Genomic DNA, 56,981 nt, shown 5'->3' with positions numbered 1-56,981 from the left:
CTGGGGAGGGTGGTCGTCGCACTCCTCCTCGCCCGCGCCGCCGGATTCGCCCGAGCCGCCGTAGCCGCCCTCGTCGTGCGCCTGCTCGGCGTGCTTGGGCGCTGCGTGCTTCGGTGCCCGCCGGGGCCCCTCGTCGCGCGGCTCCTCGGCCCGCTGCCGCGGCATCGCGTGCCGCGCCTCGCGCTCGTCGAGGTACCGCTCCAGGGCCTCGGCGTTCTCGGGGCTGAGGTAGCGCCCGTAGCCGTGGTCGTCGTGCGCGGCGGAGCCGGTCGTGGTGGCGCAGGTGTTGCCCATCGCGGGGTTCAGGCCCGCCCCGGCGTCCACGGTGTTGCCGCAGGCGTTCGGTGTGAAGGTGATCGGTACCGAGACGCTGTTGCCGGCCAGCACACCCGGTGAATGCGAGGCTTCGGCCATGGCCCCGGGATGCGCGTAGGCCGCGCCCGCCGCGATCGACAGCAGGCTGGAGGCGGCCGCCGCGGTGAGCACGCCCTTGCCCAGTACCTGTCGGCTCAGTACCTGTCGCATGGGTCCTTCCCTGTCTACCGGCGCTGCTGGCCGGTGCTGAATCGAAGGTGGCCTCGGAGTGCACCGCCGTGCACTCCGAGGCCACCCCGAGGAGGTCTGCCCTTGCGGGCACAGGTGCTTCGTCAGGCGTTGACGCAGGTGTTGCCGAACGCGGGGTTCAGCAGCGCGATGACGTTGACGGTGTTGCCGCAGACGTTGACCGGGACGTGAACCGGGACCTGGAGCACGTTGCCGGAGAGGACGCCCGGGGAGCCCACGGCCTTGCCGTCGGCCACCGCGTCGGCCATGGCGGGGGAGGCGGCACCGGCGGCCATCAGAGCGCCGGCGGCCAGCACCACTGCCTTCTTGTACGTCATTTGTTTTCGATCCTTCCCGCAGAGGCGTATCCGCTGCAGAATTAACAACGAGTGGGTCCGGAAAAAGAAACCACAGGTTTTCCGGGGTGTGTCGGCAATTCACTCCGATGCTCCCGCGCCCGGAATTCGAGGTCGATTGGCGCGAGAATTCGGAGGGGGCCCACAAGCGGCGAGGCCGCCGCGACCCGAAGGTGCGGCGGCCTCGCTGGCGCGGGGCGCTGGGGGTGCGATCAGCTGCCGGCCGAGGCGTTGCCCGACAGGATCGGGATGTTGCTGAGGATGTGCGAGAGGGCTTCGTCGCCCTTGGCCTGGGTGGAGTTCTCGGTGCACTGCTGGTTCTGCGGGCTGGACAGGACCGGGATGTCCTGGACGCCGACGTTGACCAGGGCGAGGACGGACTGCACGTTGGCCTTCGCGGGCAGGGCGATGCAGGGCTTGTTGAAGGAGCCCTGGATCAGCGCCATCTGCGGGCTCATGTGGCCGTAGGTCGACTGGTTGCCGTAGATCTGCGAGGCACCGTTGCCGTTGACGGTGTTGATGCCGTTGTCGTTCCCGATCGCCATCGCCTGCGGGGCCATGGCGGCACCCAGGCCCACGAAGGAGGCGGCAACCGCTGCGCCGGCTGCAAACTTCTTGATCATTGTCGTCCCTTTTTTGGCAGGATTGCCCGGTACTGGAGCACCCGGATCAACGGCCGGCCCCCGGTCCGGGTTGCGTTACTTCACTCGGATGCCGCCGTTTCGGGCAGCGCTGTTGACGTTCAGGCGTTCACGCAGGTGTTGCCGAACGTGGGGTTCAGCAGCGCGATGACGTTGACGGTGTTGCCGCAGACGTTGACCGGGACGTCGACCGGGACCTGCCCGAGGTTGCCGCTCAGCACGCCCGGGGAGCCGCCCGCGAAGCCGTTCGCGGTGGCGCCGTCCCCACCGTGCGCGGAGGCGAGGCCCGCGCCGCCCATCAGCATCGCCGCGCTCGCGACCGCCATGGTCGTGCCGCGCACCAGCCTCTTCTGCATCTCCGTTTTCCCTTTCGGTTCGAACAATGGTGCACCTCCATAACGACGTGACAGGCGCGAGGGTGCGTGCTATCGCCCAAAAGGCCGTACGAGCGAGTCCGGCGTGATTTCCAGCCTGATTTCTGCCAAAGTTCACTCCTGTTTTGTCCCCTTGATCGAAAATGGAGACAGGGTCATGGGTTCACCCCGCAGAATCCTCGGCGCGCTCGGTCTGCTGTCCTGCCTCGCACTTTCGGCGAACGTGCCCGCGGCCGGTGCCGCGGCCCCGCCGGGGACGCGGGAATTGCCCCGGGTGCCGTTCACCCAGCGTTATCAGGCCGTGCAGCACGGCGGGCTGGTCCGGGCCTCGAACTCGTCCATCGGCTGTCGCAAGGAGGAGTCCGAGCAGGCCGAGCCGTGCGCCGAGGTGAAGCGGGGCGCCGCCGGGGTGAACAGCGACTTCGAGATGTTCTACGACGAGGTCGACAAGGACCCGGACACGTACAACTCGACCCGCGCCGAGCTCAAGGTCCCGCAGGGCGCGAAGGTCTCGTACGCCCGGCTGTACTGGGGCGGGAACCTGCGGGTCGGCGAGCAGAAGCCGCCGGAGGACAACGGCCGGGTGCTGGTCGCCGAGCCGGGCGGCGCGTACAAGGCGGTGGTGGCCGACACGGTGATCGGGCACCGCAGCGACGCGGGCAGCGACGCCTATCAGGCCTCCGCCGACGTGACCCCGCTGGTCCGCAAGGGCGGCGCGGGGATGTGGACGGTGGCCCAGCTCAACATCGCCATGGGGCACTCCGAGGTGGGCGCCTGGGGCGGCTGGACGCTGGTGGTCGCCTACGAGCACCAGCAGGAGCCGGTGCGCCGGATCTCGCTGTGGGACGGCTTCGAGGGGCTGGCCGCGGGGCCCGGCGAGGCCTCGGGGCAGACGGTGGAGCTCGCCGGCCTGGACGCGGCGCCCGGGTCCGCGGGGCGGGCCGGGGTGGTGGCGTACGACGGGGACCGCGGGACGCTCGGGGACTCACTCACGGTGACGGCCGACAGCGGCCGACGGGTCAGCCTCAGTGATGGAGAAAATCCTTTTAATGATGTTATGAATTCCACGATCACGGAATTCGGGCATCACTCGTTCGTGCGACAGCCCGAACATATGAATAATCTCGGATATGACGCGGACGTGTTCGACCTGAGTCCCGCTCTGTCCGGTGGCGCCCGGAACCTGACCTTCAGGTTCGCGGGCGAAAGCCAGGGTCATTTCCTCGGTGTGCTCTTCGTTCAGACAGACGCGCGCCGCTGAACGTAGGAGATCACTCCACGTGTCACCACAGCCTTCGAACGCACAACCCCCGATCCCCCCGCAGGTGACCGTCCTCCATCTCGTCCAGCCCGTCGAGGGCGGTGTGGCCCGGGTCGTCGTCGACCTCGTCCGCGCCCAGTCCGCGGCCGGGCTGCGGACCGTCGTCGGCTGCCCGCGCGGCGGACAGCTCGCCGAGGCCGCCCGCGACGCCGGGGCCGAGGTGCTCAACTGGCGTGCCGGCCGGGCTCCCGGGCCCGGCCTGCCCGCCGAAGTGCTCGGCGCCCGCCGGGTGATCGGCCGCGTCCGGCCGGACATCCTGCACGCCCACAGCGCCAAGGCCGGGCTGGCCGGCCGGCTCGCCGTGCGCGGCGCCGTGCCGACCGTCTTCCAGCCGCACGCCTGGTCCTTCGACGCCGTCGGCGGGGCCACCGCCGCGCTCGCCCTGCGCTGGGAGCGGTTCGGTGCCCGCTGGGCCGACCGGGTGCTCTGCGTCAGCGAGGCCGAACGCCGAACGGGCGAGTCCGAAGGGATCACCGCCCGCTGGTCGGTGATCCGCAACGGCGTCGACCTCGACCACTTCCGCCCCGGCGGCCCGGACCCCGACCTGGACCGGGCCCGGGCGCGCGCCGGACTGCCGCTGCCCACCGCCTTCCGGGACGGCGGCGGGCCGCTCGTCGTCTGCGTGGGCCGGATCTGCCAGCAGAAGGGCCAGGACATCCTGCTGCGGGCCTGGCCGGAGGTGCTCGGGAACCTGCCCGGAGCCCGGCTCGCGCTCGTCGGCGACGGCCCCGACACCGAACGGCTGCGCCGCGGCGCGTCCTCCGCGGTGCACTTCGCGGGGGCCGCCTCCGACATCCGACCGTGGCTTCGGGCCGCCGATCTCGTTGTACTGCCGTCGCGGTGGGAAGGCATGGCGCTCGCCCCGCTCGAAGCCATGGCCTGTGGCCGCCCGGTCCTGGTCTCCGACGTCAGCGGTGCCCGGGAGAGCCTGCCGCCCGGTCAGGGACGGCTCTGCCTGGTGCCGCCGGAGGACCCGGCGGCGCTGGCCAAGGCCCTGGGACGGCTGCTTGCCGAGCCGCGGCTGCTCGCCGAACTCGGCGAGCAGGCCCAGCAGCACGCCCGGACCGACTTCGACGTGCGGCGGACCACGGACGCGGTCACCGGTCTGTACCACGAACTGCTGGGCAGGCCCCGGCCCTTGAACCAGGAGCGCATCAGCCGATGACGATGGACAGCGCACCCGCCCGGCACACCGGGCAGGGCGGCACGGGGCCTTCCGGAGGCAGTACCGGCACCGGCACCACCGCCGTCCGCCGTTCCGTGACCGCCATCCACCCGCCGCGCGGGCCCAAGGCGGAGCAGGCCCGGCCGGCCGTACGGCCGCAGCGGGCCCGCCGCCGCGACGGGGTGTTCCCGCTGCTGACCGCCGACGCGCTGGCCGTCGTGGCGACGGCGGCCGCCCTGCCCGGACTGCGACTGCCCGTGGAGGCGGCCGTACCCGTGGCCCTGGTCCTCGCCGGGCTGCACGCGCAGGCCGGGCTGTACAGGCCGCGGCTCGCGCCCTCCGCGCTCCGCGAACTGCCCGCGCTGGCCGGGCGGGCCGCCGTCCTGTGGTGCGCGGCCGCCGCGGTCGTGGCCGCCGCCACACCCGGGCAGGCGCTGGGCTGGGGCGCACTGCTCGCCGCGGTGTGCATGCAGGCCGTACTGGCGTGCGCCGGACGCGGGTTCGTCAACCAGCTCCGCCGCCGGGTCCGCGTCCGCAGGCCCGCCTCCACCCTGGTCGTGGGGCCCGTCACCGGGGCGAGCGCGGTCGCCGCCGCCCTGCACGGGCGCCCCGAGTACGGGCTGCGCCCCGTCGGGCTCGCCGACACCGCGGCGGCTGCCGACGGCGACACCGGCGCCATGCCCGTGCTCGCCACCCACGAGGACATCCGCCGCGCGGTCATCCAGAACTCGGTCCGGCACGCGGTGTTCACCCGCCCGCCGGAGGCCGACGAGCGCACCGCCTCCCTGGTCCGGCTCTTCCACGACCACGGCTGCCGGCTCTGGCTCGCCGACCCGGCCGGCACCGCCAAGGTCACCGGCATGCGGGTGGCGCAGCCCGCCGACCAGCTGTGGGGGTACGCCGTACAGCCGCTGCTGCCCCGTCCGGCGCGGCCGCTGGAGCGGTACGCGAAGCGGGGCATCGACTCCCTCCTGGCCTCGCTCGCACTGGTCGCGGCCGCGCCCGTGATGGCGCTCTGCGCCCTGGCCGTACGGCTCTCCGACGGGCCCGGGGTGATCTTCCGGCAGGAGCGGGTCGGCCTGTACGGGCGGTCCTTCACCCTGCTGAAGTTCCGCACCCTGAGCGCCGACGCGCACGAGTCCGCCACCCGCTGGACGGTGGCCGGCGACCGCCGGATGAGCCCCATCGGCTCCTTCCTGCGCAAGTCCTCGCTGGACGAGCTGCCGCAGCTGTGGAACGTGGTCCGGGGTGACATGAGCCTGGTCGGTCCGCGCCCCGAACGGCCCTTCTTCGTCGCCAAGTTCAGCAGCGTCCACCCCGGCTACGAGGCCCGCCACCGGATGCCCGTCGGCATCACCGGCCTCGCGCAGATCAACGGCCTGCGCGGGGACACCTCCATCGAGGACCGGGCCCGCTTCGACAACCACTACATCGACACCTGGTCGCTGTGGCAGGACCTGTGGATCCTGGCCCGCACCGCGGCCTCGTTCTTCCGATTCCGGCTGGGGGGCAGCTGAACATGAGCCTTGCCGTATCGACGACCCGGCTGCGGCCCGAGCTGCCGGTGCTGCTGCGCCGGCACTGGCCGCTACTGCCGCTCGCCGCGACCGTACTGTTCCTCCTCGCCCCGCTCCCCGCGGGGGACGCGACCGCCTCCGGCAAGGTCGGCCCGGCCGACGCCGCCTCGCTGCTGCTCGTGTTCGTCTGCGCCGTGCAGGCCCTGCGCGGCCGGGTGCGGTCCCTGACCCCGCTCGCGGCGTTCCTCCTCGGGCTGCCGGCCGTCGGGCTCGCCGTCGCGACCGTGACCGCCGGGGACCCGTTCGCCGCCCTGCCCGGGTTCGTGCGCTACCTCCAGGTGTTCGTGCTGGTCCCGGCGGCGATCGTGCTGCTGGTGCGGGACGCGTGGGAGTTCCGGCTGGCCGCGGGGTGCTTCGTGGTCCTGGCGCTGGTGCAGGGCGCGGTCGGAGTCGTGCAGTACGCGACCCACACCGGGGCCTCGTACCAGGGCGAGGACATCCGGGCCGTCGGGACCTTCGGCCCGGGCGACGTGATGGGCATGGCCACGGTGGTCGCGTACGGGCTGGTCGTCGCGACCGCGGCGGCGCTGGCCCCCGGGCTGCCGCGGCGGGTCCGGCGGCCGGCGGGCGGCGCGGCCCTGGTGCTGGTACTGCCGCTGGTGCTGTCGTTCAGCCGCGGCGCCTGGATCGCCACCCTCGGCGCCGCGGTGCTGGTGATGGGGCTGGCCGGGATCCGGCGGGCCCTCAAGGTGCTCCTGGCGCTCGGCGCGGCGGGCGTGGTGCTGGTCGGCGGGCTCGGGGTCGGCTCCGAGATGGTGGCGGAGCGGCTGACCTCCATCACCCAGGTCTCCAGCGCGCCCGACCAGTCGGTGACCGACCGCTACACGATGTGGGCGGCCGCCGGTTCGATGTGGCGCGAGCGGCCGGCCGCCGGGGTGGGCCTCAAAGGCTTCCCCGCCCACCGCGACGGCCACTCCTCGCTGGGGCTCTCCTCCGGCAGCGACACCGCGGGCGCGGGCCAGGCGTACCTGCGCCAGCCGCTGCTCTCCCCGCACAACATGTACCTGCTGGTGCTCAGCGAGCAGGGCCTGATCGGGCTCACCGCGCTGGCGGGCGGCTGGGCGGCGGTACTGGTCGCGGGGCTGCGGCGGTTCGCCTCCGGCGGGGCCGACCGGGGGATCCGGGACTGCGGCCTGGTCGCGGTCGGGCTGCTCGTCTGGCAGCTGACCGACTTCCTGTACGCGGACATCGGCGGCCCCTCCACCGTCCTGACCGGGGTGATCATCGGCCTGGCCGCCTGGTGGGCCCTGCCCTCCCGGGGGGACGCGGACGCACTGCGCCGCCCGGCCCTTGAGGGTGCGGCCGGCCGGTGACGGACACCACGCCTTGGCGGCCCGCCTCCGGCCCTCCGGCCGGGGCGGGCCCCGCCCACGTCCCGGGCACACCCCCCCGCCCGGGCGGCGAGCCCGGGGCGCGGGCCGTCCGGGTGGTGTCCCGGCGGGGCGCCGCGACGGCGGCCGGCCCGCGGCGGCCCGTCGTCGGTGCGCGGGCCGGCGGCGGCTCCGGACCCGGTTCGCCCGGCGGGAGCGGACCGGCGCCGCTCGGACGGTTCCTGGCCAAGGCCGCCGCGGTGACCGCCGGTCTGACCGCCGCCGGCGCGGTGTTCGGCCTCGTACGGGACCAGACCATCGCGCACCTCTTCGGCGCCGGGCACGACAGCGACGCGTTCCTGATCTCCTGGACCGTGCCCGAGATGGCCTCGACGCTGCTGATCGAGGACGCCATGGCACTGCTGATGGTGCCCGCGTTCAGCCACGCCCTGGCCCGCCGGGCCGCCAGCCGGGCCGGGCTCACCCGCCGCGAGGCCCGCGCGGCCGATCCCGTACGGCTGCTCGTGGGGGCGACGCTGCCGCGCCTGGCGGTGCTCCTGGCCGCCGTCGCGTCGGTGCTGATCGTCGCCGCGCCGCTCGTCGTCGCCGTGCTGGCGCCCGGGCTGCCGGACCCCGAACTGGCGGTCGAGTGCACCCGGATGACGGCCCTGACGGTGCTGTCGTTCGGGATCGCCGGGTACTTCAGCGCCGCGCTGCGGGCGCACCGCTCCTTCGTGCCGCCCGCGGCCATCTACGTGTCGTACAACGTGGGGATCATCGGCACGATGGTGGCCCTGCACGCCGTGTGGGGGGTGCGGGCCGCGGCCGCCGGGGTCGCCGTCGGCGGTCTGCTGATGGTCCTGGTCCAACTGCCCGCGTTCATCCGCAACGTGGGCTTCGGGCCGCCCCGGGCCAAGGGCGCCCCGCGCAGCCTGCGCGACCGCGACCGGCCCACGCTGATCGCCTTCGGGGTCATCGCCCCGGTGATCTTCTTCGCCGTCTTCCGGCAGTCCCAGGTGCTGGTGGAGCGGTTCCTCGCCGCCTCGCTGCCGCCGGGCGCCATCTCGCACCTGAACTACGCCCAGAAGGTGGCGCAGATGCCGATGGTGCTCTCCCTGATGATCTGTACCGTCACCTTCCCCGTCGTCGCCCAGGCCATGGCCGGCGGAGAGCGGGAGAAGGCCCGGCGGCGCGTCGAGCAGGACCTCGCGCTCGCCTCCCTCGCCGTCCTGACCGGCACCGCCCTCGTCATCGGCTACGCGCCCCAGATCATCCAAGTCCTCTTCGAGCGCGGCGCCTTCACCCACCAGGACACCGTCGCCACCGCCTCCGTCATGCGGGTCTACGGGCTCGGGCTCCTCGGCCACTGCCTCGTCGGGGCCCTGTCCCGGCCCTTCTTCTCGACCGCCCGGCCCACCTGGTTCCCGGCGCTCGCGATGGGTGCCGGACTCCTCGTCAACATCGTGGCCGGAGCCTTCGCCGTCGGCTGGTGGGGCACCTACGGCATCGCCGCCGCCAACGCCGCCGGCATCTCCACCACCGCCGCGCTGCTGCTCACCGGCCTCGGCTCGCGGATCATCGCCATCCAGGTCCGCCGGGTGGCCGTCAGCATCGGCCGGCTCTCGGTCGCGGCCTTCGCCGCCTGCGCCACCGGCTGGATCGCCGGGCCGATGATCCCCGACCCGCTGGTCAGCGCGGCGCTCGGCTGCCTGCTCGTCCCGGCCATGTTCGGGGCCACCGGAATGGCCATACGGGCCCTGGAGGTCACCGCCATGCCCGCCCAGATCGCCAAGCTCTCCGCTTCGCTCACCTCCCAGCTCACCCAGAGGTTCCGCAATGTCCGCTGACACCGATACGGCGCAGCCCGCCGCCGTGGTTCCCGCCCGCCGGGCCGCATCGCCGTGGGTCCTGATGTACCACTCGGTCGCCGAGTTCACCGATAACGCCGAGGACCCGTACGGCATCACCGTCACCCCGCAGGTGCTGGAGGCGCAGCTGCTGTGGCTGCGCTCCCGGGGCCTGCGCGGGGTGTCCGTGGGCGAGCTGCTCCGGGCCCGCGCGGCCGGGCGCGGTGCCGGGCTCGTCGGCCTGACCTTCGACGACGGCTACACCGACTTCCTGGCCAACGCGCTGCCCCTGCTGCGCCGCCACGACTGCACGGCGACGCTGTTCGTGCTGCCCGGCCGGCTCGGCGTGGACAACGTGTGGGACCCGCTGGGCCCCCGCAAGTCCCTGCTCACCGCCGAGGGCATCCGCGAAGTCGCCGCCTCCGGGCAGGAGATCGGCTCGCACGGGCTGCTCCACCAGGACCTCACCAGCACCCCCGACGACGTGCTCCAGCAGGAGCTCCGGGGCAGCCGGGACCTGCTGCGCGAGCTGACCGGGAAACTGCCCGAGGGGTTCTGCTACCCGTACGGGCACCTCGACGCCCGGGTCGTCGCCCAGACCCGGGCCGCCGGGTACGCGTACGCCTGCGCCATCGACCCCGGGCGGCTCGCCGGCCCGCACGCCCTGCCGCGCACGCACATCAGCCAGGCGGACGGCGGGTCCCGGCTGCGCGTCAAGCAGCTCCGCCACCGGGTGCGGGAGCTGCGACGGGCGGTGGCGCGGTGACGCCGGTGACACCGCTGAAGGCGCTGCACATCATCACGGGCCTGGGCGTCGGCGGCGCGGAGCAGCAGCTGCGCCTGCTGCTGCGGCACATGCCGATGCAGTGCGACGTGCTGACGCTGACCAACCCCGGGCCGGTCGCCGAGGGGCTGCGGGCCGACGGGGTGCGGGTCGTCCACCTCGGGATGCGCGGGAACCGGGACCTCGGGGCGCTGCCGAGGCTGGTGAGGTTCATCCGGCGCGGCCGTTACGACCTCGTGCACACGCACCTGTACCGGGCCTGCGTGTACGGGCGCCTCGCCGCCCGCCTCGCGGGCGTCGGGGCGACGGTCGCCACCGAGCACTCCCTCGGCGAGGGCGAGATCGAGGGCCGCCCGCTGTCGGGCGGGGTACGGGCGCTGTACCTGGCCAGCGAGCGCCTCGGCGCCGCGACGGTCGCGGTGTCGGAGACGGTCGCGGCGCGGCTGGAGGGCTGGGGGGTGCCGGCCGCGAGGGTGCACGTCGTACCGAACGGGATCGAGGCCGTCCGGTTCCGCTTCGACGAGGGCGTCCGCCGGGCCACCCGGGCCCGGACCGGGCTGCCGGAGCGGGCGTTCGTGGTCGGCGGCGTCGGCCGGCTGGTGCCGGGCAAGCGGTTCGACGTACTCGTACGGGCGGTGGCAGCGCTCCCCGGGGCGCACCTGCTGCTGGCCGGGGACGGGCCGGAGCGGGCCGCGCTGCGCACCCTGGCCGCCGAGCTGGGCGCGCAGAGCCGCATCCACCTGCTGGGGGAGCGGGACCCGCTCGGCGACAGCGCGGACGGGCGCACACCGGGCATCCCCGCGCTGCTCGCGGCGATGGACGTGTTCGTCTCCCCGTCGCGGGAGGAGGCCTTCGGCCTGGCCGTGGTCGAGGCGCTGGCGGCCGGGCTGCCCGTGCTGCACGTGACCTGCCCGGCCATCGACGACCTCCCCGCCAGCCAGGCCCCCGGCGCGCGGCGCATCGGCACCGGCACCGAGGAGCTGGTCGCCGCCCTGCGCGGGCACATGGAGGCGGGCGCGCGCCGGCTCCCGCCGCCCCCGGTCGTCCGGCGCTACGACATCGCGCGCAGCGCCGAGCAGCTGCTGTCCGTCTACGCCGTCGCGCTGGCCGCCCCGGACCCCGCGCCCCCAACTCCCCCCGCCGCCGCCGGCAGGGGCCCCCGGGCCGGGCTCGACACGCCCCGCACGGGATCCCAGGAACCCCCTTCACTCAGGAAGTGAGCACGCTCATGGCCGATACCGCAGACCAGAAGAAGACCGCCCACCGCCGCCGGACGCGGCTGCTGCCGCCGCCCGCCTGGTGGCCGCTGCCCGCCTGCGCGCTGCTCGGCCTGGCCGCGGGCGGGGCGTACGGGGTGCTCAAGGCGCCCGAGTACGCGGCCACCAGCTATGTGGTCGCCGTCCCGGACGACACCACCGAGCCAGCCACCGCCCTCGGCTTCGCCCAGGCGTACGCCCGCATCGCGACCAGCAGCTCCACCCTCGCGTACGCCCAGCCGCGCGCGGGCATCGGGGCCCGTCAGCTGCGCACGCAGGTGCGGGCCGAGACCTCCCCCGAGTCCCCGATGATCGCCATCACGGGCACCTCCAAGAGCCCGGCCGAGGCCGCCGACATCGCCAACGCCGTCGCGGACGCCCTGTCGCTCAGCAGCAACCAGGCCGCCAAGAACACCGGTGTCCAGCTGCTCCTGTTCAACCAGGCCGTGGCGCCCAGCGACCCCGCGTCGCCGTCCGCGCCCGTCAGCGGGGCCGTCGGGCTGTGCGCCGGCGGGCTCCTCGGCGGCCTGTGGCTCCTCGCCCGGCCGGCCCGGCGCCGTGAGGAGCCGGCGGCGGAGGCCGGGCAGCCCGCCGTGGAGGAGTACGCGTCGCTGCCCGCGCAGAGCGAGCACACCGAATCCAAGGAGAAGGAGCCCGTTCGATGACTGCGGGCTCCGCAGGGGCCCTGTCGGTGACGCTGTGCCGCGACCCCCGGCAGTTCGCCGCGCTGGAGGAGCCGTGGAACCGGCTCGTCCGCGGCTGCCCCACCGCCACCCCCTTCCAGAGCCACGCCTGGCTGCACTCCTGGTGGCTCTCGTACGGGAAGGACGGCCGGCTCCGGATCGTCCTCGTGCGGCGCGGTGACGAGCTGGTCGGCGCGGCCGCGCTGATGCTCGTACACCGGCCGCTGCCGCTGCTCGTGCCGCTCGGCGGCGGGATCACCGACTACTTCGACGTGCTCGTGGCCGGGGAGCACGCCGACCAGGTCGTCCCGGCGCTGGCCCGCGGGCTGCACCGGGCCGCCCGGGGCGCCGTGGTGGACCTGCGCGAGGTACGGCCCGGGGCCGCCGCCGAGGCGGTGTACGAGGCGTGGCCCGGGGCGCGCAGCAAGCTGACCGACTCCACCTGCATGGAGCTGCCCGCGATGCCGTTCGACGAGCTCGTCAAGCGGATGCCGGCCTCCGGCGCGCAGCGGGTGCGGGCCAAGCTCCGCAAGACCGACGCGGCCGGGATCGAGGAGCACGAGGTCACCGAGCAGGAAGTGCCGCGTGCCGTACGGACGCTGCTGCGGCTGCACGAGAAGCAGTGGCGCGGCCGCGGGGTGACCCCCGAGCACCTCAAGCCGCGCTTCGCCGAGCACCTGACCCGGGCCACGCGGCGGATGGTGCGGGCCGGGGAGGGGAGGCTGGCCGAGTTCCGGCTCGACGGGAAGGTGGTGGCCGCGAACCTCACGCTGCTGTCGGGCGCGCTCAGCGGGGGCTACCTGTACGGGGCCGACCCGGACCTGCGCGACCGGAAGGTGGACGTGGCGACGCTGCTGCTGCGCTACGAGACGGGGCGCGCGCTCGCGGAGGGCCGCCCGGTGGTGAGCTTCCTGCGCGGCAACGAGCCGTACAAGAACCACTGGCGGCCCGAGACCGTCGTCAACCAGCGCTTCCTGCTGGCCACGGCCGCGCTCGCGCCCCTGCTGCGGCTGCACGAGTCGCAGGTGTCGGGGCGGGAGCGGGCGGTGGACGTCCTGAGGGAGGCGCTGCCGGCGGCCCGGGACTGGCGGGCCCGGCTCAACGAACTCCGGGTCCGATGAGCGGACCGCCGCGCCGGGACCGGGGCGGGGGCCGGGGTCTAGAAGGGCCAGAAGCCGGACTCCCTGCCCCAGTCGATCTTGACGCAGACCGACTGCTTGCCGACCAGCTTGGAGAGCCATTCGCCGAAGTTGAGCGGCACGCACCACTGCGTGCTGTTCAGCGGCGGCTGGGGCTTCGGCGGCTGGGGCGCGGGCGGTTCGGGCGCGAGCGGGCTCGGGGGCACCACGGGCGACGGCAGCGGGGACGGTACCTGCGGGGACGGCGCCTCGGGCGAGGGGACCGCGGGCGAGGGCACGGGTGCGGGGGCGGACACGTCGGGCACGGGCTCGGGCTTGGGCACCTCGGGCGTCGGTACCTCGGGCGTGGGCACGGCGGGCGTGGGCACGGCCGGACCGGGCACCTCGGGCACGGGGTCGGGCTTTGGCACCTCGGGCACGGGGTCGGGCTTCGGCACGTCGGGCGTGGGCTCGGGCGCGGGCACGGCGGGGCTGGGCACCGGGACCGGGACCTCGGGCGACGGGACCACCGGCGAAGGCAGCGGGACCTCGGGGGTGGGGACCACCGGCGAGGGGAACGGCACGTCCGGAGTGGGAACCACCGGGCTCGGCTCCACGGGAGTGGGGACGGCCGGGGTCGGGATCTCGGGTGTCGGGACCTGGGGGGTCGGGACTTCGGGTGTCGGGACCTGGGGGGTCGGGACTTCGGGCATCGGGACCTGGGGCGTCGGGACTTCGGGCATCGGGACCTGGGGCGTCGGGACCTGGGGCGTCGGGATCTCGGGCATCGGGACCTGGGGCGTCGGGACGACCGGCGTGGGGATGGCGGGCGTGGGGATGGCCGGGGTCGGGATGGCCGGCGTCGGGATCACCGGGCCCGGCTTCTCGGGCGCCAGCGCGTCGCGGAAGGCCTTCGAGGACTCCGGGTTCTGCTTGCACTGCCACACGCCGTGCGGGCAGTAGTCGGTGATGGTGTGGTAGATGGGCCGGTGCTGCTCGATCCACTTCAGCATGCGCCGCACGTACTCCGCGTTGTCCCCGTGCCGGAACAGCCCCCACTCCGGGTACGAGATCTGCTTGCCGTGTGCTTTCGCGAAGTCGACGTGCGCCTGGAGCCCGTACGGCTGGGAGATCTGTTCGTCGAACGTGCGGCCGGGGGCCTGGTCGTACGAGTCCATGCCGATGATGTCGACCACGTCGTCGCCGGGGTAGCACTTGGTCCAGCCGATCGCGTCCGTACCCCGGTTCGGGGCGAAATCGAACTTGAACCGCTGACCGGGTACGGAGCGCATGGTGTTGACGATGCGCTTCCAGTACGCCTTCCAGTTCTCCGGGTCCGGCCCGCAGCGGTGGGTGTAGGTGGTGCCGTTCATCTCCCAGCCGAGCACGATCACCGTGTCGGGGACGCCCAGTTCCACCAGCCGCTCGGCGAGCCTCTTGAAGTGGCGGTCGTAGTCGCCGTCCGCGCCCGCGCGGATCAGCTGGGCCACCTGGTAGTCCGGGACCCGGGCCTCGTTGCGCTCCTGCATGGGCACGTTGAGGACGAACATCCGGTCGTCCTCGGCCCGGCGCCACTGCGCCCAGTGCTCCAGGAAGCTGACGTTGCCCTCGATGCCGGCCCACCGGTCGCCGGGCAGATAGGTGTGCCCGACCCGGATCTCCTTGCCGCCCAGCCAGCGCGACAGGTACGGGATCCGCGCCACTCCCGGCGGCCCGTAGTCGAGATAGGCGCCCATGGCGATGTCGGAGCCCCCGGGCTGGTCCCCCTCGGGTGCCGCGAGCGCGGCACCGGTGGCGAGCAGCCCGGCCGTGACCGTACCGATGCAGGTGCTCGCCAGTCGGCGGCGTGGTCTGGGCATGGCGTCTCCCGAGCTCTCCTGAATCGGTGTGCTTGTCAAAGACGTTAGGCATCACATCCGACGAATGGCCTGTCCGGTGACTGCCGCATAGGCCATTCGCAGGTGCGCATCCTCCCCGCTTGGTCCGACTAGGTGAAAGACACCGTTTCCATGCACGCGTTCGCCAACCATGTGCCCGCTGTTCTGCTCAGACTCGATCGGAATCCGTTCCACCACGGAACCCTCGGCGCCGTCAGATCCCTTGGGCGCAAGGGCGTGGAGGTCCATGCAGTCGTCGAGGCCGGGGGAGGTCCCATGGGGCGTTCGCGCTACCTGCGCGCCGTGCACCCCGGGCCCGACTGCGGCGCGGACGGGCTGGATCCCGAGGCGCCCGAGGCGCTCCTCGAATGCCTGGTCGGTGTCTCGGAGCGGATCGGCCGGCCCGCGGTGCTCTTCGCCATGGACGATCTGAGCGCCATCGCGGTGTCAAGGATCGCGCCGATGCTCAAGGGCAGGCTCCTGATCCCCCATCAGCCGGACGGGCTGCCCGCGCGGGTCGCCGACAAGGCCGAGCTGTCGAGGCTGTGCGCCCGCTGGGACATCCCGCACCCGGAGACCGTGATCCCGGCGAGCGGAGCCGAGGCGGCGGAGGCCGCGTGGCGGCTGGGGCTGCCGGTGATCGCGAAGTGGAGCCGGCCGTGGCTGCTGCCGGCCGGCACTGACCTGCGCAGCACCACCCTCGTGCAGACCGCCGCCGAGGCGCGGCGGTTGTACGAGCGCTCCGCCGAGGCCGGGAGCCGGCTGCTGCTCCAGCGGTTCCTTCCCGCCGGGCCGGACACGGACTGGTTCTTCCACGGTGCCTTCGCCCGCGGCGGGCGGCCGCTGCTGGCCGGGTCGGGGCGCAAGGAGCTGTCCTGGCCGGTGCGGACCGGGCTGACGGCGGTGGGGCGCTGGCTGCCGGATCCGGCGGTGGAGGAGGCGGGGCTGCGGATCGCCGAACGGCTGGGATACCAGGGCATCTTGGACCTGGACTTCCGCCGGGACGAGCGCGGCTGCTTCCGGCTGGTGGACTTCAACCCGCGGCCGGGCGCGCAGTTCCGGCTGTTCGCCGACGCGGCCGGGCTGGACGTGGTCCAGGCGATGTACCTGGATCTGACGGGCCAACGGGTGCCGGAGCCCTCCGGGGGTCCGGGCCGGGTGTTCGTGGCGGAGAACTACGCCCTGCTGGCGGCGGTGCGGGGCGGGTCGCTCCCGCGGCGCCGCGAGCCCGCGCAGGCGGCCGTGCCGCGCGGGGAGCGGGGGCGGATGGAGGCGGCCTGGTTCGCCGCCGACGACCTGCTGCCGTTCCTGGCGATGCTCGCCGCCTTCCTCGGCCGGGGCGTCGGGAAGGGCGTACGGGCGCTGCGCGGCGTACCGGCGCACGGGCGGCGGACCGCGCGCGCGGTGGTCCGCGCTCCGCGCCAGCGCGGCCGGGAGCTGCCGTCGGCGGCCGCTGCGCCGGGCGCGCCGGCCTCCCGGACCGTGCCGCCGGGGGCATCGGCGGAGCCGGACGAGCTGGTGACCCGGTGACCCGGTGACCCGGTGACCCGGTGACCCGGGAGGCTCGGGCCCTGCGGTGCCCGATGAGTTGTGACCTCTTGAACGTGAGACTGGAAGGACGGCCGTGACGCGGATGGTGGATCTCGTGGTGGTCGGCGCGGGCCCGTACGGGCTGTCGATCGCCGCGCACGCGGCGGGCGCGGGACTCGACGTACGGGTGCTCGGACGGCCGATGGCCTCCTGGCGGGACCACATGCCCGACGGCATGTACCTGAAGTCGGAGCCGTGGTCCTCCAACCTGTCCGCGCCGGGCGGGGACCACACCCTGGCCGACTATTGCGCCACCCGCGGGATCCCGGCGGAACACGGCACTCCGCTGCCGATCGGCACGTTCAGTGAGTACGGGCTCTGGTTCGCCCGGCACGCCGCGCCCGAAGTGGAGGAGGTCACCGTCACCGAGGTCGCCCCCGAGGGCGAGGGCTTCCGGGTCCGTACCGCCGAGGGGCCCGCGCTGCTCGCCCGCACCGTCGCCCTGGCGGTCGGAGTCATGCCCTTCGTCAACCATCCCGAGGTGCTGCGGGACCTGCCGCCCACGCACTACTCGCACAGCAGCGGCCACCGCGACCTGGCCCGGTTCGCCGGCCGGGAGGTCGCCGTGCTCGGAGCCGGGCAGGCGGCCCTGGAGACCGCCGCCCTGCTCGCCGAGAGCGGCGCCCGGCCCTGCCTGGTCGCCCGGCGCTCCCGGCTGAACTGGAACACCGTGCCCCAGCCGCTGCGGCGGCCCGCGCTGCGCGCCCTGCGCGACCCGCACAGCGGCCTCGGCACCGGCTGGCGCAGCTGGGCCTGGTCGGAGCTGCCCTGGGCCGTGCGGCGGCTGCCCGCGCCCACCCGGGAGCGGATCGCGGCGACCGCGCTGGGCCCCGCGGGGGCCTGGTGGCTGCGGGAGCGCTTCGAGCGGCGGGTCCCCGCCCTGCTCGGGCACCGGCTGCACCGGGCCGTCGCGGTGGGGGAGCGGACCCGGCTGGGGCTGACCACGGCGGCCGGGGAGTCCGTGGTGCTGGACGCCGCGCATGTGATCGCGGCGACCGGCTTCACCCCGGACCTGGCCCGGCTGGAGCTGCTCGACGCGGGGCTGCGGGCCGCGCTGGCCAGGGTGGGCGGGAGCGGGACGCCGGAGCTGAGCCCCGGTTTCGAGTCCTCCTGGCCGGGGCTGTTCTTCGCCGGGCTGCTGACGGCTCCCTCATTCGGCCCTTCCATGCGATTCGTGCACGGCGCGGGCTTCACGGCGGGGAGACTGGTCAGAGGAGTCCGAAAGCGCCTCGGCGCCCGGGGCCCGCTGCCGGGCCCCACCGGTGGGGCGCGGCCGGACCGGACCACTGCCGGCAACCCGAGCACGTATCTGCGGTGAGAGGGGTCCGCGATGAGCGCGGAGCGAGGACAGGGCCGTGGCTGGGTACGCATTCCCGCCAGCCGCGGGGAACAGCCCGGGAGGACCGGCGCGTCCGGGGGCCCCAGGGCCGGGGCGGCGGGGACCGCCACGGCCGGGCCGTCCCCGTACGAGACGCCCGGCTACGCCCCGTATCCCCCGTACCCCCCGTACGCGGGCTCCACGTACGGGGACCAGACGATGATCTACATGTCCCTGGTCAAGCGCTGGCGGGAGGCCGGACGCACCCTTCCGGGGCATCCTGACGAGGAGTGGGAGCGGCTCATCTCCCAGCCGTGCTGGCCCGGCCGTTAGGTGGTGTGACTCTTGGCAGCGGCGGAGCGACGCGACAGACCCGGGCAGGACCGCCCGGAGCCCGTGACCGGGCCCGGCGAGCGGCTCGCGCTGAACGGCATGGGCAGTTTCGAGTGGGACCTCGACGCGGGGACGCTGGCGCTGGACGAGGCCGGGATGGCCGTCTTCGACCTGGGTCCGGGCGAGTTCGACGGGACCCCGGAGGGCCTCGGGCTGCGGATCCCGGCCGAGGACGGCCTGCGGCTCGCGGATTCCGTGACCGCCGTCCTGGAGGGCGGTGAGGAGACGTACGGCTCGTACTTCACGGTGCAGCGGCGCGACGGCCGCGCCCAGTGGACCCACACCCAGGGCAGGGTGCTGCGGGAGGCGGACGGGCGGCCGTACCGGATCCTCGGGATCGTGCGGGATGCCACCGCCGAGCTGGAGCACGCCACGATCCTGCGGAGGCTGGAGACGGCGCGGGCCCAGCAGACGACCATCGTGCAGCGGACGACGGAGGCGCTGTCGCGGGCGGTGACCGTCGACGACGTCACGGCGACCCTGACCGGCGCGGGCGCGCTGGAGCGGCTCGGCGCGGACGGGCTGGCGCTGGGGCTGGTCGAGAACGGCGCCATCAAGATCATCGCGCTGAGCGGGGAGTCCCTGGAGATCCTCAGCGAGCGCAAGTTCACCCGGCTGGACGGGACGCTCCCGCTGTCGCACGCCGTGATCACCCGGCAGGCGCGCTTCGTCACCTCGCTCACGGAGCTGGCGGACGAATTCCCGTTGCTCGCCGACTACTTGAGCCGGATCCAGTTCGACGCGGCGGCCTACCTGCCGCTGATCGCCCAGGCCAAGGCCATCGGCGGGCTGGTGCTCTTCTACCGGCGGCGCCGCGAGTTCAGCCCGGAGGAGAAGAACCTCTGCCTGGGCCTGGCCGGCATCGTCGCCCAGTCGCTCCAACGGGCGCTCCTCTTCGACCAGGAGCGGGAGTTCGCGACCGGCCTGCAGGCGTCCATGCTGCCGCGCCGGATCCCGGAGATCACCGGCGGGGAGATCGCCGTCCGCTACCACTCCGCATGGAGCGGACGCGAGGTCGGCGGGGACTGGTACGACGTGATCTCCCTGCCCCGTGACCGGGTCGGCATCGTGGTCGGCGACGTACAGGGCCACGACACGCACGCCGCGGCCATCATGGGCCAGCTCCGGATCGCCCTGCGGGCGTACGCGGGCGAGGGCCACCCGCCCTCCACGGTGCTGGCGCGGGCCTCGCGCTTCCTCGCCGAACTGGACACCGAACGCTTCGCGACCTGCATGTACGCGCAGGTGGACCTGGAGACCGGAGGCGTACGGGCCGTCCGCGCGGGCCATCTCGGCCCGCTGATCCGACACACGGACGGGCGTACCGGCTGGCCCAACGTGCGCGGGGGCCTGCCGCTGGGGCTGGCCTCGGTCTTCGAGCAGGAGGAGTTCCCCGAGACCCGGCTCGACCTGGTCCCCGGGGAGACCCTCGTCCTGTGCACGGACGGCCTCGTGGAGGAGCCCGGCACGGCCATCACCCAGGGCATGGAGGCCCTGGCCCACGCGGTGCGCAGCGGCCCGCAGGAGGCGGGCGCGCTCGCCGACCACCTCTCGGACCGGCTCTGGGAGCGCTGGGGCTCCGGCGACGACGTGGCGCTGCTGGTGCTGCGCCGGGCTCCCGACCCGGGCACCCACCGGGCCCCGCGCATCCACCAGTACATCCACCAGGCGGACCCCGAGGGGCTCTCCGAGGCGCGCTACGCCCTGCGGCAGGCGCTGCGGGACTGGGGCATGCCGGAGCTCGCGGACGATGTGGAACTGGCGGCGGGGGAACTGCTGGTCAACGCCCTGCTGCACACCGATGGCGGGGCGGTGCTGACGATGGAGGTGCTGCCCGAGCCGGTCCGGCGGATCCGGCTGTGGGTCAAGGACCGCTCCAGCGTGTGGCCGCGGCGGCGGACCCCGGGGGAGTCGGCGACGACCGGGCGCGGGCTGCTGCTGGTGGACGCGCTGGCGACGCACTGGGGCGTGGAGTCCCGGGGCGACGGCAAGGCGGTGTGGTGCGAGTTCGACGCGGCGGGCAGCGCGGCCCGCCGCGTCGGGTGACCGCGCGCTCACGCCGAGTTGTGGTCCGTCGGGGGCGGGGCGATGATGCGGACCATGAAAGAGGTTCTGCTGTGAACCGCCTGGCCAAAGGCGCCGCGATGGGCATCCTGGCCCTGCTCCTGCTGGCGGCCGGGGTGCCGACGGTCGTGGACTGGACGACGGGGCGTCCGCACGCGGATCCCGGGTGCCAGACCGTGGCGTTCATGTCGATGACTGCCGTCGCGCCCGCTTGCCGGTAGCGGCGGCTACCGGTCGGCGGGCGCGCCGCGGGCAGGGCGGGGCTCAGTGGCCCTCGCGGACCTCGACGTCCTTGGTGTCCCGGGCGACCGTAGCGATCGACCTCGGCATCAGGCCCGCGAGGCGGATTTCCTGGATCTCCGCGGTGACCCGGGCGTGGCCCGGGTGCAGGCTCACGAACCGGCCCGGCGCGTGCGCCACCCACCGGCGCTCGGTGCCGTCGCAGAGCGGCTGCTCCGCGCCGATGCTCAGGCGGGTGCCGTCCTGCACCACCGTCGCCTTGATCTGCATCGCCCCCGCGGGTGACGCCTGCTCACACTGGTAGGTGCCGGAAAGGATGACGTCGCCGTGCTTTCCGAGGTGGACGTCATCGTGAACGGAAATGGCCTGGTGGAAAACCGTGGCCGCGGCCGGGCTGGTGAATACCGCTCCGGCGGCCAGTGCGGAGAAGGCTGCCAGTGCCATTCGGCGGGCGGGCGTGCGCATTTCTTCCTCCAGTGGGGATCAGGGTCGGCGGGAACCGCCGGAACGCATTGTGCTGGCAGTCGAGGGGGTAACTCGCCCCGCGGGCTCGTGTCGGTGTGTGCAATTGCCCGCTCGGGCGCGTGAGACTGGCCGAAATACATCCCCGGAGGGATCCCGCATGCGCCAGTCCGCTTCCGTCCTCGCCGCCGCTCTCCTCCCGCTCCTCCTGTTCGGTGCCACCGCCTGTCAGAGCGCTCCCGAGGGAGCCGCGCTCGCGCCGGCCGCGGGGCCCGCCGTCCCGGTGGACGACGGGGCTCCGGGGGCCGAGGACGCCCCCGCGCGGACCACGGCGAACGCCGCCCGTGTGGGCGAGTCCGTACGGGTGCACGGCGCCCAGGTGGGCCGCCACCTCCAGGCGGTGCTCAACGCGTACGTGGATCCCGCGGTCAGCGTCGAGAAGAACTTCGCGCCGCCCGCCGGCAAGCGCTGGGTGGCCGCCTCGATGTCGTTCGTCAACGTCGGCGGAGCCTCGTACGGGGCCCTCGGACGCATGTGGGCGCTCGACGGCGCGGGGCAGCGCCATCCGGTGGTGCCGACCGGTGAACTGACGACCGGCAAACCCCTCGTCTTCGATTCCCTCGCGGTCGGTGAGCGGGCCGAAGGATGGGTCGTGTTCGAAATTCCGGAAAACACGCGCATTGTGCGGCTCCAGTACCAGGACGCGAACACGCAGGCGAATCCCGGAGGTGGATTCTGGGCGGTGTAGCCCGGCCGGGTGAAACGCCGTGAAGGCTCCGGGGGAGAGACCACTAGGGTGCGCGCATGACTTCAACCAAAGCCGAAATCGACCGGTCCAAGCTCGGCACCCTTTCCGTGCTCGCCTGGATCGGCGACCCCGATGAGGCCCACGACATCCCGTACCTCCTCGCCTACTCCCTCGGTGACGGCCCCGACGGCCCGGAGGCCGGCGAGGAGGCGGCCCGCGGGCTGCTGGAGGAGCTCGGCCTGCCCATCGGCGACGTGGTCATGGACGGCGTGCGCAACCCGGCGGGCTTCCCGGTGCAGATCCTCCTGGAGGGCAACCAGATCGCGCTGACCCTGCCGGGTCTGAACGCGAAGTGCATCGCCCCGCCGGAGTGGGTCGCCGCGGCCGACGACAGCGGGCAGGCGTACTTCCTCTTCGCGACGCGCGCCTGGCCCGAGGCGGTCCCCGGCAAGCCGGTCTCCGCGGAGACCCTGCAGGCGTTCGCGGGTGACGAGGAGGTGCTCACCGGGAGCGCCCACGCCGTCCTCGCGGTGCGGCGCCTGCAGAAGTAGCGCGGACGGGGGAGCTCATCCCGCCCAGCCCACCCCGCTCCGGCCGCCGGGCTCCCAGCCTGCCCGGTGGCCGGTTCCCTCCGTAGCCGGATACGGGGCTACGGGGAAACGGGGATGCGGGGCTATGGGGCTACGGGCGCTCGAAGGCGAACTTGAGCGAGCGGACGCGGTTGTCGAAGTTGGACCCCGCCAGATCCGGCAGTCCGGCCGCACGCAGGCCGACCGGCCGGGTCAGCAGCTCGCGGAACAGCGCCTTCATCTCCACCCGGGCCAGGTGCGCGCCCAGGCAGAAGTGCGGGCCGCCGCCGCCGAAGCCCAGGTGGGGGTTGGGGGAGCGGGTGATGTCGAAGGCGTCGGGGTCGGGGAAGACGGCCTCGTCCCGGTTGGCGGAGGCGTAGTACAGCACCACCTTGTCGCCGGGGTGCAGCAGGTGCCCGCCCAGGGTGTGTTCGGCGGCCACCGTCCGGCGGAACTGGATGATCGGCGTCGAGTGCCGGATCATCTCGTCGACGGCCCCCTCGGCGTACTTCTCGAAGTCCGAGAGCAGCAGGTCCCGTTGCTCGGGGAAGTCGGTCAGCAGGGTCAGGCCGTGCGTGATGGCGTTGCGGGTGGTCTCCACACCCGCCACCATCAGCAGGCTGAAGAAGGCGCCGAGTTGGCGGGCGCCGAGTGCCTGGCCGTCGACGTTCGCGCGGACCAGTGCCGAGATCAGGTCGTCGGTGGGGTTCTTGCGCCGCTCCCGGCCGATGCCCGCGACCATCCGCTGCATCCGGGCCAGGGCACGCAGCCCGCGCCCGGGCATGCGCAGCCGGGAGGCCAGGGCCCGCTCCACGCCGATGTTCTCGGAGGCGTGGTTGACGCGGTCGGCGATCTCGGCGCGGTAGCGCTCCGGGATGCCCATCATGTTGCAGATGACCTCCAGCGGCAGCCTGGAGGCCACCGCCGAGACGAACTCGTCGGGCTCCTCGGCCAGTACGTCGTCGACGATCCGGGCCGCCACCGCGTGGATGTCCTCCTCGGCGGCCGCCAGCAGGCGGGGCGTGAAGGCCCGCTGCACGATCTTGCGCAGCTGTGCGTGGTCCGCGCCGTCGAGGTTGACCATCGAGTCACCGAACAGCGCCCGCACCCAGCGGGCCGGCTCGGGGGTGGTCACCCCGGGCGCGCTGGCGAACACCTTCGGCAGCCGGCTCGCCTCCTGTACGTCGGCGTGCCGTACGAGGGCCCAGTGGCCGCCCTTCCCCTCGGGGACGAACACGGGGGAGTCCAGAGCGCGCAGGCGGGCGAAGGCGGCCAGACGGTGGGCGGGGGGCTGCTGCCAGAAGCCCGGGTCGGCCAGTTCCCTGCCGGGGTCGCCGCCCGTGCCGTGCCGTTGTGCCGGGAGTGTCATGGCCTGCCTCCAGTTGCGACGCGTCGTCCTGCGCTGGAGAACGGCGGCGGTGGCGCGGGGGTGACGGGTCGGAGCCTCAAACCCGGGCGGTGCCGGGTCCGCGGGTGGCCAGGGTCATGCCGACCGCGACCGTCGCCGCCGCGACGAGGCCCGCGTACAGGACGGCGTACGGGCCCGCCCAGGTGCAGGCGAGCACCGCGAGGGCGGAGACCGGCAGGGTCAGCTGCTGGGCGGGGCCCCGCTTGAAGTGCCGGGAGTGCAGCAGCCAGACCATCAGCAGGAAGATCGCGGCCGGGACGGTGACGGCGGCGTTCGCGGCGAGCTGCGAGATGTGGGCCTTGCCGACGGCGTGCTCGACCGCGACCTCGATGCCGGCGCCGATCGCCGCGCCCGAGCCGAAGATCAGCAGGTGCCCGTAACCCCACGGGATCGCCTCCCGGTTGGAGGTGAGGTGCTCGTGCATCGGCACCGCGAAGTAGATCCACCAGGCGGCGAAGACGATCAGCAGGCCGCCCGCGGCGATGGGCAGCAGCTCGCCCAGGGCCTCGTGCTCGTCGATCGCCGACTTCACGGCCACCGTGCTCGCCGCGATCGTCTCGCCCAGCACGATGATCGTGAACAGGCCGTACCGCTCGACGATGTGGTGCGCGTGCCACGGCGTCTGGTGTCCGCGCTCGGCCAGCACCGGGACCAGCAGCTCCGCGAGGACGAGGACCAGGAACAGCCAGCGCTTGGAGTCGTCCGGGGCGAACAGCAGCGCCACCCAGCCGGCCTGGCAGACGACCAGGCCGGCCGCGTACTTCAGGGCCGCCGCGCGGGCCTCGCCGCTCTCGCCGGCGGCGGCCCGCAGCCACTGGGCGGTGAGCGCGACGCGCATGATCAGGTAGCCGATGACGGCCACCGTCCAGTCGTTCTCGTCGAAGGCCCGGCTCACACCGGCCGCGTAGACGAGCACGCCCGCGATCTGGACGAGGGTCGCGATCCGGTACGGGACGTCGTCGCAGTCGTAGGCGGAGGCGAACCACGTGAAGTTCATCCACGCCCACCACACGCCGAAGAAGACGAAGAAATAGCCGATCACGCCGGTACCGGGATGGCCCTCGGCCAGTGCGTGCACGAGCCGGGCCCCGGCCTGGGCGATGGCGACGACGAAGCAGAGGTCGAAGAACAGCTCCAGCGGCGTGGCCGCCCGGTGGTCCTCGTCGCGGCTGCGGGCGGTCATGGGGAAGTAGGCCATGGCCGACAGCAGACCAGAGGGGTGCCGGTTCAGCAGGCGAGGCGCGCGGCCCTCAGCGCCCGCATGCCCCGGGCGGACTTGTAGCGCGCCAGCACCAGCCGGGCCAGGTGCGGATGGTCGGCCAGCGGCGCGGACACCGTCCAGGCGTCGAGGCCCGCGAGGGTCCGGGTGAACCTGCCCGGGGCCAACAGGTGCGCGGCGACGGCGATCCGGCGGTGGCCGGCGCCCCGCAGGGCGGCCAGGGCCTCGGGGACGGTGGGCCCGGCCGAGGTCAGGTACGCGGGGACCACCGGGACGGGCTCGGGGCCGGGGCCGCGGTCGTACTCCAGCAGGGCGGCCAGCCGGGCCGCGCAGTCCGCCGTACCGGCGTTGCCGCCCGGGCGGGAGGAGCCGGCGCCGGCCACGACGACCGCGTCGGCCCGGGCGTGCGGCCCGTGGCGTCGCTCGGCGTCGCGCAGCCGGCTGTGCAGGGCGAGGGCGATGTCGGGCTCTCCGCTGAGGCCTTCGGTCAGCACGCAGCCGGTCCCGTCGAGCACCGCCGGGATGTCCACGCGGCGGTGGTAGCCGTCGCCGAGCAGCAGCGGGACGACCACCGCGTGCGGGTGGTCGCGTACGACGTCGGCGAGGGAGGGGCGCTGCACGTCCAGGTGGCCGACGGTCGCGCGGATCCCGCTGCGCGCCTCGATGGCGGTGACGAGCCGGCCGATGGTGGCGGCGGCGGCCGGGGCCGCGCTGCCGTGTACGGCGAGTACGAGCATGTCTTCCACGCTAGGCGGGCGCGACCCCCGGCGGAGCCCGGCCAAAGGCCTTCGGCGCAGGTCACAGGTCCTGTGCGAAAGGGGTCCGGCTCCCCGCCACGAGGGGCCCTTTTCGGGCGGGCCGGGCCGTGGGGCGGACCTACCGTCGAAAGGTCGGAATGTATGCACGCACACGGAGTGTGATCCATGGGGCAGACGCTGGTTGTCATCGGCCACGGCATGGTGGGGCACCGCCTGCTGGAGGCGCTTGCCGAGCGTGACGCGCTCGCCGACCCGGCCCGCCCCGGGAGCGGCGGCTGGCAGGTCACCGTCCTCGCCGAGGAGGAGCGCCCCGCCTACGACCGTGTGCACCTGTCCGCCGCCTTCACCGGGTCCACGGGCGAGGAGCTGTCCCTCGTCGGGCCCGGGTTCCTGGAGCGGCACGGCATCGACCTGCGGCTCGGCGACCCCGCCGAGCAGATCGACACCGCCGCCCGTACGGTCACCAGCCGGTCCGGGGCCGTCCTCGGCTACGACGCCCTGGTACTGGCGACCGGCTCCTACCCCTTCGTACCGCCGATCGACGGCGCGGGTGCCGTGGGCTGCTTCACGTACCGCACGCTGGACGACGTCGAGGCGCTGACCGCGTACGCGGGCGGCGGGGCGCGGACCGGCGTGGTCATCGGCGGCGGGCTGCTCGGCCTGGAGGCGGCGGGCGCGCTGCGCACGCTGGGACTGACCACGCACGTCGTGGAGTTCGCGCCCCGGCTGATGCCGTTGCAGGTGGACGACGGCGGCGCGGCCGCGCTGCGGGCCACCATCGAGTCCATGGGCGTCGCCGTGCACACGGGTGTGGGCGCCGCCGGGGTCGAGACCGACGGGGACGGCAAGGCCGTCAACCTGCGGCTGACCAACGGGCAGGAGCTCAGCTCCGACGTCGTCGTGTTCTCGGCGGGCGTGCGCCCGCGCGACCGGCTGGCGCGCGAGTGCGGGCTGGCCGTCGGCGACCGGGGCGGTGTGGTCGTGGACGCCCACTGCCGCACCAGCGACCCGTACGTCTACGCGGTCGGCGAGTGCGCGCAGACCGTGGACGGCAAGGTGTACGGGCTGGTCGCCCCCGGCTACCAGATGGCCGAGACGGTCGCCGAGGCGCTGGCCGGGGCGGGGGAGCTGACCTTCACCGGGGCCGACACCTCCACCAAGCTGAAGCTGATGGGCGCCGATGTGGCCTCCTTCGGCGACCCGTTCGCGCCCGAGGGGCGGGACGGGGCCGTCTCGGTGGTCTTCTCCGACGCCCGGGAGGGCGTGTACAAGAAGCTGCTGCTCGGCCCGGACGGGGCGCTGCTCGGCGGCATCCTGGTCGGCGACGCGGAGGCGTACGGATCGCTGAAGCCGCACGCCGGCCGGCAGCTGCCGGCTCCGGCCGAGGCCTTCATCCTGCCGTCGACCGAGGGCGTGGCCCTGCCGGGCGCGGACGCGCTGCCCGACGACGCGGTGTTGTGCAGCTGCCACAACGTCACCAAGGGGCAGGTCCGTACGGCGGTGGCGGCCGACTCCCTCACCGACATCGGCGGCATCAAGAAGTGCACCAAGGCGGGCACCGGCTGCGGTGGCTGCCTGGGCACGCTGCAGGCGGTGTTGGACGCGGAACTGGCCGCGGCGGGCATCGAGAAGCCGCGCGGGCTGTGCGAGCACTTCACCCTCACGCGGGCGGAGATCTACGAGAAGGTCCGCACCGAGCGGATCCGCAGCTTCAGCGAGCTGCTGGAGACGTACGGAGAGGGCGGCGAGGGCTGCGCCGTGTGCAAGCCGGCCGTCGCGAACGTGCTCGGGACCCTCGCGCCGGACCTGGGCCTCGGGCACATCCTGGCGGGCGAGCAGGCGGCCCTGCAGGACTCCAACGACCTCTTCCTCGCCAACCTCCAGAAGGACGGCACCTATTCGGTCGTCCCGCGCGTCGCGGGCGGCGAGATCACGGCCGAGCAGGTCATCGCGCTGGGCGAGGTGGCCCGGGACTACGGCCTCTACACGAAGATCACCGGTGCGCAGCGGATCGGGCTCTTCGGCGTCCGCAAGGAGCAGCTGCCGGACATCTGGCGGCGCCTGGGCGGCGCCGGCTTCGAGTCCGGGCAGGCGTACGGGAAGTCGCTGCGGGCGGTGAAGTCGTGCGTGGGCGCCCGCTTCTGCCGGTTCGGGCAGGGCGACTCGATCCAGCTCGCGATCGACCTGGAGCTGCGCTACCGGGGGCTGCGCACCCCGCACAAGTTCAAGGGCGGGGTCTCCGGCTGTCTGCGCGAGTGTGCGGAGGCGCGGGGCAAGGACATCGGTGTCATCGCCACCGCCAACGGCTGGAACCTGTACGTCAGCGGCAACGGCGGGGCGACCCCGCGCCACGCGGACCTGCTGGCCTCGGACCTGGCGACGGCCGAACTCTTCGCGCTGACCGACCGGTTCCTCATGTACTACATCCGTACCGGCGAGCGGCTGGAGCGCACGGCGGCCTGGATGGAGCGGCTCGGCGGGAGCACGGCCGGGGTGCAGCACCTCCGTGAGGTCCTGATCGAGGACTCGCTCGGGATCTGCGCCGAGCTGGAGGCGCAGATGGAGCGGCACGTGGCGGCGTACCAGGACGAGTGGCAGGCCGTTCTGGAGGACCCGGCGGCGCTGGAACGCTTCGGCGCCGTGGACTTCGGCGCGGCGGACTTCGGCGCGGCGGACTCCGGGGCGGCCGGCGAGGCCCTGGAGCCGGGCCGGGGACGCACCGCCGTACTGCCGGACGGGACGCAGGCGGCCGTCTTCAAGGACCGCGCCGGCGAGGTGTACGCGGTCGGCAACCGGGACCCCTTCTCGGGCGCGGACGTGATCGCCAACGGCATCATGGGCTCGCGCGACGGGGTTCCGGTGGTGGCGTCCCCGATGCACAAGCAGGTCTTCGACCTGCGCACCGGCGTCTGCCTGGACGACCCCGAGGTGTCGCTCCCGGTGGTGGACCTGTCGGCGGATCTGCCGGTGGACATGCGGCCGTAAGGCTGTCGGAGCCGCTTACCAACGCACTGTGGGCGCCGGGACCTTGTCCTGTCGCCCACAGTGCGTTCTCCTCTGCCGCGGGCGCCGCGCGAGGCGGAGCCTGGATAAGTCAGGACCCTTCTCGCAGTTCAGGACGTGCAATGAGTACCGCCACGCAGGAAGCGCAGAGGACGCTGGCCGATCCGGCGCAGTACCGCCCCGGCCGCACCATCACGGAGTGGACGCCGGAGGATCCGTCCTTCTGGCAGTCCACGGGTAAGAAGGTCGCCACGCGCAACCTGTGGATCGCGGTGCCGGCCCTGCTCGTGGCCTTCGTGGTCTGGCAGGTCTGGAGCATCACGGCGACCAACCTGAAGGACGTCGGCTTCGGCTTCTCCCAGTCCCAGCTCTTCTGGCTGACGGCCGTCCCGGGCATCACGGGCGGTACCGCCCGCATCCTGTACACCTTCATCGGCCCGATGATCGGCCAGCGCCGCTTCACCGCCATCTCCACGGTCGTGCTGGTCGTACCGCTGCTGTGGCTCGGCTTCGCGGTGCAGAACCCGGACACCCCCTACGGCACGATGATCGCCATCGCGGCGCTGTGCGGCATCGGCGGCGCGAACTTCTCCTCCTCCCTGGCCAACATCGGCTTCTTCTACCCCAAGCAGGAGAAGGGCAACGCGACCGGCATCAACGGCGGCCTGGGCAATCTGGGCGTCTCCGTGGTCCAGCTGCTCACCCCGATCCTGATCACCTCGTCGGTCCTGGCGATCGGGGCGGGCCAGAAGAAGGCGAACGGCTCCGAGATCTACCTGCAGAACGCGGCCTTCGTCTGGGTGCCGGTCCTGATCGTCCTCGCCGTCATCGCCTGGTTCGGCCAGAACGACCTCAAGGTCGCCTCCACCCCCTTCAGCCAGCAGAAGATCATCTTCAAGCGCAAGCACAACTGGCTGATGACCTGGCTCTACGTCGGCACCTTCGGCTCCTTCATCGGTTTCGCGGCCGCGCTGCCGCTGCTGATCAAGACCACCTTCCCGGCGTACTCGGTGGCCACCTACGCCTGGATGGGCCCGGCCCTCGGCGCGCTGGCCCGCTGGGCGGGCGGCTGGATCGCCGACAAGCTCGGCGGCGCCCGGGTGACCATCCTGTCCTTCGTGGGCATGGCGGCCTCGATCATCGGTGTCATCACCTTCCTCCCGGCCGGCTCCGACCAGGGCTCCTTCTACGGGTTCTTCTTCTGCTTCCTGTCGGCCTTCTTCTTCTCGGGCATCGGCAACGGCTCCACCTTCCGCCAGATCCCGGTCATCTTCCGGGGCCAGCACCTCAAGGGCCTGACGGAGGGCACGCCGGAGTACGCGAAGGCCCTCAAGCAGGCGGAGATCGAGTCCGGCGCGGTCACCGGCTTCACCGCCGCCATCGCCGCCTACGGCTTCTTCTTCATCCCGGCGATGTTCGCCAACTTCGCCGTGACCAGCGCGATGTGGGGCTTCGTCGCCTTCTACGCCTCCTGTGTCGTCGTGGCCTGGTGGTTCTACGCCCGCAAGGGCGCGGAAGCCCCGAGCTAAACCCGTCGCCGCACGCGCGCTCCACCCCGGCAGAACGAAAGGTCACACCAGTGCTCGGCATGTTCCTGCAACTCGCCGTCATGGTCGCGGCCGTCGGGCTGGGGTCCCGCAAGGGCGGGGTGGCCATGGGGCTGTGGGGCGCGGTCGGCGTCTTCGTGCTCGCGACGTTCTTCGGGGTCACCCCCGCCGACACCTCCGGCATCGTCGACGTCATGCTGATCATCCTCGCGGTGATCATGGCTGCCGCCGCGATGGAGGCGGCCGGCGGCATCGACTACCTCGTCGGGATCGCCGAGAAGGCCATCAGGCGCAAGCCCGGCCGGGTCGTGTACGTCGCCCCCCTGGTGTCATGGGCGTTCACGCTCGGCGCCGGCACGGCCCACGTCTTCTACCCCCTGCTCCCCGTCATCCACGACGTCGCCCGCGAGGGCGGCGTCCGGCCCGAGCGGCCCATCGCGGTCTCCTCGATCGCCGCCACCTTCGGTATCACCGCCTCGCCCGTCTCCGCCGCCATGGCAGCCATGATCGTGATGTTCGACGGCGACGGATGGAACCTGCCCCGGATCATGGCCGTGGCGGTCATGGCCACCCTCCTCGGTGTGATCGTGGCCGCCACCGTGCAGTCCCGGGTGGGCAAGGAGCTGGGGGAGGACGCCGAGTACCTGCGCAGGCTGGCCGCCGGCGAGATCGAGGCCCCCGCCCCCGCCGAAGCCGCCCCGCCGCTGCGGCCGCGGGCGCGCTGGTCGGCGTACCTCTTCCTCGGCGGGACCGTCGCCGTCGTCCTCAGCGGGCTCTTCCCCGCCCTGCGCCCCCGGGCGGCCAAGGGCCCGCTGTCCATGCCCGCCACCATCGAGATCCTGATGATGGCCGTGGCCGCGCTGATCCTGCTGCTGTGCAAGGTCGACGCCAAGCGCATACCGGGCACGGACGTGGCCAAGTCCGGTCTCGTCGCGGTCATCGGAGTCTTCGGACTGTCCTGGCTGGGCCTGTCCTTCATCGGCGCCAACGAGGCCCGGATCACCGGCGCGCTCGGCGGGGTCGCGCAGGACCACCCCTGGTTCTTCGCCATCATGCTGCTGCTCCTCTCCGCTCTGCTCTTCAGTCAGGCCACCACCACGAAGGCCCTGATGCCGCTCGGGCTGGCACTCGGCATACCGGCCCCCCTCCTCATCGCGATGTGGCCCGCCGTGAACGGCTATTTCCTCCTCCCCACCTACGGCACCTTCATCGCGGCGATCAACTTCGACCGGACGGGCACCACCCGCGTCGGCCGCTTCGTCGTCAACCACTCCTTCATGCTGCCCGGCCTGGTCACGACCTGCGTCGCGGTATCCACAGGCTTCGCCCTGGTGCATATCGTCTGACTTTTCCAAATTCTTGTGAAAGCATTCACAAGCTCACGATGGACCTTCGGCCTGCCCAAAATGCCAGGTCAGAGGGCGCGAGTGCCTCCGGGTCCGGCGGGCCGGGGGACCTTCGGGCCCCAGCTCGGGACCAACGCGGCGCCAAATGATCGATCAAAAGGCGTGCAATGGAGACAAGCAATGAGGCGACTCGGAAGGTGCGGGCGATGACTGCCACCCCTGCGGAAACCACGAAGAACGGCGAGGCCTGGGAGGGCTTCAAGGGCGGTCTGTGGCGTGACGCCATCGACGTCCGCGACTTCATCCAGCAGAACTACACGCCGTACGAGGGCGACGACACCTTCCTCGCCGGCCCGACGGAGCGCACCACCGCCGTGTGGAAGGCGATCACGGACAAGTTCCCGCAGGAGCGCGAGAAGGGCGTCTACGACGTCGCCCACGACATCCCGTCGTCGATCACCGCGCACGCCCCGGGCTACATCGACCGCGACAAGGACCTGATCGTCGGCCTCCAGACGGACGCCCCGCTCAAGCGCGCGATCATGCCGTACGGCGGCTGGCGCATGGTCGCCGGCGCCCTGGAGACCTACGGCTACCCGGTCTCCGAGGACCTGGAGAAGGTCTTCACCGAGTACCGCAAGACCCACAACGCCGGTGTCTTCGACGCCTACACCCCCGAGATCCGCGCCGCCCGCAAGGCCGGCATCGTGACCGGCCTCCCGGACGCCTACGGCCGCGGCCGCATCATCGGCGACTACCGCCGCGTGGCCCTCTACGGCGTGGACCGGCTCGTCTCCTTCAAGAAGGAGGAGAAGGAGGAGCTGAACTCCCTCCCCGCCGGCAACCGTTCGCTGGAGGAGACGATCCGCCTGCGCGAGGAGCTCTCCGAGCAGATCCGCGCACTCGGCGAGCTCAAGGCGATGGCCGCCTCCTACGGCTACGACATCTCCGGCCCGGCCACGAGCGGCCGCGAGGCCATCCAGTGGCTGTACTTCGCGTACCTGGCCGCCGTGAAGGAGCAGAACGGCGCGGCCATGTCGCTCGGCCGCACCTCCACCTTCGTCGACGTCTACCTCCAGCGCGACATCGAGGCCGGCCTCCTCACCGAGGAGCAGGCCCAGGAGCTGGTCGACGACTTCATCATCAAGCTCCGCATCGTCCGCTTCCTGCGCACCCCGGAGTACGACGAGCTGTTCTCCGGCGACCCGACCTGGGTCACCGAGTCGATCGCCGGCATGGGCGAGGACGGCCGTCCGCTGGTCACCCGGACCTCCTTCCGCTACCTCCAGACCCTCTACAACCTGGGACCCGCTCCCGAGCCGAACATGACGGTCTTCTGGTCGCCGCAGCTGCCGCAGGGCTTCAAGGAGTTCTGCGCCCGGGTCTCGATCGACACCTCCTCGGTGCAGTACGAGTCCGACGAGCTGATGCGCCCGCGCTTCGGCGACGACACCGCCATCGCGTGCTGCGTCTCGGCGATGCCGGTCGGCAAGCAGATGCAGTTCTTCGGCGCCCGCGTGAACCTCGCCAAGACCCTGCTCTACGCGATCAACGGCGGCCGGGACGAGAAGTCCGGCGCACAGGTCGGCCCCGAGACCGGCGCCCTCACCTCCGAGGTGCTGGACTACGACCAGGTCATGGCCAAGTTCGACGAGCAGATGGAATGGCTCGCGGACACCTACGTCCACGCTCTGAACGTCATCCACTACATGCACGACCGGTACGCCTACGAGCGCATCGAGATGGCGCTCCACGACCGCGACGTGCGCCGCACCATGGCCTGCGGCATCGCCGGCCTCTCGGTCGCCGCCGACTCGCTGTCCGCCATCAAGTACGCCAAGGTCACCGCCCTGCGCGACGAGACCGGTCTGGCCACCGACTACACCGTCGAGGGCGACTACCCGGCATACGGCAACAACGACGACCGCGTCGACGAGATCGCCGTGTGGCTCGTCGAGGAGTTCATGAAGAAGGTGCGCAAGCACGAGACGTACCGGGGCGCCGAGCACACCCAGTCGGTGCTGACGATCACCTCGAACGTCGTCTACGGCAAGAAGACCGGCAACACGCCCGACGGCCGCCGCGCCGGAGAGCCGTTCTCCCCGGGCGCCAACCCGATGAACGGCCGCGACACCCACGGCTACGTCACCTCGGCGCTGTCGGTCGCGAAGCTCCCGTACGAGGACGCCGAGGACGGCATCTCGCTGACCAACACCGTCACCCCCGACGGCCTGGGCCGCACCCCCGAGGAGCGGATCAAGAACCTGGCGGGCGTGCTCGACGGCTACATGGCGGTCGACGGCTTCCACATGAACGTGAACGTGCTCAACCGCGACACGCTCATGGACGCCATGGAGCACCCGGAGAACTACCCGCAGCTGACCATCCGTGTCAGCGGCTACGCGGTGAACTTCGTCCGGCTGACGCGCGACCAGCAGCTCGACGTACTGAACCGCACCTTCCACGGCTCCCTCTAGGAGCCGCCACAGGCCGCGCGGCCCCGGGGCCGGGCCCTCGCCCCGGCCCCGGGCCGCGCGTTTCCAACGGACACCAGATCAGCAGATCCGAACTGGAGCACCTGCCATGACCGTCCTCTTCGGTACGAGTCTCCCCGTCGGCCCCGCCGCGGCGGTCGGCGTCAGCGCCGGACAGACCCTGGCCGCCGCCGCGACGCAGCGGCCCAGCGAGGGCTCGGTGCACTCCTGGGACCTGTCCACCGGCGTGGACGGGCCGGGCACGCGCTTCGTCACCTTCCTCTCCGGCTGCCCGCTGACCTGCCTGTACTGCCACAACCCCGACACCTGGAAGATGCGCAACGGCAAGCGGACCTCGGCCGACGCCGTGATCGCCGAAGCTGCCAAGTACCGGAAGTTCATCGCCGCGTCCGGCGGCGGGGCCACCGTCTCCGGCGGCGAGCCGCTGCTCCAGCCCGTCTTCGCGGGCGAGCTCCTGCACCGGATGAAGCACGAGCTGGGCCTGCACACCGCCCTGGACACCTCCGGCTTCCTCGGCGTACGGGCCACCGACGCGCTGCTGCGCGACGTGGACCTGGTCCTGCTCGACATCAAGTCCTGGGACCGGGACACGTACAAGCGCGTCACCGGGCGTCCGCTGCGGCCCACCCTCGACTTCGCCCAGCGCCTCGCGGACCTCGGCAAGGAGGTGCACCTGCGCTTCGTGCTGGTGCCGGGTCTGACGGACGCGCCCGAGAACATCGAGGGCGTCGCCGCCTTCGCGGGCGGCCTCGGCAACGTCTCGCGGGTCGACGTGCTGCCCTTCCACAAGCTGGGAGAGGGCAAGTGGCAGGCCCTGGACATGAACTTCACCCTGCACGACACCCCGTCGCCCACGACTGAACAGCTGGCCGAGGCCAAGGCGACCTTCGCGGCGCACGGCCTGACCGCGATCTGAACCCGTTCGGCCTAATGGTAAATACCGCATAACGGGCTGAAACGGTGCAGGTCGCCTAGCGTGGTCCTGTGTCCGAGCCCACTGAAGTCCTCGCCGCAGCCCCGCCACCACCCGAGGCTCCCGAGACCGATACCCCACCGCCGGTCAGGAGATCCGTCACCGCACGGGCCACCCTGGCCGGCACCGTCGTCTCGCTGCTGCTCGTCGTCGCGATCGTGCTGGGCAGCCGGATGCTGCGCGACTTCGACTCGGCGCTGCTGCCGTACGCCGTCGCCACCGTCTTCCTGGCCTTCGGCGTCGCCTACCGGTACACCGTGTGGGTCTCGGCGCCCGGCGCGCGCCGCCTCTTCAAGAAGGGCTTCGGCAGCTTCTTCTCGGCGGACAACTTCCGCAAGGCACCCACCGCGCTGCCGAAGATGATCGCCACCTACCTCGGCTTCCAGAAGTTCCTCGGCGCCCGCTCCCGCTCCCGCTGGGCCGCCCACCAGCTCATCTTCTGGGGCTGCCTGCTGGCCGCGGCCATCACCTTCCCGCTGACCTGGGGCTGGTTCACCTTCACCTCCTCGACCGGCTCGGGGCCCGGCTACGAGATGCGCATCTGGGGCCTGAAGGTCCTCGGCTTCGACTCGCTCAACATCCTCGGCTGGCTGATGTTCCACGGCCTGGACATCGCGGCCGTCCTTGTCATCCCCGGGGCCTCGTACTTCCTGTGGCGGCGGATGAAGGACCGCGGCGCCATGACCGGCCAGCGCTTCGCCTACGACCTGCTGCCGCTGATCTGCCTGATCGTCATCTCGGTGACCGGGCTCCTGCTGACCTTCTCGTCGATCTTCCTGCACGGCGGCGGCTACGAGTTCCTGGCCATCCTGCACATGGTGTCGGTGGTGTTCACCCTCATCTACATCCCGTTCGGGAAGTTCTTCCACATCGTCCAGCGCCCGGCCGCCGTCGGCATGCAGCTGTTCAAGTACACCGCCCGCCAGGAAGACCAGGTGTTCGCCTGCAAGCGCTGCGGCGAGCCCATCGACACCGCCCCGTACGTCGAGAACCTGCGCGGCACGATGAAGGACCTGGAGCTCGGCTTCGACGCCTGGGCGGAGTACTGCCCGCGCTGCAAGCGGGTCCTGCGCGGCGGCGCCTATCTCAACCACGTCAAGAAGGGCTTCAAGTGACCGCGACGGACCCCTCCAAAACGGTGCCCGTGCCCCTGGACCCCTCGATCGCGCCGCCCGGAACCCGGAACTTCCGCGACGCCGGCGGCATCCCCGCCGACCAATGGCACGCCGACCAGAACGGCGAGACCCTCGTCCCCACCCACTGCTGCTTCTGCGGAGTGCAGTGCGGGATGTACCTGCGCGTCGACAAGGGCGGCAAGGTCTTCGGCGTCGAGCCCCGCAACCACGACATCAACCGGATGCGGCTGTGCCCCAAGGGCATCAACGCCTACCAGCAGGTCAACCACCCCGACCGGCTCACCTCCCCGCTCATGCGCCGCTCGCGCGACGAGGAGTTCAAGGAGTGCTCCTGGGACGAGGCGCTCGACTTCACCGTCTCCGAGATCCGGCGCATCCAGGAGGCGTACGGGAACGACGCCTTCGGCCTGCTCGGCGGCGCCAGCCTCTTCTCCGAGAAGACCTACCTCGTCGGCAAGTTCGGCCGGGTCGCCCTGAAGACCAAGCACGTGGACTACAACGGCCGCCTGTGCATGGTCAGCGCGGCCGGCGCCAACAAGCTCGCCTTCGGCATCGACCGGGCCGGCAACCCGTTCTCCGACATCCTCCTCACCGACTGCCTGCTCATCGCCGGGTCCAACGTGGGCGAGTGCTTCCCCGTGATGACCCAGTACCTGTGGGGCGCACGCGACCGCGGCGCCTCGCTGATCGTCGTCGACCCGCGCGAGACGGCCATCGCCCGCACCGCCGACATCCACGTCGCCATCAAGCCCGGCACCGACTCCGCCTTCTTCAACTCCGTCCTGCACGTGATCGTCCAGGAGGGCCTCGACGACGAGGCGTACGTCGGCGCGCACACGACGGGCTGGGAGGAGGTCCGCGCCAAGGCGGCCGAGTACCCGCCCGAGCGCGCCGCGGAGATCTGCGGCGTACCGGCCGAGCAGATCGTGCAGGTCGCCCGGACCTTCGGCCGCGCGGGCAAGGCCATGGCCTGGCACGCTCGCGGCATCGAGCACCACTCCCAGGGCGTCGAGAACTGCCTCTCCGTCATCAACCTCTGCGTCGCCACCGGCAACATCGGCAAGCCCGGCGCCGGCTACGGCACCATCACCGGCCAGGGCAACGGCCAGGGCGGCCGCGAGCACGGCCAGAAGTCCGACCTGCTCCCCGGCGGCCGCTCGATCACCAACCCCGAGCACCGCGCCCAGATCTGCCGGATCTGGGGCATCGAGGAGTCCGAACTCCCGGGCGCCGGCACCTCCATGATGGAGATGGTCTGGCAGATGCAGCGCAAGGAGATCCGCGGGCTCATCGGCATCTGCAACAACCCCTTCGTCTCCCTCCCCAACTACGCGGTGGTCAAGGACGGCTACGACACCGCGGAGTTCCACGCGCAGTTCGACTTCTTCCTCTCCGAGACCGCGGCCAACGCCCACGTCGTCTTCCCCGTCACCACCTGGGCCGAGGACGAGGGCGTGATGGCCAACGCCGAGGCCCGGGTGGTCAAGCACAACAAGGCCCAGGAACCCCCCGCCGGGGTGCGCACCGACACCTGGGTCATCTGCGAGCTCGCCAGGCGCCTCGGCGCCGGGCGCCACTTCGACTTCCCCGGCTCCCGCGAGGTGTTCGAGGAGCTGCGCGTCGCCTCCGCGGGCACGGTCAACGACTACTACGGCATCACCTACGACCGGCTGGAGGAGACCGGCGGGATCGCCTGGCCCTGCCCCTCCACCGAACACCCGGGCACGCCCCGCCTGTTCGAGGACGGCCGGACCTACCACCCCGACGGCAAGATCCACATGCAGGTCGTCGAATGGCATCCGCCCATGGACGCCTACACCGAGGAGTTCCCCCTCTCCCTCACCACCGGCCGCACCGTCGCGCACTTCCTCTCCGGCAACCAGACCCGCCGCCTCGGCGCCCTCGTCGAGCAGACCCCGCGGCCCTGGGTCGAGGTCCACCCCTCCCACGGCTTCCGCAACGGCGACCCGGTCCGGGTCGTCACCCGCCGCGGCAGCGAGGTCTTCCCGGCCCTGGTCACCGAGGCCATCCGCCCCGACACCGTCTTCATCCCGTACCACTGGCCCGTCCCGACGGCCGCGAACGCCCTGACCATCGACGCCCTGGACCCCCGCTCGAAGATCCCGGAGTACAAGGTCTGCGCCGCCAGGATCGAGTCCGCGGAACGGATCGACGAGGTGCCCGCGCCGCCCACCGCCCCGGGCAGCGAGGCGTACCCGGAGACGCAGGTCTCGCGCACCGACCCCCTGCCGCCCACGTCCCCGCAGGGCCGTGGCACGGCGGAGAGGAGCTGACCCGCCATGATGGGCCGCACGATCTTCATCGACCCGGGTCGCTGCATCGGCTGCCAGGCCTGTGTCTCCGCCTGCCGCGAATGCGATTCGCACCGCGGCAAGTCGATGATCCACCTGGACTACACCGAACCCGGCATGTCCGTCGCCTCCCTTCCGACCGTCTGCATGCACTGCGAGGACCCGGTCGCGCCCTGCGCCGAAGTGTGTCCCGCCGACGCGATCCTGGTGACCGCCGACGGCGTGGTCCAACAGGCCGACACCACCCGCTGCATCGGCTGTGCGAACTGCGTCAACGCCTGCCCCTTCGGCGTCCCGAAGATCGACCTCCAGGCGAAGCTGCAGATGAAGTGCAACCTCTGCTACGACCGCACCGCCTACGGCCTGGCCCCCATGTGCGCCACCGTCTGCCCGACCGGAGCGCTCTTCTACGGAACCCTGGAGGAACTCCAGGCCGAGCGCCCCGGCGTCCAGGTCGCCGACTCCTTCGCCTTCGGCGACGTGGTCGTCTCCACCGGCGTGGCGATGGTCGTCCCCGCCGACAAGGTCCAGTGGCCGGTCCCCGGGGGCCTGCCCGTCGTCGAGATCAACGGAGTGGATGTGCGATGAGCGTCACCGAACAGCCCGCTCCGGCCCCCGGCCCGGACCCACAAAGCGCCGAGGACGCCGAGGACGCGGCGGCCGAGCAACTCCGCGACCGGATCAGCGCCGACTCCCTGACCACCCGCCGCGACTACCTGCGGATCGTCGCCACCGTCTCCGGCGGCCTGGCCATCGGCGGTGTCGGCGTCGCCGCCGGCATCCTGCACCGGCACGGCGACAGCGAGACCCTGCCCCAGCCCAAGAAGGTCACCGACCGGCTGGAGCGGGGCCAGTCCGTGGCCTTCCGCTACCCCGGTGACGAGGACCGGGCCCTCGCCGTGCGGCTCGCGGACGGCACGCTCGTCGGCTACTCGGCCGTCTGCACCCACCTGGCCTGCGCCGTGCTGTGGCGCGAGGACCGGGGCACCGACGGGGAGCTGTACTGCCCCTGCCACGAGGGTGTCTTCGACGTCCGCACCGGCGAGGTGACCGCGGGACCGCCGCCCCGCCCGCTCCCCATGGTCTTCCTGACCGAGCAGGCCGACGGCAGCGTCTGGGCCATCGCCACCGCCCGGTCGGGAGAGCCGGCCAAGGAAGCCCTGTGCCGGCAGTTCATCGAGTCCCGTCCCGAGATGGCCGCGCAACTGGGCTGTCCCGGCACGGACCGTGCCACCGGGGGCAGTGAGAGGAGGCGGACATGACCGAGGCACCCCTGCCGCCCCGCCCCGAGTACCACCCGGGCAGCGCCCGGCCCCGCCTGAACCGGCCGGTGCGGGAGCGGTATCCGCAGATCCGCTCCACCAGCGGCTACGGAGACCCGCGGATCCGGAACACGGGCCCCGGCCCGGGCGCCGGCACCGAGCACGAGCCCGAGCGGTCATCGAGGCTCAACGCGCGTCTGGCCCTGGCCCTCACGGTCGTGATCGGGCAGCTGTGGGGGCTGACCGTGACCGTCAACGAGTGGATGAAGGGCAACACCGGCACGGCCTGGTGGGGGGCGGGATTCCTGATCCTCTCCTTCCTCGCCGTGCTCGGACTGTGGCTCCTCGACCCGAAGGACCGATGACCATGTCGATACCCACGCCGACCCCGTCGGCCTACCGATCGCACCGGGCGGAGACCTACAAGCCCGGTTCCACCATCGCCGACTGGCGGCCCGAGGACGAGGGCTTCTGGCAGTCCACCGGCCGCAAGGTCGCCCAGCGCAACCTCTGGATCTCGATTCCGGCGCTGATGCTCGGCTTCGTGGTCTGGCAGGTCTGGTCGGTCACCGTGGTCAAGCTGAACGACGTCGGCTTCGGGTTCTCGAAGTCGCAGCTGTTCTGGCTGACGGCCATCCCAGGCATCACCGGCGGCACCTTCCGGATCCTGTACACCTTCATCGGGCCGATCTTCGGCGAGCGGCGGTTCACCGCCTTCAGCACGATCATCCTGATCGCTCCGATGCTCTGGCTGGGCTTCGCGCTCCAGGACACCGGCACCCCGTACTGGGAGCTGGCGCTGATCGCGGCCGTCTGCGGGATCGGCGGCGCGAACTTCGCGTCTTCGATGGCCAACATCGGCTTCTTCTTCCCCAAGCGGGAGAAGGGCAGTGCCAACGGCCTCAACGGCGGCCTCGGCAACCTCGGCGTCAGTGTGGTCCAGCTGATCGCCCCGCTGGTGGTCACGGCGGCCGTGCTGGGCGCCCCTGCGGGCGGCCCGCAGCACGACTCGAAGAAGAACACCGACATCTGGCTGCAGAACGGCGCCTTCCTGTGGGTGCCGCTGCTGGTCATCATGGCCCTGCTCGCGTACTTCCTGATGAACGACCTGAAGGTGGCCGCGGCCCCCTTCAGCCAGCAGAAGATCATCTTCAAGCGCAAGCACAACTGGCTGATGACCTGGCTCTACGTCGGCACCTTCGGGTCCTTCATCGGGTTCGCCGCCGGCCTGCCCCTGCTGATCAAGAACAACTTCGAGGCGCAGGGCTACCAGGCCACCACCTATGCGTGGATGGGCCCCTTCGTCGGCGCGATCATGCGCTGGGGAGGCGGTTGGCTCTCCGACAAGATCGGCGGGGCCAAGGTCACCATGCTGTCCTTCGTCGGCATGGCCGCCGCCCTGATCGTGGTGATCTTCGCGCTGCCGACCGGCGGTGACAAGGGCAGCTTCTGGGCCTTCTTCATCGGCTTCCTCGTCGCCTTCGCCTTCTCCGGCCTGGGCAACGGCTCCACCTTCCGGCAGATCCCGGTGATCTTCCGGGACCAGCACATGCGGGAGGCCGCGGGCCAGGGCCCCGAGGCGCAGGCCGCCGCGCTGAAGCAGTCGGAGATGGAGTCCGGTGCCGTCACCGGTTTCTCCTCGGCCATCGCCGCCTACGGCTTCTTCTTCATCCCCGCGATGTTCGCGGCGATGGCGGTCACCCACGCACTGTGGATGTTCATCGGCTTCTACGTCACGTGCCTGGCGGTGTGCTGGTGGTTCTACGCCCGCAAGGGCGCGGAGGCTCCCAGCTGAGCCGGGCCGCGGGCGGGGGCCGCAGCGGGGGCGGCCGTACCCTTGAGGCATGAGTACCGCCCCCGCCTCCGACCCGCAGGACCCGAAGCCCGGGCCGAAGCCCAGGATCGACTTCGACGACCCGCTGGACCAGCAGTCCTCGGACGACACCGACCGCGGCTGGGGCGAGCGGCCGCCCGCCGGCGGAAGCCCGGCCGACCTGGCCCGCTTCCTCGACGAGAAGCCGCCGCACCACATCTGACCGGCCGCGGCGGCCGGTCCCGCTAGAACGCGTCGTGCGAACCCGGGGGACGGCCGTTGCCGCCGTTCGCGGCACGCTGGGCGACCAGGGTGTCGCGGATCTCCTTGAGGACCTCCAGCTCGGTGATCTCCATGGTCTCCTTGACGCCTTCCTTGGCCTTGCGACGGGCCTCCTGCTTGGCGAGGTACTTCGCCATCGGCAGGACCATCAGGAAGTAGACGACCGCAGCCGTGATCAGGAAGCTGAGCGTGGCGTTGAGGACCGAGCCCCACATGATGTTGACGCCGGTCGGCTCGCCCTTCGCGTCGATGCCGCAAGGGTCCTTCAGGCACGAGGAGTAGACGTCCAGGTTCTTCGTCCCGATGGCGCCCACCAGCGGGCCGATGATCCCCTTCACCACGGAGTTCACGATGTTCGTGAACGCGGCGCCGATGACGACGGCCACCGCCAGGTCGACGACGTTGCCGCGCATCAGGAAGGCCTTGAAGCCCGCCAGGATGCTCTCCTTCTTCTTCTCGCTCACCACTGAGCCTTTCTTCACATGTGCCGAACATGGAGCCAACGGTTCCGAAAGCTACGGCAGTCCGGGCCGGGCGTGTCCAATCGACGCCCACCCCGAGGCGACTTGACTGCACATCCGTCCGATTCATCGCGAGGAGTGCAAGGCGGTTCAACACAGCGTCACCGCCAGCCGCGTCACGGTGCCCGCCCCCACGAGAGCCCGCGCGGTGTCCCGGGGCACGGACAGGACCACCAGCGCCCCACCGTCCCCAACACCCTGGTCCGGATCCGGCACTTCGGCAACCCGGGCCCCCGCGGCCAGTACCCGCGGCGGGCCGGTGCGCTCCGCCGCGACCACGTCCACCCGGTCCCCGGGGTGCAGCAGCCGCACCGTCGCCGCGTCCGCGATGCGCACCGGGGCCGACACCATCCGCACCACGGCCGGTGGTGGCTTCACCTCCGGCGGCGGGGTCCCCCGGGAGGCCTGCGCCTCGGTCCCGCCGACTGCCAACGCGGCCGCCACGACGGCCAGTCCGGCCGCGGCGGTGCGCCGCCGACGGCGCAGGGCCCTGCGCAGCCGGTACCCGCTGCGGCCCACGCGGAGCGGGGGGAAGGGCGGCACGGTGCGCGCGGGGGGACACGTACCCGAAGACGCAGGGGTGTGGACATGGGGAGGGACGGGTGCGGGGGAGACGCGAGGGATGCGGGACGTTGCGGACATGGCGACCACCACCGAGCTGAGTGAGTTCCGGTGTCCGGCCCCAGCGGCCGGACACCCCTCACGATCCGCCGCCCCGCCGGAACCCGCTCGCGCCTGTGGACGATCCCCAGCCTGTGGACAAAGCCGTCACCCCCAGGAGCTACCCCGCGGCCCCGGCCCGAGCCAGTGCCAGCGCCGCCACCGGGTCGGCCGCCCGCGTGATCGACCGTCCGACGACCACGTGCGAGGCCCCGGCGGCAAAGGCCTCCTGCGCGGTGCCGGTCCGGGAGTGCACGCCCGCGGCCCCGCCCGCCACCGCTGCACCCGCGACCCCGCCCGCCACCGCTGCACCCGCGCCCCGGCCCTGAAGCGTCACCCCGGGCGTCACGATCAGCGGATCCGGCCCCAACCCGGCCCGTAGCAGGCCGACTTCCCGCGGCGAGGCGATGACCCCGTCGCACCCCGCACCGGCCGCCAGCCGCGCCAGGCGCAGCACCTGCTCATCGGGGGTGCCGCCGATCCCGACGTCGGCGAGGTCGCTTGCGGTCATGCTCGTGACCACCGTCAGCGCGAGCACCCGCAGCCGCGGGAACTCCCGCGCCGCCTCCACGGCCGCCGCCACGATGCCCGTACCGCCCATGGCGTGGACGGTCACCATGGACGCGCCCAGGGCTCCGGCCGCGCGGACGGCGCCCGCCACGGAGTTCGGGATCTCGAAGAGCTTCAGGTCGAGGAAGACCTCGTGCCCCTGCCCGACGAGTTCCTCCACCAGGTCCGGCCCGGCGGCCGTGAGCAGCTCCAGCCCGATCTTGTAGGAGCCGCACGCGTCGCCGAGCCGCGCGACGAGCGCTCGCGCGTCGCGGCGGTCGTCGAAGTCGAGGGCCACGATGACCCGGTCGCGTCCGTCCACAGGCGATCCCGGACGGCCCCGACGGGGGTTACGGGAGTTCGATGCCAAGGTCCCAGCCATCGTGCGCGTGGGTGCACAGGCAGGCGCGGGATTCCGTCGGCGGGAGCGCCGCCACCGCGTCGAAGAGCACCTCGCGCAGCCGGCCGACGTTCTCGCCGAACACCCGCAGGACCTCGGCGTGCGAGACGCCCTCGCCCGTTTCGGCGCCCGCGTCCAGGTCCGTGACCAGGGCCATCGAGGTGTAGCAGAGCCCCAGCTCGCGGGCCAGCAGCGCCTCCGGGTGGCCGGTCATGCCGACCACGGACCAGCCGGCCGCCGCGTGCCAGCGCGACTCGGCGCGCGTCGAGAACCGCGGCCCCTCGATGACGACCATGGTGCCGCCGTCCACCGGCTCCCACTCCCGCCCGCGGGCAGCCGCCAGGGCCACGGAGCGCCCCACGGGGCAGTACGGGTCCGCGAAGGTGGTGTGCACGACGTTCGGGACGCTGCCGTCCGGCAGCGGCTCCCCGTCGAAGAAGGTCTGGACGCGGGACTTCGTACGGTCCACCAGCTGGTCGGGGACGAGCAGCGTGCCCGGACCGTACTCGGGCCGCAGCCCGCCGACCGCGCAGGGGCCGAGCACCTGGCGGACGCCGACCGAGCGCAGGGCCCACAGGTTGGCCCGGTAGTTGATCTTGTGCGGGGGCACGGTGTGACTGCGCCCGTGCCGCGGCAGGAACGCCACGGACCGGCCCGCCAGCTCGCCCATGTACAGGGAGTCGCTGGGGGGCCCGTACGGGGTCTCCACCTGGACCTCGGAGACGTCCTCCAGGAAGGAGTAGAAGCCCGAGCCGCCGATGACACCGATCTCTGCGTTCGCCATGGGCCCACCCTAACGGGGCATGCCGAAGGCCCCGCTGCCGGTCAGGGCGGGCGGGGCCTCGGGTGGATCTGGAGCGGTCAGGCGGCCGACGTGGAGCTGCTGCTCGTGCTCGACGACGTCGAGGAGGACGAAGCGGCGGGAGCGGCGGCGGCGGTCGACGTCGAGGACGACGGGGAGCTCGACGACGGCTTCGAGGCAGGGGTGCTGCTCGACGAAGCGCCACGGCTGTCGTTCCGGTAGAAACCGGAGCCCTTGAAGACGATGCCGACCGCGGAGAACACCTTCTTCAGGCGTCCGTCGCAGTTCGGGCACACGGTCAGCGCGTCATCGGTGAACTTCTGCACGGCCTCAAGGCCCTCACCGCACTCGGTGCACTGGTACTGGTAGGTCGGCACGAATTTCCTCCTGGCACTCTGACTCAATGAGTGCTAACGACGCTCCATGGTGACGTATTCCGGCGGATCAGTCCACCGTCACCGGCACGCGGTGACCCATCCCACGCTCGTTCACCCGGTTCCCGGCCGCCGGCGAGGACGCCGGAGCGGACGAGTTCACGATGCGGCTCGGGGCCTTCGGCGCCAGCCTGGAACGCAGCGCAAGCAGCGTGACCAGCGCGATCGCGGTGGCGACCAGGGGCACCAGGAAGCCGTACGAGGACCCGTGCGCGTCCGTCAGGCGGCCGGCCACGGTCACGGCGATGCCCTGTCCGAAGGCGATCGAACCGGTCAGCCAGGTGAAGGCCTCGGTCCGGGCGTTGGCGGGGACGAGCTGCTCGACCATCGTGTAGCCGGTGATCAGCGCCGGGGCGATGAACAGGCCGACGACCAGGCCGACCGCACCCAGCAGGACCACCGAGTGGACGGTCCACAGGACGGACGCGGCGGCGGTGAGGCCGATGTAGCCCAGGATCAGCCGGCGGCGCGGGCCGATCTTCCAGGCGACGGCGCCCATGGCGATGCCGGCGATCATGTTGCCGGCGGCGAAGACGCCGTAGAGCAGGCCGTTGGCCCCGGGGTTGCCGATCTCGTTAGAGAAGGCGGTGAGCGAGACCTGCATGCCGCCGAAGACGGCGCCGATCCCGAGGAAGGCGAAGACCAGGACGCGCAGGCCGGGGAAGGACAGGGCGAAGGCCCGCTTCTCGCCGCCGGTCGTCGGGGCGTGCGGCTTGGGCTGGGTGGCGCGCCGGGCCGCGAAGAGCAGGCCGCCGAGCAGCGTCAGCGTGGCCTCGGTGACCAGGCCGGCCGCCGGGTGCACGCCGGTGCACAGGGCGGTCGCCAGGACCGGGCCGACGACGAAGGTGAACTCGTCGGTGACGGACTCGAACGCGGCGGCCGTGGGCAGCAGCGGCGAGCCCTCCAGCTTGGCGGCCCAGCGGGCCCGGACCATCGGGCCGACCTGCGGCACCGAGGCGCCGGCGGGGACGGCGGCGAGCGCCAGCGCCCAGACCGGAGCGCCCGCGAGGGCGAGCGCGGCCAGGCCGCTGACGGCGGCGGCGTGCGCGATGACCACGGGGAACAGGACGGCGCTCTGGCCGAAGCGGTCGGTGAAGATGCCCATCAGCGGCGCGGACAGCGCCATGGAGATGCCGGTGACCATGGCGATGATGCCGGCACTGCCGTAGGAGCCGGTGGTGTGCTGGACCAGCAGCAGGATGCTGATGGTCAGCATGCCGAAGGGCAGTCGGGCTGCGAAGCCGGGGAGAACGAAGCCGAGGGCGCCGGGAGTGCGCAGGAGCTGCCCGTATCCGGGGCGGGCGGACTTGGTGGTCGTGACCGCGGATGTCACGGCCTTGCCTTTCCGCTGCCTGGTAGAACTCCCCGTCTGCGGACGGTGCGCCACCTTGTGAGTGGCCGCACCCGTACATGTGGGAGCCCCGAGAGCTGTCCTCTTGCGCAGAACCGAGTGATACCTGGGCGCCCACTGCGGGAGGGTGCCACGGCCGCTTTGCGGTCGCGCCAGCTCTGCGTCAGGCAGAGTTGGTTCGATGTGGTGTGCCTTTATCGTACAGGCAGACCCGCTCTCACGCCCTGTGATTCCGGTGACAAGGCATGTCTTCACCTGCGATTAACTGGAACTTCGCATTCCAGGACCCGTTAAACGAGGGCAAATCTGGACATATTCCGTCGAATTTGGCTGAATTAGAACGCGGCTCTAAGTGGCGGCATCCGTTCCCAGCCACCCCGCCAGCTTGCCGCCCCGCGCCACCGCCCGCAGCCGGGCCTCGGCCGCGTCCCGCACCGGATCGGTGGCCACCACCAGCAGCTCGTCCCCGCGCCGCAGCACCGTGGACGGCAGCGGTACGAAGCTCTTCGCGTCCCGCACCACCAGCGTGACGGAAGCCCCCGGCGGCAGCCGCAGCTCGCTCACCTCGACGCCGTGCATCCGCGAGGCCGCCGGGATCGCGAAGGACAGCAGGTGTCCGCGCAGCTTCTCCAGCGGCGCCGACTCGATCCCCAGGTCCGAGGCGGCCTCGTCGGTGTCGCCGAGCTTCAGCTTGCGCGCCAGCCACGGCAGGGTCGGCCCCTGCACCAGGGTGTAGACGACGACCAGCACGAAGACGATGTTGAAGACCCGCTCGCTGCCCTCGATCCCGGACACCATGGGGATGGTCGCCAGGATGATGGGCACGGCTCCGCGCAGGCCGGCCCACGACATGAGCGCCTGTTCCTGCCAGGGCAGCCGGAACGGCAGCAGGGAGACGAAGACCTCCAGCGGCCGCGCCACCATCGTGAGCACCAGGCCGATGATCACGGCGGGCCAGAAGTCGTTGACCAGCTCGTGCGGGGTGACCAGCAGCCCCAGCAGTACGAACATGCCGATCTGGGCGATCCAGCCGAGCCCGTCCGCGAACCCGCGCGTGGCCGGCCAGTGCGGCAGCTTCGCGTTCCCGAGGACCATCGCCGCCAGGTAGACGGCGAGGAAGCCGGAGCCGTGGGCCATCGCGCCGGCCGCGTACGCGGTGATGGCGATGGCCATGACGGCGATCGGGTAGAGGCCCGAGGCGGGCAGTGCCACGTGCCGCAGGCCGTACGAGCCCAGGAAGCCCACCGCCAGGCCGATCGCGGCGCCGATCGACAGCTCCAGCGCGATCTTGCCGAGCAGGACGTACCAGTCGTCCACCGGTCCGACCGTCGAGAAGGCCACCACCAGGATGACGACGGGGGCGTCGTTGAAGCCGGACTCGGCCTCCAGCACGCCCGTCACCCGTGCGGGCAGCGGCACCTTGCGCAGTACGGAGAAGACGGCCGCGGCGTCGGTCGAGGAGACGACCGCGCCGATCAGCAGGGCCTGGCGCCACTCCAGTCCGACCAGGTAGTGCGCGCCCGCCGCCGTCACGCCCACGCTGACCGCGACGCCCACCAGTGACAGCACGATCGCCGCCGGGAGGGCCGGTTTGATCTCTTTCCACTTGGTGCCCAGACCACCCTCGGCGAGGATCACGACGAGCGCGGCATAACCGATGACCTGCGTCAGCTCGGCGTTGTCGAACACGACGTTGCCGATGCCGTCCTGGCCTATCGCGATGCCTATGCCGAGGTAGATGAGCAGGCTGGGCAGACCGCTTCGCGAGGAGACGCGCACCGCCGCGACGGCGACGAGCAGCACGAGCGAGCAGACCAGCAGAAGCTCATTGAGCGTGTGGACGGTCAGCGGTATGCCCTTTCCTCAAAGCGCGGCCGGCGGATCGTTCCGCCTGGCGGCACATTCGGCAAGTACTTCGTTACCTTACCTAATCTTTGACGCTCTCTTTACGCGATAACCACATTGTGAAACGACTGTTCGACCCTGGCACGGGCAGCTCGACCCCTGGCGGATCAACGAACCCGGTCCTGCGCCTATGGTTGCTCCCAGCACTCCCAGGACCACCCTGCCCCTCTAAGGACAGCGATGCCCGCCAACGAAACCGTCCCTTCCGTCAAGAAGAAGGGACGACGCGCCCGTCTGATCGTGCTCGTGCTGGTCCTGGCGCTCGTCGCGGGCCTCGGCTACGGGGCGTACTGGAGCCTGGACAGCCTGCGCGCCTCGTACCCCCAGGCCACCGGCTCCCTCAAGGTCCCCGGCCTGGCCGGGACCGTGGACGTCAAGCGCGACTCCCACGGCATTCCGCAGCTCTACGCCGACAGCGACGAGGACCTCTTCCGCGCCCAGGGCTTCGTCCACGCGCAGGACCGGTTCTGGGAGATGGACGTACGCCGCCACATGACCTCCGGGCGGCTGTCCGAGATGTTCGGCTCCGGCCAGGTCGAGACCGACGCCTTCCTGCGCACGCTGGGCTGGCGCCAGGTCGCGCAGCAGGAGTACGACACCAAGCTCGCGCCGGAGACGAAGAAGTACCTGCAGGCCTACGCCGACGGGGTCAACGCGTACCTGAAGGGGAAGTCCGGCAAGGACCTCTCCGTCGAGCACGCCGCCCTCAAGCTCACCGAGAGCTACGAGCCCGAGCAGTGGACCCCGGTGGACTCGGTGGCCTGGCTCAAGGCGATGGCGTGGGACCTGCGCGGCAACATGCAGGACGAGATCGACCGCGCGCTGATGGCGGGCAAGCTCTCGCAGGCGCAGATCGACGACCTGTACCCGCCGTACCCCTACGACCGGAACAAGCCGATCGTCGAGGGCGGCAAGACCGAGGGCGGCAAGTACACCCCCCAGCCCGGCGGCGGCTCCGGCTCCAACCCGGGCGCCCAGGGCGGCAAGGGCAGCACCCCGCTCTCCGCGAGCGGCTCCACCGAGAGCGGCCTCGCCGGCAACGCCACCGCCCAGGGCGCGACCGTGGGCCTGCGCACGCAGATGAGCGCCCTCGCCGACACCCTCGACCGGATCCCCGCGATCCTCGGCCCGAACGGCAGCGGCATCGGATCGAACTCCTGGGTGATCTCCGGCAGGTACACGACCACCGGCAAGCCGCTGCTCGCGAACGACCCGCACCTCTCCCCGCAGCTGCCCTCGGTCTGGTACCAGATGGGCCTGCACTGCCGGACCGCCTCGGCCCAGTGCCAGTACGACGTGAGCGGCTTCACCTTCTCCGGCATGCCGGGCGTGGTCATCGGCCACAACGCCGACATCGCCTGGGGCATGACCAACCTCGGCGCCGACGTCACCGACCTCTACCTGGAGCAGGTCAAGCCCGAGGGCTACGTCTACGACAACAAGGTGCTCCCCTTCACCACCCGTGAAGAGGAGATCAAGGTCGCCGGCGGCAACAGCAAGAAGATCACCGTCCGCACCACCAACAACGGCCCGCTGATCTCCGACCGCAGCGAGGAGCTCGCCACGGTCGGCGCCCGCGCCCCCGTCGCCAGCTCGGCCCCCGACCGCGGTGACGGCTACGCCGTCGCCCTGCGCTGGACGGCACTGGACCCCGGCAAGTCGATGGACGCGGTCTTCAAGATCAACCGGGCCAAGGACTTCAACAGCTTCCGCGCCGCCGCCCGCGACTTCGAGGTCCCGTCGCAGAACCTGATCTACGCCGACAACAAGGGCCCGACCGGCAACATCGGCTACCAGGCACCGGGCCGCATCCCGATCCGCACCACGGGCGACGGCCGCATGCCGGCCCCCGGCTGGGACTCCAAGTACGCCTGGAAGGGCGGCAAGGACGGCAACGCCGGCTACGTCCCGCAGGACGAGATGCCCTGGGACCTCAACCCGGCCCGCGGCTACATCGTCACCGCCAACCAGGCGGTCGCGGAGCCCGGCGCCGGCCCGGGCAAGTACCCGTACCTGCTGACCACCGACTGGGGCTACGGCGCCCGCAGCCAGCGGATCAACGACCTCATCGAGGCGAAGATCAAGGACAGCGGCAAGATCTCCACCGACGACATGCGCACCATGCAGATGGACAACAGCAGCGAGATCGCCGCGCTGCTGACCCCGATGCTGGCCAAGATCGAGGTCTCGGACCCGGACGTGCGGTCCGCGCAGAAGCTCCTGGAGGGCTGGAACTACACCCAGGAGCCCGACTCGGCGGCCGCCGCCTACTTCAACGCGGTCTGGCGCAACATCCTCAAGCTGTCCTTCGGCGACAAGATGCCCAAGGAACTGCGCATCGAGGGCAGCTGCATGAACGTGCGCGGCAACGGCACCGGCCCCGCCGACGACCTCGCCAAGACCGTCCGCGAATGCGGCACCCGCGGCCCCGACTCGGCGCAGCCCGACGGCGGCGACCGCTGGTTCGAGGTGGTCCGCCGGCTGGTCAAGGACGAGAAGTCGCCGTGGTGGAGCTCGCCCAAGAAGGGCCTGACCGTCCCGGCCACCACGACCCGCGACGAGCTCTTCGCCCGGGCCATGGAGGACGCCCGCTGGGAGCTGACCGCCAAGCTCGGCAAGGACCAGTCCACCTGGAGCTGGGGCCGGCTGCACCAGCTGACGCTGAAGAACCAGACCATCGGCACCGAGGGCCCCGGCTTCATGCAGTGGCTCCTCAACCGCGGCCCCTGGAACCTCGGCGGCGGCGAGGCCACCGTCAACGCGACCGGCTGGAACGCCTCCAGCGGGTACGCGGTCACCTGGGTCCCGTCGATGCGGATGGTCGTCAACCTCAACGACCTCGACAAGTCCCGCTGGATCAACCTGACGGGCGCCTCGGGGCACGCGTACCACGACAACTACACGGACCAGACGACCATGTGGGCCAAGGGCGAGCTGCTGGACTGGCCCTTCGGCAAGGACGCGGTCGACAAGGCCACGACCGAGACGCTGACCCTCAAGCCGGCCGACTCGGACTAGCCGAAGCGCACCACCCCCGACGGGGTGGCCACCGCCTGGACGGGGTGGTCGTGCGGTTCCTCCGGGACCCGCGCGACCACCTCTTCGTCATAGAGGAGCACCACCAGCGCGGGGTGCGCCCCGGCCCGCTCCAGCCGCTCCAGCACCCGGTCGTACGAGCCCCCGCCGCGGCCGAGCCGCATCCCGCGCCGGTCCACGGCGAGCCCGGGCAGCAGCACGGCGTCGGCGCCGGTCACCGCGTCGGGCCCCAGCCGCGGGCCCGCCGGCTCCAGCAGCCGCATCTTCCCCGGGTGCGCGGTCTCGGCGAGGCTGCCCGGGCCCTCGTACGCCGCCCAGTCGAGGTCGTTGTCGGGCAGCAGCACGGGCAGCAGCACCCGCTTCCCGGCATCGCGCAGCGCGTCCAGCAGCTCGTGCGTCCCGGGTTCGCCGCCCACGGAGACGTACGCCGCCACCGTGCGGGCGCCGGCCAGCTCCGGCAGCGCGAGGGCGGAGCGGGAGAGCGCGCGGGCCGACGTACGGCGGGCGTCGTCGGACAAGGAGCGGCGGGCGGCGAGGAGTTCCCGGCGCAGCTCCGCCTTGGCACCGGGCGTGGGACGGGTGGGGCGGTTCTCTACCACAGCTCTTTCACAGTTCCTTCCATACAGGCTTCAACCTGGACTTATTCACCTGAATCTCATGGGGCAGTCCTGGCGACCGACTATCGTTCTGCCCATGACTCAGTTGCACCCCGTGATCAAAAAGGCTGTCATTCCGGCGGCCGGCCTCGGCACCCGCTTCCTCCCGGCGACCAAGGCCACCCCCAAGGAAATGCTCCCGGTCGTGGACAAGCCGGCCATCCAGTACGTGGTCGAGGAAGCAGTCTCGGCCGGTCTGGACGACGTCCTGATGATCACAGGCCGTAACAAGCGCGCTCTGGAAGACCACTTCGACCGGAACTACGAGCTCGAGTCGGCGCTCATCGCCAAGGGCGACGACGACCGCCTGAAGAAGGTCCAGGAGTCCAGCGACCTGGCCACCATGCACTACGTCCGCCAGGGCGACCCGCGCGGCCTCGGCCACGCGGTGCTGTGCGCCGAGCCGCACGTCGGTGCCGAGCCCTTCGCCGTCCTGCTCGGCGACGACCTCATCGACCCGCGCGACCCGCTGCTGCGGCAGATGTGCGAGATCCAGCAGCGCACCGGCGGCACCGTCGTCGCGCTCATGGAGGTCGACCCGGCCCAGGTGCACCTCTACGGCTGCGCCGCCGTCGAAGCCACGGACGAGACGGACGTCGTCCGGATCACCGGTCTCGTCGAGAAGCCGGACGCGGCCGACGCGCCCAGCAACTACGCCGTCATCGGACGCTATGTCCTCAACCCCGCGATCTTCGACATACTGCGTGAGACCGAGCCGGGCCGCGGTGGGGAGATCCAGCTCACCGACGCCCTGCAGAAGCTTGCCGCGGACGAGACCGTCGGCGGCCCGGTGCACGGCGTGGTCTTCCGGGGCCGTCGCTACGACACCGGAGACCGCGGGGACTACCTGCGGGCCATCGTCCGCCTCGCGTGCGAGCGTGAGGACCTGGGCCCGGACTTCCGCACCTGGCTTCACCGTTACGTCACGGAGGAGATGTAGGACCTTGAGCAGTTCCGCACCGCAGGACACCGACCAGCACCGACTGTGGTCCGTGGACGAGCACCTCGCGGACGTCCTCGCCGCCGTCCGGCCGCTGGAGCCCATCGAGCTCCAGCTGCTCGACGCCCAGGGCTGTGTCCTGGTCGAGGATGTCACCGTGCCCGTCGCCCTCCCGCCCTTCGACAACAGCTCCATGGACGGCTACGCCGTCCGTACGGCCGATGTCCAGGGCGCGAGCGAGGAGTTCCCCGCGGTGCTGACGGTCATCGGGGACATCGCGGCGGGCAGCGGCGAGCTGCCCACCGTCGGCCCCGGCCAGGCCGCCCGCATCATGACCGGTGCCCCACTGCCGCCCGGCGCGGAAGCCGTCGTACCGGTCGAGTGGACCGACGGCGGTACGGGCGGCGGCGCGGCCTCGGGGATGACCCCCGCCAGCGCCGCCCCCGAGGGCGCGGCCGGCGAGGTACGGGTGCACCGCCCCGCCGAGGCGCGGGCGCACGTCCGGGCGCGCGGCAGCGACGTACAGGCCGGGGACCTCGCGCTGGCCGCGGGCACCGTCCTGGGCCCGCCGCAGATCGCGCTGCTCGCCGCCATCGGGCGGGGCGCCGTACGGGTGCGCCCGCGCCCGCGCGTCGTCGTCATGTCCACCGGCAGCGAGCTGGTCCAGCCGGGTGAGGCACTGGGCGCCGGGGCGATCTACGACTCCAACAGCTTCGCGCTGGCCGCGGCCGCGCGGGACGCCGGGGCCATCGCCTACCGCGTCGGCGCCGTCGCGGACGACGCCGACACCCTGCGCGCCACCATCGAGGACCAGCTGATCCGCGCGGACCTGCTGGTGACCACGGGCGGCGTCAGCGTCGGCGCGTACGACGTGGTCAAGGAGGCGCTCACCGCGGTCTCCACCGGATCCGAGGACGTGGACGGCGCGGGGATCGACTTCCGCAAGCTCGCCATGCAGCCCGGCAAGCCGCAGGGCTTCGGCACCATCGGCCCCGACCACACCCCGCTGCTGGCCCTGCCCGGCAACCCCGTCTCCTCCTACGTCTCCTTCGAGCTGTTCGTGCGCCCCGCGATCCGGGCGCTCATGGGCCTGCCGCACACCGAGGTCAGCCGGCCGAGCGTGCGCGCGGTGTTCGAGGCGGACAAGGCGATCGGCTCCCCGGCGGGCCGCCGGCAGTTCCTGCGCGGCAAGTACGACGCCGAGAGCGGCACGGTCAGCCCGGTCGGCGGGTCGGGCTCGCACCTGATCGCCGCGCTGGCGCACGCCGACTCGCTGATGGTCGTACCGGAGGACGTCACCTCGGTGGAGCCGGGGACCGAGCTGGAAGTGGTCCTGATCGGCTGACGCCCGGCGGATGCGGGTAGCGTGTGTCGCACCACACAGGCCCTCGCGGGGCCCAGAGCGGAGCGGCACAGCATGAGTACCGAGAGCAGGCTCACCCACATCGACGAGGCCGGCGCGGCCCGGATGGTCGACGTCTCCGAGAAGGCCGTCACCACGCGCACGGCGCGGGCCAGCGGACGGGTACTCGTCTCCGCCCGGGTGATCGAACTGCTGCGCGGCGAGGGCGTCCCCAAGGGCGATGCCCTCGCCACCGCGCGGATCGCCGGGATCATGGGTGCGAAGCGGACCCCCGACCTGATCCCGCTGTGCCACCCGCTGGCCGTGTCCGGCGTGAAGGTGGACCTGTCGGTCGTGGACGACGCCGTCGAGATCCTCGCCACCGTGAAGACGGCAGACCGGACGGGCGTCGAGATGGAGGCGCTGACCGCCGTCGCCGTCGCCGGGCTCACCGTGATCGACATGGTGAAGGCCGTCGACAAGGGCGCGGTCATCACGGACGTGCGGGTCGAGGAGAAGACGGGCGGCAAGTCCGGCGACTGGGCGCGCTCGTGAACGCCCCCCGCGGCGGCGAGGTCCACAGCCACAGCCACGGCCACGCCCCGGCTCACTCCGGTGCGGCGGCCGCGCCGCCCGCCACGGGCGAGGCCTGGGCGGCGCACGCCCCCGAGGCCGGCGCACCGGCGGAGCTGCGCGCCCTGGTGGTCACGGCCTCCAACCGCGCCTCCAGGGGCGTGTACGCGGACCGGGGCGGGCCGGTGCTCGCCGAGGGGCTGGGCGCGCTCGGCTTCGCGGTGGACGGCCCGCGCGTCGTCCCGGACGGGGATCCCGTCGAGGAGGCGCTGCGCGAGGGCGTGGCCGCCGGGTACGACGTCATCCTCACCACCGGCGGCACCGGCATCTCGCCGACCGACCGCACCCCGGACGCCACCGCGCGGGTGCTGGACTACGAGATCCCGGGCATCCCGCAGGCCATCCGCGCCGAGTCCCTGGCGAAGGTGCCGACCGCGGCGCTGTCCCGGGGCCTCGCGGGCGTGGCCGGGCACACCCTGATCGTGAACCTCCCGGGCTCGACGGGCGGGGTCCGCGACGGCCTCGCCGTGCTCTCCCGCGTCCTGCTGCACGCCGTGGACCAGATCCGGGGCGGCGATCACCCCGTACCGCCCGGCAGACATTCCGGGAGCCCGAGCTGAACGGGCCTTCCTGGCCGGTGGTGCTGACGGACGGCGATGTCACGCTCCGGCCGATAAAGCTGCGGGACCAGGCCGCCTGGCGCGAGGTCAACCGCCGCAACCGCGACTGGTTGCGGCCGTGGGAGGCGACGATCCCGCCGCCCGCGCCCTGGGGGCCGGTGATCCAGCGGCCCACGTACCGCCAGATGGTCCGCCACCTGAGGGCGGAGGCGAACGCGGGGCGCATGCTCCCCTTCGTCATCGAGTACCAGGGCAGGCTCGTCGGCCAGCTGACGGTCGCCGGGATCACCTGGGGCTCGATGTGCGCGGGCCACGTCGGCTACTGGGTGGACCGCGAGGTGGCGGGCCGCGGCGTGATGCCCACCGCGGTCGCGCTGGCCGTGGACCACTGCTTCGCGAAGGTGGGCCTGCACCGGATGGAGGTGTGCATCCGCCCGGAGAACGGGCCGAGCCGGCGGGTCGTGGAGAAGCTCGGCTTCCGCGAGGAGGGGCTGCGGCCGCGCTACCTGCACATCGACGGCGCGTGGCGCGACCACCTCGTGTACGCGCTCACGGTGGAGGAGGTGCCGGAGGGGCTGTTGCGCCGCTGGCACCGCGACCGGCACCCGAACTCGCCGCCCAAATGAAAAAGCGAATATCTGTTCGAATTTGAGCGTTCGGGAACCGATTCGCCCATAACTTGATCCGAAGAATCACAAAAAAAGTCCGTGATATCAGCCGGATCGTGCGACACACCGGCTCAATTGGCGGATTCCCTCGGCCGCGCCCCTCTACGGTGTGAGGTGTGAGCAGCAGCGGCCTCATCTACGCAGTCATTGTCGGGGCCTGGGCCGCCTACTTGGTGCCCATGTGGCTCCGGAGGCAGGACGAGCTGAACGAAGCCCGTCCGACGGAACGCTTCTCCACTGCCATCCGGCTGCTGTCCGGCCGGGCGGGAATGGAGCGCCGTTACGCCAAGGGACTGCGCGGGCGCGGTGACGAAGAGGCACAGCCCCAGCCCCCCGCGGACCCGGACGCCGCGACGGAAACGGTGAATTCCGTGGACGCCGACGCCCGGGCCATCGCCGTGCCCCCGACCAGGGCGGAGCCGAGATCGGCCGCCTCCGAGCGGGCGGACCGGGCGGAGCGGGCCCGGCGCGAGCAGCGCCTCCAGGTGCTCGCGCGCCGTCGGCGCACCACCGCGCTCCTCTTCCTGATCTTCACGCTCGGCGCCGTCGCGGCGGCCGTCGGCGGGCTGCAGTACCTGTGGGCCCCGGCCGTGCCGGCCGTGCTGCTGAGCGCGTACATCGTGCACCTGCGGGTCCAGGAGCGCAGGCGCTACGAGTTCACCATGGACCGGCGGCGCGCCGAGGCGGCCGCCCGCCAGCTGCGCGAGAACCGCCCGCGCCGGCGGGAGCCCGAG

The 56,981-nt window shown here is 72.2% G+C and carries 51 protein-coding genes and 1 pseudogene (2 of these 52 running past the window's edge); 35 read left to right on the top strand and 17 right to left on the bottom strand.

Going from position 1 to position 56,981, the window contains the following annotated elements; translation table 11 throughout:
• The 4 genes from AB0M99_RS03000 to AB0M99_RS02985 form a co-directional block, all read right to left on the bottom strand.
• A protein-coding gene (locus AB0M99_RS03000) for a chaplin (protein ID WP_365916852.1) crosses the window boundary here: on the bottom strand, window positions 1-525 show its 5' portion. It extends 672 nt beyond the left edge of the window; 525 of the gene's 1,197 nt are visible here — the first part of the coding sequence; it begins with the start codon at window positions 523-525; its stop codon lies beyond the left edge, outside the window.
• 122 nt (window positions 526-647) lie between these two features.
• Window positions 648-881, bottom strand: a complete 234-nt coding sequence (locus AB0M99_RS02995) for a chaplin (protein WP_365916851.1) — start codon at window positions 879-881, stop codon at window positions 648-650.
• A gap of 230 nt (window positions 882-1,111) precedes the next feature.
• The gene (locus AB0M99_RS02990; RefSeq protein ID WP_365916850.1) at window positions 1,112-1,522 is read right to left on the bottom strand and encodes a rodlin; all 411 of its coding nucleotides are present in this window, start codon (window positions 1,520-1,522) and stop codon (window positions 1,112-1,114) included.
• 119 nt (window positions 1,523-1,641) lie between these two features.
• Window positions 1,642-1,896, bottom strand: coding sequence for a chaplin (locus AB0M99_RS02985; protein ID WP_365916849.1), 255 nt, complete (start codon window positions 1,894-1,896; stop codon window positions 1,642-1,644).
• Between the two features lie 103 nt (window positions 1,897-1,999).
• On the opposite strand from AB0M99_RS02985, the gene AB0M99_RS02980 reads away from it, so the two are divergent.
• The 9 genes from AB0M99_RS02980 to AB0M99_RS02940 are packed head-to-tail and all read left to right on the top strand — an operon-like array spanning window position 2,000 to window position 12,978.
• A complete protein-coding gene (locus AB0M99_RS02980) occupies window positions 2,000-3,175 on the top strand; it encodes a DUF3344 domain-containing protein (protein ID WP_365916848.1) in 1,176 nt (391 codons plus the stop codon).
• Between the two features lie 19 nt (window positions 3,176-3,194).
• Complete coding sequence (locus AB0M99_RS02975) at window positions 3,195-4,400, top strand: glycosyltransferase family 4 protein (RefSeq protein ID WP_365916847.1); 1,206 nt, start codon at window positions 3,195-3,197, stop codon at window positions 4,398-4,400.
• A 2-nt stretch (window positions 4,401-4,402) separates the two neighbouring features.
• Window positions 4,403-5,917, top strand: a complete 1,515-nt coding sequence (locus tag AB0M99_RS02970) for an exopolysaccharide biosynthesis polyprenyl glycosylphosphotransferase (protein ID WP_365916920.1) — start codon at window positions 4,403-4,405, stop codon at window positions 5,915-5,917.
• Window positions 5,918-5,919: 2 nt separating this feature from the next.
• Window positions 5,920-7,290 (top strand): O-antigen ligase family protein, encoded by a 1,371-nt coding sequence (locus AB0M99_RS02965; RefSeq protein ID WP_365916846.1) that lies wholly within the window; start codon window positions 5,920-5,922, stop codon window positions 7,288-7,290.
• Window positions 7,287-9,134: a lipid II flippase MurJ gene (locus AB0M99_RS02960; protein WP_365916845.1), complete on the top strand. Its 1,848-nt coding sequence runs from the start codon at window positions 7,287-7,289 to the stop codon at window positions 9,132-9,134. The genes AB0M99_RS02965 and AB0M99_RS02960 overlap by 4 nt, the downstream gene beginning before the upstream one ends.
• Complete coding sequence (locus AB0M99_RS02955; RefSeq protein ID WP_365916844.1) at window positions 9,124-9,900, top strand: polysaccharide deacetylase family protein; 777 nt, start codon at window positions 9,124-9,126, stop codon at window positions 9,898-9,900. Before AB0M99_RS02960 ends, AB0M99_RS02955 begins: the two co-directional genes overlap by 11 nt.
• Before the next feature lie 14 nt (window positions 9,901-9,914).
• On the top strand, window positions 9,915-11,138 hold the full coding sequence (locus AB0M99_RS02950; protein ID WP_365916919.1) for a glycosyltransferase: 1,224 nt from the start codon (window positions 9,915-9,917) through the stop codon (window positions 11,136-11,138).
• A gap of 8 nt (window positions 11,139-11,146) precedes the next feature.
• A complete protein-coding gene (locus tag AB0M99_RS02945) occupies window positions 11,147-11,839 on the top strand; it encodes a lipopolysaccharide biosynthesis protein (RefSeq protein WP_365916843.1) in 693 nt (230 codons plus the stop codon).
• Window positions 11,836-12,978: a GNAT family N-acetyltransferase gene (locus AB0M99_RS02940; RefSeq protein WP_365916842.1), complete on the top strand. Its 1,143-nt coding sequence runs from the start codon at window positions 11,836-11,838 to the stop codon at window positions 12,976-12,978. Before AB0M99_RS02945 ends, AB0M99_RS02940 begins: the two co-directional genes overlap by 4 nt.
• An 809-nt stretch (window positions 12,979-13,787) precedes the next feature.
• Here the strand turns inward: AB0M99_RS02940 and AB0M99_RS02935 are convergent.
• Window positions 13,788-14,834: pseudogene (locus tag AB0M99_RS02935) on the bottom strand (glycosyl hydrolase); the annotation flags it as partial.
• A gap of 150 nt (window positions 14,835-14,984) precedes the next feature.
• Here AB0M99_RS02935 and AB0M99_RS02930 point away from each other — a divergent pair.
• From AB0M99_RS02930 to AB0M99_RS02910, 5 genes are all read left to right on the top strand, one after another.
• Window positions 14,985-16,382: an ATP-grasp domain-containing protein gene (locus tag AB0M99_RS02930; RefSeq protein ID WP_365916841.1), complete on the top strand. Its 1,398-nt coding sequence runs from the start codon at window positions 14,985-14,987 to the stop codon at window positions 16,380-16,382.
• Between the two features lie 103 nt (window positions 16,383-16,485).
• The gene (locus AB0M99_RS02925) at window positions 16,486-17,760 is read left to right on the top strand and encodes an NAD(P)-binding domain-containing protein (protein ID WP_365916918.1); all 1,275 of its coding nucleotides are present in this window, start codon (window positions 16,486-16,488) and stop codon (window positions 17,758-17,760) included.
• Window positions 17,761-17,772: 12 nt separating this feature from the next.
• A complete protein-coding gene (locus tag AB0M99_RS02920; RefSeq protein WP_365916840.1) occupies window positions 17,773-18,093 on the top strand; it encodes a hypothetical protein in 321 nt (106 codons plus the stop codon).
• Window positions 18,094-18,192: 99 nt separating this feature from the next.
• A complete protein-coding gene (locus AB0M99_RS02915) occupies window positions 18,193-20,199 on the top strand; it encodes a SpoIIE family protein phosphatase (protein WP_365916917.1) in 2,007 nt (668 codons plus the stop codon).
• A 71-nt stretch (window positions 20,200-20,270) separates the two neighbouring features.
• Window positions 20,271-20,438 carry a hypothetical protein gene (locus AB0M99_RS02910; protein WP_365916839.1) on the top strand — a complete coding sequence of 56 codons (168 nt, stop codon included), beginning with the start codon at window positions 20,271-20,273 and terminating at the stop codon, window positions 20,436-20,438.
• 43 nt (window positions 20,439-20,481) lie between these two features.
• On the opposite strand, the gene AB0M99_RS02905 is transcribed toward AB0M99_RS02910, so the two are convergent.
• A complete protein-coding gene (locus AB0M99_RS02905; RefSeq protein WP_365916838.1) occupies window positions 20,482-20,922 on the bottom strand; it encodes a DUF6299 family protein in 441 nt (146 codons plus the stop codon).
• 157 nt (window positions 20,923-21,079) lie between these two features.
• Between AB0M99_RS02905 and AB0M99_RS02900 the strand changes: the two genes are divergently transcribed.
• Both AB0M99_RS02900 and AB0M99_RS02895 read left to right on the top strand, forming a co-directional pair.
• Window positions 21,080-21,667 carry a DUF4352 domain-containing protein gene (locus AB0M99_RS02900; RefSeq protein ID WP_365916837.1) on the top strand — a complete coding sequence of 196 codons (588 nt, stop codon included), beginning with the start codon at window positions 21,080-21,082 and terminating at the stop codon, window positions 21,665-21,667.
• A 56-nt stretch (window positions 21,668-21,723) separates the two neighbouring features.
• The gene (locus tag AB0M99_RS02895; RefSeq protein ID WP_365916836.1) at window positions 21,724-22,218 is read left to right on the top strand and encodes a DUF5949 family protein; all 495 of its coding nucleotides are present in this window, start codon (window positions 21,724-21,726) and stop codon (window positions 22,216-22,218) included.
• Between the two features lie 130 nt (window positions 22,219-22,348).
• Here AB0M99_RS02895 and AB0M99_RS02890 read toward each other — a convergent pair whose 3' ends face one another.
• The 3 genes from AB0M99_RS02890 to AB0M99_RS02880 all read right to left on the bottom strand — a co-directional run bounded on the left by AB0M99_RS02890 (window position 22,349) and on the right by AB0M99_RS02880 (window position 25,600).
• The gene (locus AB0M99_RS02890) at window positions 22,349-23,605 is read right to left on the bottom strand and encodes a cytochrome P450 (RefSeq protein WP_365916835.1); all 1,257 of its coding nucleotides are present in this window, start codon (window positions 23,603-23,605) and stop codon (window positions 22,349-22,351) included.
• Between the two features lie 76 nt (window positions 23,606-23,681).
• Entirely contained in the window at window positions 23,682-24,842 is a 1,161-nt protein-coding gene (locus tag AB0M99_RS02885; RefSeq protein WP_365916834.1) for a low temperature requirement protein A, read from the bottom strand.
• Between the two features lie 29 nt (window positions 24,843-24,871).
• On the bottom strand, window positions 24,872-25,600 hold the full coding sequence (locus tag AB0M99_RS02880; protein ID WP_365916833.1) for a CbiX/SirB N-terminal domain-containing protein: 729 nt from the start codon (window positions 25,598-25,600) through the stop codon (window positions 24,872-24,874).
• 186 nt (window positions 25,601-25,786) lie between these two features.
• On the opposite strand from AB0M99_RS02880, the gene nirB reads away from it, so the two are divergent.
• The 12 genes from nirB (at window position 25,787) to AB0M99_RS02820 (ending at window position 41,731) form a co-directional block, all read left to right on the top strand.
• The gene (gene nirB / locus AB0M99_RS02875) at window positions 25,787-28,606 is read left to right on the top strand and encodes a nitrite reductase large subunit NirB (RefSeq protein ID WP_365916832.1); all 2,820 of its coding nucleotides are present in this window, start codon (window positions 25,787-25,789) and stop codon (window positions 28,604-28,606) included.
• A gap of 140 nt (window positions 28,607-28,746) precedes the next feature.
• Window positions 28,747-30,153 (top strand): MFS transporter, encoded by a 1,407-nt coding sequence (locus tag AB0M99_RS02870; RefSeq protein WP_365916831.1) that lies wholly within the window; start codon window positions 28,747-28,749, stop codon window positions 30,151-30,153.
• Window positions 30,154-30,212: 59 nt separating this feature from the next.
• Complete coding sequence (locus tag AB0M99_RS02865; RefSeq protein WP_365916916.1) at window positions 30,213-31,517, top strand: anaerobic C4-dicarboxylate transporter family protein; 1,305 nt, start codon at window positions 30,213-30,215, stop codon at window positions 31,515-31,517.
• A 206-nt stretch (window positions 31,518-31,723) separates the two neighbouring features.
• The gene (gene pflB, locus AB0M99_RS02860) at window positions 31,724-33,994 is read left to right on the top strand and encodes a formate C-acetyltransferase (protein ID WP_365916830.1); all 2,271 of its coding nucleotides are present in this window, start codon (window positions 31,724-31,726) and stop codon (window positions 33,992-33,994) included.
• A gap of 106 nt (window positions 33,995-34,100) precedes the next feature.
• Window positions 34,101-34,928, top strand: a complete 828-nt coding sequence (gene pflA, locus AB0M99_RS02855) for a pyruvate formate-lyase-activating protein (protein ID WP_365916829.1) — start codon at window positions 34,101-34,103, stop codon at window positions 34,926-34,928.
• A 68-nt stretch (window positions 34,929-34,996) separates the two neighbouring features.
• Window positions 34,997-36,100, top strand: coding sequence for an MFS transporter (locus AB0M99_RS02850; protein ID WP_365916828.1), 1,104 nt, complete (start codon window positions 34,997-34,999; stop codon window positions 36,098-36,100).
• The gene (locus AB0M99_RS02845; RefSeq protein WP_365916827.1) at window positions 36,097-38,415 is read left to right on the top strand and encodes a molybdopterin oxidoreductase family protein; all 2,319 of its coding nucleotides are present in this window, start codon (window positions 36,097-36,099) and stop codon (window positions 38,413-38,415) included. The genes AB0M99_RS02850 and AB0M99_RS02845 overlap by 4 nt, the downstream gene beginning before the upstream one ends.
• Window positions 38,416-38,421: 6 nt before the next feature.
• Window positions 38,422-39,021 carry a 4Fe-4S dicluster domain-containing protein gene (locus AB0M99_RS02840; protein ID WP_365916826.1) on the top strand — a complete coding sequence of 200 codons (600 nt, stop codon included), beginning with the start codon at window positions 38,422-38,424 and terminating at the stop codon, window positions 39,019-39,021.
• On the top strand, window positions 39,018-39,695 hold the full coding sequence (locus tag AB0M99_RS02835) for a Rieske (2Fe-2S) protein (RefSeq protein WP_365916825.1): 678 nt from the start codon (window positions 39,018-39,020) through the stop codon (window positions 39,693-39,695). The genes AB0M99_RS02840 and AB0M99_RS02835 overlap by 4 nt, the downstream gene beginning before the upstream one ends.
• Complete coding sequence (locus AB0M99_RS02830) at window positions 39,692-40,060, top strand: DUF6755 family protein (protein WP_365916824.1); 369 nt, start codon at window positions 39,692-39,694, stop codon at window positions 40,058-40,060. The genes AB0M99_RS02835 and AB0M99_RS02830 overlap by 4 nt, the downstream gene beginning before the upstream one ends.
• Window positions 40,061-40,062: 2 nt before the next feature.
• Complete coding sequence (locus AB0M99_RS02825; RefSeq protein ID WP_365916823.1) at window positions 40,063-41,490, top strand: NarK family nitrate/nitrite MFS transporter; 1,428 nt, start codon at window positions 40,063-40,065, stop codon at window positions 41,488-41,490.
• A 49-nt stretch (window positions 41,491-41,539) separates the two neighbouring features.
• Window positions 41,540-41,731, top strand: a complete 192-nt coding sequence (locus AB0M99_RS02820; protein ID WP_365916822.1) for a hypothetical protein — start codon at window positions 41,540-41,542, stop codon at window positions 41,729-41,731.
• 22 nt (window positions 41,732-41,753) lie between these two features.
• Here AB0M99_RS02820 and mscL read toward each other — a convergent pair whose 3' ends face one another.
• The 7 genes from mscL to AB0M99_RS02785 form a co-directional block, all read right to left on the bottom strand.
• Window positions 41,754-42,254, bottom strand: a complete 501-nt coding sequence (gene mscL, locus AB0M99_RS02815) for a large conductance mechanosensitive channel protein MscL (protein WP_365916821.1) — start codon at window positions 42,252-42,254, stop codon at window positions 41,754-41,756.
• A gap of 147 nt (window positions 42,255-42,401) precedes the next feature.
• Window positions 42,402-42,830, bottom strand: coding sequence for a hypothetical protein (locus tag AB0M99_RS02810; protein ID WP_365916820.1), 429 nt, complete (start codon window positions 42,828-42,830; stop codon window positions 42,402-42,404).
• A 262-nt stretch (window positions 42,831-43,092) separates the two neighbouring features.
• Complete coding sequence (pyrF, locus tag AB0M99_RS02805) at window positions 43,093-43,842, bottom strand: orotidine-5'-phosphate decarboxylase (protein ID WP_365916819.1); 750 nt, start codon at window positions 43,840-43,842, stop codon at window positions 43,093-43,095.
• Window positions 43,843-43,870: 28 nt separating this feature from the next.
• Window positions 43,871-44,704: an S-methyl-5'-thioadenosine phosphorylase gene (locus tag AB0M99_RS02800; RefSeq protein WP_365916817.1), complete on the bottom strand. Its 834-nt coding sequence runs from the start codon at window positions 44,702-44,704 to the stop codon at window positions 43,871-43,873.
• A gap of 77 nt (window positions 44,705-44,781) precedes the next feature.
• Complete coding sequence (locus tag AB0M99_RS02795) at window positions 44,782-45,099, bottom strand: FmdB family zinc ribbon protein (RefSeq protein WP_365916815.1); 318 nt, start codon at window positions 45,097-45,099, stop codon at window positions 44,782-44,784.
• 67 nt (window positions 45,100-45,166) lie between these two features.
• Entirely contained in the window at window positions 45,167-46,489 is a 1,323-nt protein-coding gene (locus tag AB0M99_RS02790; RefSeq protein WP_365916813.1) for an MFS transporter, read from the bottom strand.
• Between the two features lie 366 nt (window positions 46,490-46,855).
• Window positions 46,856-48,361 (bottom strand): potassium/proton antiporter, encoded by a 1,506-nt coding sequence (locus AB0M99_RS02785; RefSeq protein ID WP_365916915.1) that lies wholly within the window; start codon window positions 48,359-48,361, stop codon window positions 46,856-46,858.
• Window positions 48,362-48,592: 231 nt separating this feature from the next.
• On the opposite strand from AB0M99_RS02785, the gene AB0M99_RS02780 reads away from it, so the two are divergent.
• Complete coding sequence (locus AB0M99_RS02780) at window positions 48,593-51,430, top strand: penicillin acylase family protein (RefSeq protein ID WP_365916808.1); 2,838 nt, start codon at window positions 48,593-48,595, stop codon at window positions 51,428-51,430.
• On the opposite strand, the gene AB0M99_RS02775 is transcribed toward AB0M99_RS02780, so the two are convergent.
• Entirely contained in the window at window positions 51,427-52,047 is a 621-nt protein-coding gene (locus AB0M99_RS02775) for a 5-formyltetrahydrofolate cyclo-ligase (RefSeq protein ID WP_365916806.1), read from the bottom strand. The two genes, AB0M99_RS02780 and AB0M99_RS02775, sit on opposite strands and share 4 nt — an antisense overlap.
• Window positions 52,048-52,141: 94 nt before the next feature.
• Here AB0M99_RS02775 and galU point away from each other — a divergent pair, with 94 nt between their 5' ends.
• From galU to AB0M99_RS02745, 6 genes are all read left to right on the top strand, one after another.
• Window positions 52,142-53,044 carry a UTP--glucose-1-phosphate uridylyltransferase GalU gene (gene galU / locus AB0M99_RS02770; RefSeq protein ID WP_365916804.1) on the top strand — a complete coding sequence of 301 codons (903 nt, stop codon included), beginning with the start codon at window positions 52,142-52,144 and terminating at the stop codon, window positions 53,042-53,044.
• Window positions 53,045-53,048: 4 nt separating this feature from the next.
• Window positions 53,049-54,389: a gephyrin-like molybdotransferase Glp gene (gene glp, locus AB0M99_RS02765; protein WP_365916802.1), complete on the top strand. Its 1,341-nt coding sequence runs from the start codon at window positions 53,049-53,051 to the stop codon at window positions 54,387-54,389.
• A 72-nt stretch (window positions 54,390-54,461) separates the two neighbouring features.
• Entirely contained in the window at window positions 54,462-54,941 is a 480-nt protein-coding gene (gene moaC, locus AB0M99_RS02760; protein WP_365916800.1) for a cyclic pyranopterin monophosphate synthase MoaC, read from the top strand.
• 134 nt (window positions 54,942-55,075) lie between these two features.
• Window positions 55,076-55,579, top strand: a complete 504-nt coding sequence (locus tag AB0M99_RS02755; protein WP_365916914.1) for a MogA/MoaB family molybdenum cofactor biosynthesis protein — start codon at window positions 55,076-55,078, stop codon at window positions 55,577-55,579.
• 17 nt (window positions 55,580-55,596) lie between these two features.
• Window positions 55,597-56,205 (top strand): GNAT family protein, encoded by a 609-nt coding sequence (locus AB0M99_RS02750; protein WP_365916798.1) that lies wholly within the window; start codon window positions 55,597-55,599, stop codon window positions 56,203-56,205.
• A 158-nt stretch (window positions 56,206-56,363) separates the two neighbouring features.
• Window positions 56,364-56,981, top strand: partial view of a hypothetical protein gene (locus tag AB0M99_RS02745; RefSeq protein WP_365916795.1) — the 5' portion only. Its footprint extends 393 nt past the window's final position; the window shows 618 of its 1,011 coding nt (coding positions 1-618); it begins with the start codon at window positions 56,364-56,366; its stop codon lies beyond the right edge, outside the window.

Origin of the sequence: Streptomyces sp. NPDC051183, assembly GCF_040682455.1 — a bacterium.
Lineage (GTDB): Bacteria > Actinomycetota > Actinomycetes > Streptomycetales > Streptomycetaceae > Streptomyces.
The sequence above is the reverse complement of the archived record's forward strand: the minus strand, read 5'-3'. Positions and strand labels throughout refer to the sequence as shown.

What these genes read in the sequence shown, in the direction of transcription:
- AB0M99_RS02995 (WP_365916851.1), bottom strand. Translation starts at nt 881, where the DNA reads ATGACGTACAAGAAGGCAGTGGTGCTGGCCGCCGGCGCTCTGATGGCC.
- AB0M99_RS02990 (WP_365916850.1), bottom strand. Translation starts at nt 1,522, where the DNA reads ATGATCAAGAAGTTTGCAGCCGGCGCAGCGGTTGCCGCCTCCTTCGTG.
- AB0M99_RS02985 (WP_365916849.1), bottom strand. Translation starts at nt 1,896, where the DNA reads ATGCAGAAGAGGCTGGTGCGCGGCACGACCATGGCGGTCGCGAGCGCG.
- AB0M99_RS02970 (WP_365916920.1), top strand. Translation starts at nt 4,403, where the DNA reads ATGGACAGCGCACCCGCCCGGCACACCGGGCAGGGCGGCACGGGGCCT.
- AB0M99_RS02965 (WP_365916846.1), top strand. Translation starts at nt 5,920, where the DNA reads ATGAGCCTTGCCGTATCGACGACCCGGCTGCGGCCCGAGCTGCCGGTG.
- AB0M99_RS02955 (WP_365916844.1), top strand. Translation starts at nt 9,124, where the DNA reads ATGTCCGCTGACACCGATACGGCGCAGCCCGCCGCCGTGGTTCCCGCC.
- AB0M99_RS02945 (WP_365916843.1), top strand. Translation starts at nt 11,147, where the DNA reads ATGGCCGATACCGCAGACCAGAAGAAGACCGCCCACCGCCGCCGGACG.
- AB0M99_RS02940 (WP_365916842.1), top strand. Translation starts at nt 11,836, where the DNA reads ATGACTGCGGGCTCCGCAGGGGCCCTGTCGGTGACGCTGTGCCGCGAC.
- AB0M99_RS02930 (WP_365916841.1), top strand. Translation starts at nt 14,985, where the DNA reads ATGCACGCGTTCGCCAACCATGTGCCCGCTGTTCTGCTCAGACTCGAT.
- AB0M99_RS02925 (WP_365916918.1), top strand. Translation starts at nt 16,486, where the DNA reads ATGGTGGATCTCGTGGTGGTCGGCGCGGGCCCGTACGGGCTGTCGATC.
- AB0M99_RS02920 (WP_365916840.1), top strand. Translation starts at nt 17,773, where the DNA reads ATGAGCGCGGAGCGAGGACAGGGCCGTGGCTGGGTACGCATTCCCGCC.
- AB0M99_RS02915 (WP_365916917.1), top strand. Translation starts at nt 18,193, where the DNA reads ATGGGCAGTTTCGAGTGGGACCTCGACGCGGGGACGCTGGCGCTGGAC.
- AB0M99_RS02905 (WP_365916838.1), bottom strand. Translation starts at nt 20,922, where the DNA reads ATGCGCACGCCCGCCCGCCGAATGGCACTGGCAGCCTTCTCCGCACTG.
- AB0M99_RS02900 (WP_365916837.1), top strand. Translation starts at nt 21,080, where the DNA reads ATGCGCCAGTCCGCTTCCGTCCTCGCCGCCGCTCTCCTCCCGCTCCTC.
- AB0M99_RS02895 (WP_365916836.1), top strand. Translation starts at nt 21,724, where the DNA reads ATGACTTCAACCAAAGCCGAAATCGACCGGTCCAAGCTCGGCACCCTT.
- AB0M99_RS02890 (WP_365916835.1), bottom strand. Translation starts at nt 23,605, where the DNA reads ATGACACTCCCGGCACAACGGCACGGCACGGGCGGCGACCCCGGCAGG.
- AB0M99_RS02885 (WP_365916834.1), bottom strand. Translation starts at nt 24,842, where the DNA reads ATGGCCTACTTCCCCATGACCGCCCGCAGCCGCGACGAGGACCACCGG.
- AB0M99_RS02880 (WP_365916833.1), bottom strand. Translation starts at nt 25,600, where the DNA reads ATGCTCGTACTCGCCGTACACGGCAGCGCGGCCCCGGCCGCCGCCGCC.
- nirB (WP_365916832.1), top strand. Translation starts at nt 25,787, where the DNA reads ATGGGGCAGACGCTGGTTGTCATCGGCCACGGCATGGTGGGGCACCGC.
- AB0M99_RS02870 (WP_365916831.1), top strand. Translation starts at nt 28,747, where the DNA reads ATGAGTACCGCCACGCAGGAAGCGCAGAGGACGCTGGCCGATCCGGCG.
- AB0M99_RS02865 (WP_365916916.1), top strand. Translation starts at nt 30,213, where the DNA reads ATGTTCCTGCAACTCGCCGTCATGGTCGCGGCCGTCGGGCTGGGGTCC.
- pflB (WP_365916830.1), top strand. Translation starts at nt 31,724, where the DNA reads ATGACTGCCACCCCTGCGGAAACCACGAAGAACGGCGAGGCCTGGGAG.
- pflA (WP_365916829.1), top strand. Translation starts at nt 34,101, where the DNA reads ATGACCGTCCTCTTCGGTACGAGTCTCCCCGTCGGCCCCGCCGCGGCG.
- AB0M99_RS02840 (WP_365916826.1), top strand. Translation starts at nt 38,422, where the DNA reads ATGATGGGCCGCACGATCTTCATCGACCCGGGTCGCTGCATCGGCTGC.
- AB0M99_RS02835 (WP_365916825.1), top strand. Translation starts at nt 39,018, where the DNA reads ATGAGCGTCACCGAACAGCCCGCTCCGGCCCCCGGCCCGGACCCACAA.
- AB0M99_RS02830 (WP_365916824.1), top strand. Translation starts at nt 39,692, where the DNA reads ATGACCGAGGCACCCCTGCCGCCCCGCCCCGAGTACCACCCGGGCAGC.
- AB0M99_RS02825 (WP_365916823.1), top strand. Translation starts at nt 40,063, where the DNA reads ATGTCGATACCCACGCCGACCCCGTCGGCCTACCGATCGCACCGGGCG.
- AB0M99_RS02820 (WP_365916822.1), top strand. Translation starts at nt 41,540, where the DNA reads ATGAGTACCGCCCCCGCCTCCGACCCGCAGGACCCGAAGCCCGGGCCG.
- AB0M99_RS02800 (WP_365916817.1), bottom strand. Translation starts at nt 44,704, where the DNA reads ATGGCGAACGCAGAGATCGGTGTCATCGGCGGCTCGGGCTTCTACTCC.
- AB0M99_RS02780 (WP_365916808.1), top strand. Translation starts at nt 48,593, where the DNA reads ATGCCCGCCAACGAAACCGTCCCTTCCGTCAAGAAGAAGGGACGACGC.
- galU (WP_365916804.1), top strand. Translation starts at nt 52,142, where the DNA reads ATGACTCAGTTGCACCCCGTGATCAAAAAGGCTGTCATTCCGGCGGCC.
- moaC (WP_365916800.1), top strand. Translation starts at nt 54,462, where the DNA reads ATGAGTACCGAGAGCAGGCTCACCCACATCGACGAGGCCGGCGCGGCC.